The following is a 57,671-nucleotide window of genomic DNA, read 5'->3' on the forward strand; positions in this document are numbered from 1 at the left end:
CATCAGCCCAGCCCAAGACGGAGTGTGACGCCACACATGGCTACCGACTACGACGCCCCGCGCAAGACCGAGGAGGACCTGAGCGAGGACTCGCTCCAGGAGCTCCAGGCGCGCCGCGCTGACAAGAACTCGGGCGTGGTGGACGAGGACGAGACGGAAGCCGCCGAAGGGTTCGAGCTCCCGGGCGCGGACCTGTCGGGCGAGGAGCTCTCGGTCCGCGTCCTGCCCCGCCAGGCGGACGAGTTCACGTGCTCGCGCTGCTTCCTGGTGCACCACCGCAGCCAGCTCGCGTACGAGCGCGACGGCCAGCAGGTGTGCTCGGAGTGCGCCGCCTGACCCGACCCCACCCGTGACCGCGTCCCGGTCACGCCCGACGGCCGTCCCGCGACACGGGGCGGCCGTCATGTCGTCCCCGGGGTCACCGCGCGTGCAGTGCGGCGACGAGCTCGTCGGGGCGACGCGTCGAGACGATCCAGTACGGCGTCGGGTCCTGCGGGTCCGCGAGCTCGACGCGCACGGCCGACCGGATCCACCCGCGCAGGCACACGTGCGCGCGCGCGTCCAGGCCGGGGCCCAGTGCGTGGCGCAGGTCCGGGCCGGTGAGCGCCCGGGGCTCGCGCAGCAGCGCGAGGGGGACGTGCGCGGCACCCGCGTGGAGCTCGTCGCCCGTCACGCGGACGTGAGGCGTGGTGCGGACAAGCAGCGCGACACCCGCCGCCAGTGCGAGCGCCGCGACGACGAGCGCGAGCGTCAGGTCCACCGGGTACAGCGAGACGCCCAGCGCGCCTGCGAACGCCGCGACACCCACCCAGCCCCACGGGCCGGGCCGGAGCGCCTCGTCGAACCGCGCGGCGTACTGCCCGGCGGCGGCGGGCGTGGGGGCGGGGGAGCGTGCAGGCTCGGGCGTCACCATGGCCCCAGGATCGCACCGTCCGCAGCCCGCGGGGGGCCGGCGTGCGCGCCTGGCCCGGTAGGGTCGGGGCCCGTGACGAGCGACGCGCCCCTCGAGGTCCTGCTGCAGCTGCTCGACCCCGAGCTGCCCGCACCCGCGTACGCCCACCCGGGTGACGCGGGGGCCGACCTGCTGACGCGCGTGGACGTGACGATCCCGCCGCAAGGGCGCGTCACGGTGCCCACCGGGGTCGCGATCGCGCTGCCCGACGGCTACGCGGCGTTCGTGCACCCGCGGTCGGGCCTCGCGGCCCGCCACGGGCTGACGATCGTGAACGCACCCGGCACCGTCGACGCGGGCTACCGCGGCGAGATCGCGGTGACGCTGCTCAACACCGACACCGAGCACGCGGTCGAGCTGCACCGCGGCGACCGGGTGGCGCAGCTCGTGGTGCAGCGTGTCGAGCGCGTGCGGTTCGTGGAGGTCGAGCGGCTGCCCGGGTCGCACCGCGGCGAGGGCGGCTTCGGGTCGAGCGGCGGCTGGGCCGCGGCACGTGTGGACGCCGGCTAGGACTGCGGCGCGCGGCGGGCTACTGTCGAACGAGGAGTGCCGTGCGGCCGCGGGCCGCGCGACAGGGCGGGGCGCTGAGACGTCCCAGGAGGAGTTGAGCTGGTGGCCATGTTCCGCCGCCGTCCCAGGACGGATGACGAGCCCGAGATCGTCGACGACGCGGTCGTCGAGGCCGAGGAGACGAGCGGGTCGGACGACCTGCCGCGCGAGGCCGTGCGGACGCAGGGCCCCTGGGACTCGGCCGACGAGGCGGGTGACCAGCCCCGCGTCGACCTGGGCGCGCTGCGCATCCCCGGCGTGCCGGGCATGGAGCTGCGCATGGAGATCGACAAGACGACGAACGTCGTCTCGTCCGCCTCGGTCACGGTCGACGGCTCGACGTTGCAGCTGCAGGCGTACGCGGCCCCCCGGACCGAGGGCATCTGGGACGAGATCCGTGGCGAGATCCAGCAGTCGGTGGTCGCGCAGGGTGGCGCGGCCGACGACCTGCCGGGTCCGTTCGGCCGCGAACTGCTGGCGCGGCTGCCCGCACGCACGCCCGAGGGGCGGACGGGTCACCGACCCGCGCGCTTCCTCGGCGTCGACGGGCCCCGCTGGTTCCTGCGCGGTGTCGTGACCGGCCGGGCCGCGGTCGAGCCGGGCGCCGCCGGCGTGCTCGAGCAGGTCTTCCGGGACACGGTCGTGGTGCGGGGTGGCGAGGCGCGGCCACCGCGCGACCTGCTGGCGCTGCGCCTGCCCGGACCCGCCGCCCCGGCGGCCACGGACGAGGACGCTCCGGCGGAGCCGTCATTCGACCCGCTGACGCGTGGACCGGAGATCACGGAGACCCGATGAGCCTCAAGGAACGGCTGCGGCAGCTCGCCGCCTCGCAGGCCCAGATCGAGGCCGACGAGGAGCGGGCGGACGCGCGGCGCGCCGTCGGGTGCACCGCGGTCGACAAGCTCCCGCTGCGCTCGCGCGCGAAGGTGAGCGGCGTCATCCGGTCGGTCACGTTCCGGCCGCGCGACGGGGTGCCTGCGCTCGAGGCCGAGCTGTACGACGGCAGCGGGTCGCTCGCGCTCGTCTGGCTCGGCCGCCGGGAGATCGCGGGGATCGCGCCCGGCCGTCGCCTCATGGTCGACGGGCTGGTGTGCCAGGTCGAGGGGCGGCGCACCGTCTTCAACCCCCGGTACGAGCTGCGGGCCCGTCCGGGTGAGTGAGGTCCCGCCGTCGCACGGCCCCGGTGGGACGCCTGACGGCGCGGCCCGGCACGTCCCCGAGGACGTGCTCGAGGTCGTGGACGACGCCGTCCCGCCGGACGAGGGCGGAGCGCGCGGTATGCGCGTGCTCGCGTCCGAGAAGTTCTCCGCGTCCGATGCGGTCGGGGGCGCGCGCGGCGTGGTCGAGTCCGTCGCGCCCGGGCTGCTGTTCGTCGTGGTGTACCTGGTCGCCGGTCAGCGGCTGACGCCCGCGCTGGTCGCCGCGGGCGGGGCCGCGGTCGCCGCGGTGCTGGTGCGGCTCGCGCAGCGCACACCCGTGACGCACGCGCTGTCGGGCGTGATCGGCGTGGCGATCGGCGTGGTGTGGGCGTGGCGGACGGGCGACGCGGCCGACTACTTCGCGTACGGCCTGCTGGTCAACGTCGCCTACCTGATCGGCACGCTGGCCACCGTGCTCGTCGGCTGGCCGCTCGTCGGGCTCGTCATGGGGATGTTCTCCGCCGACGGCCCGCTGGGCGGCGGGCCGTGGCGGAACGTCGTCGCGTGGCGGCACGACCCCGCGCTGCGCCGCACCTACACGCTCGCCACGCTCCCGTGGGTCGCGATGTTCGCGGTGCGCCTCGCGGTGCAGGTGCCGCTGTACCTGAACGACGACGTGGCGTGGCTCGGCACCGCGAAGCTCGCGATGGGCGTGCCGCTCACGGCGCTCGTCCTGTGGATCAGCTGGGTGCTGGTGCGTCCGGCGCGGCAGCACCGGCCGGCGCCTGACGGTTCATGAGCAGCGCGTCGAGCGCACCCTCGTCGGCGTCCCGGCCGGTCACGAACAGCAGCTCGTCGCGTCCCTCGAGCGTGTCGTCCACGCTCGGCGCCAGCGGCCTGCCGTCACGCACGATGCACGCGAGCACCACGTCGGTGGGCCAGGCGACCTGACCGACGCGCACCCCGACCAGCGGCGCGTCGTCGGGCAGCGTGATCTCCAGGATGTCGGCGCCCGACTGATGGAACGTGAAGATCCGCACCAGGTCGCCGACGGCGACGGCCTCCTCGACCATGGCGGTCATGATGCGCGGCGTGGAGACCGCGACGTCGACGCCCCACGCCTCGTCGAACATCCACTCGTTCTTCGGGTTGTTCACGCGCGCGACCGTGCGCGGCACGCCGAACTCGGTCTTGGCGAGCAGCGAGATCACCAGGTTCGCCTTGTCGTCGCCGGTCGCGGCGACCATGACGTCGCACTCGGCGGTGCGCGCCTCGCGCAGCGTCGGCAGCTCGCACGCGTCGGCGAGCAGCCAGTCGGCCTCGGCGACCTGCGCGACCCGCATCGCGGTCGGCTGGCGGTCGATGAGCGTGACCTCGTGCTCGTGCGCCAGCAGCTCGCGGGCGATGGAGCGGCCCACGGAGCCCGCCCCGGCGATGACGACCCTCACTCGGTGACCTCCGGCTCGGCGGTGAGCACGCGCTCGACGTGGGCGATGTCGTCCACGCGGACCAGGACGTGCACGATGTCGTTCTCCTGCAGCACGGTCGCGGCGGTGGGCAGGACCGCGTCCCCGTACCGCGTCAGGTACGCCGCGCGGGCGCCCGAGGCCTCCTCGAGCGTGACGAGCGTGCGTCCCACCCACCCGCGGTGCACGTCGACCTGCGCGAGCGTGATCTGACCCGAGGAGTCGCGGAACTCGTCGGTCGCGCCCATGGGCAGCAGCCGCCGCAGGACCTGGTGCGCCGTCCAGCGCACCGTCGCGACGGTGGGGATGCCGAGCCGCTGGTAGATCTCGGCACGGTGCGGGTCGTAGATGCGCGCCACGACGTTCTCGATCCCGTAGGTCTCGCGCGCGACCCGCGCGGCCAGGATGTTCGAGTTGTCACCGTCGGCGACGGCCGCGAAGCCGAACGCGTCGTCGATGCCCGCCTTGATGAGGGTGTCGCGGTCGAACCCGAGGCCCGTGACCTTGTGACCGGCGAACTCACCCGGCAGCCTGCGGAAGGCCTCGGGGTTCTGGTCGATCACGGCCACCGAGTGGCCGTGTTCCTCGAGCGTCTGCGCGAGGCTCGCACCGACGCGGCCGCAGCCCATGATGACGAAGTGCACGGTCGGTCACGCTATACCCCCGAGCGTCGCGGGCACGCCTCCGCACGTCCCACGGGGCGGCTGTGCGCGGTGGTCGCGGCGCGGCCCTACGATGGTGCCTCGTGTCGGACATCGCGGATGCCGCCAAACGGTTGTTGCTCGGACGTCCTGTCCGCAGCGACAACCTCGGCCACACGCTCCTGCCGAAGCGCATCGCGCTTCCCGTCTTCGCGTCGGATGCGCTCTCCTCGGTGGCCTATGCGCCCGACGAGATCCTGCTGACGCTCTCGATCGCCGGGCTCTCGGCGTTGACGATCTCGCCCTGGGTGGGCGTGGCCGTGGCGATCGTCATGCTCACGGTGGTCGCGAGCTACCGGCAGAACGTGCGTGCGTACCCGTCGGGCGGCGGTGACTACGAGGTCGCGACCGTCAACCTGGGCGCCAAGGCGGGCGTGACGGTCGCGAGCGCGCTGCTGGTCGACTACATCCTCACGGTCGCGGTCTCGATCTCCTCGGGCGCGCAGTACGCCGCCGCCGCGTTCCCCGCGCTGCGGGGCCACGAGACCCCGTTCGCGATCGCGCTCGTCGTGGTGCTCACGCTGATCAACCTGCGCGGCGTCAAGGAGTCCGGGACCGCGTTCGCGATCCCCGTCTACCTCTTCATGCTGGCGATCGGGCTGATCGCGGTGTTCGGCGCCGTGCGGTACCTGAGCGGGGACCTGCCGATGGCCGAGAGCGCGGGCCTGGACGTGGCACCCGAGGCCGGGTTCGAGCAGGGCCTCGTCGGGCTCGCGGGCTTCTTCCTGATCCTGCGGTCGTTCGCCTCGGGCTGCGCGGCGCTCACGGGTGTCGAGGCGATCAGCAACGGCGTGCCGGCGTTCCGGAAGCCCAAGTCGAAGAACGCGGCGACCACGCTGGCGCTGCTGGGCGGCCTCTCGATCGTCATGATCATGACGATCCTCATGCTCGCGCGCGCCACGGGCGTGAAGTTCGCCGACCGGCCCGCCGAGCAGCTCCTGCGTGACGGCGTGCCGGTGGGTGAGGGCTACGAGCAGCACCCCGTGATCGCCCAGATCGCCAAGTCCGTGTTCGACGGTGCGCCGGTGCTCGTCGCGGTCGTCGCGATCGTCACCGGGCTCATCCTGGTGTTCGCGGCCAACACCGCGTTCAACGGGTTCCCCGTGCTCGGCTCGATCCTGGCGCGGGACGGCTTCCTGCCGCGGCAGCTGCACACGCGCGGCGACCGCCTGGCGTACTCGAACGGCATCCTCACGCTCGCGGTCGTGGCCATCGGCCTGATCTGGGCGTTCGACGCCGAGGTCACGCGGCTGATCCAGCTGTACATCGTGGGCGTGTTCGTGTCCTTCACGCTCAGCCAGCTCGGCATGGTCCGGCACTGGACGCGCGAGCTGCGCACCGAGCCGAACCCGGGCGAGCGCAGCCGCATGAAGCGCTCGCGCGTCGTCAACGCGATCGGCCTCGGCATGACGGGCACGGTGCTCGTCGTCGTCCTGATCACCAAGTTCACGCACGGCGCCTACATCGCGATCATCGCGATGGTCGTGGTGTTCGTGCTCATGCAGGCCATCAACCGGCACTATCGGACCGTCCGCACCGAGCTGGCGCTGGGCGAGGACGCCGACGCGGCACGCGCGCTGCCGAGCCGCGTGCACGCGATCGTGCTCGTCTCGCACCTGCACCGGCCGACCATGCGCGCGATCGCCTACGCACGTGCGTCGCGTCCGCAGGAGCTCGAGGCCGTCACCGTCGGGGTCGACGAGGAGGACGTCGAGCGCCTGCGCGCGCAGTGGGACGCGATGGACCTGCCCGTGCCGCTGCGCGTCCTCGACTCGCCGTTCCGCGAGATCACGCGGCCGGTGCTGCAGTACGTGCGCTCGATCCGGCGGGACAGCCCGCGGGACCTCGTCGTGGTCTACATCCCCGAGTACGTGGTGGGCCACTGGTGGGAGCAGCTGCTGCACAACCAGAGCGCGCTGCGGCTCAAGGGACGTCTGCTGTTCACCCCGGGCGTCGTGGTCGCCTCCGTGCCGTGGCAGCTCGCCTCGTCCGCGGGGCAGACCGGCCTCGAAGACCCTGTGCGAAGGACGGTGCCCCGTGGCTGACCTGCTCGTCGAGCTCGAGATCGGACCCGTCGCGCACGGAGGGCACTGCGTGGCGCGGCACGAGGGTCGCGTGGTGTTCGTGCGGCACACGCTGCCGGGCGAACGCGTGCGCGCGCTCCTGACGGATGCCGAGCCCGACGCGAAGTTCTGGCGCGCCGACGCGGTCGAGGTGCTCGACGCCTCGCCCGACCGTGTGCCGAGCGCGTGGCCGCAGGCGGGTCCGGGGGGCGTCGGCGGTGGCGAGCTCGCGCACGTCGCGCTGCCCGCGCAGCGCGCGTGGAAGGCCGCGGTGCTGCGCGAACAGCTGCAGCGCCTGGGTCGCGTCGACCGTGACGTCACGGTGCGTGCGCTGCCGGGCGACGACGAGCGCGGCGGCCTGGCCTGGCGCACGCGGATCGACCTGGTCGCGGACGCCGCGGGGCGGGCCGGCATGCGGCGCCACCGCTCGCACGACGTGGTCGCGCTCGACGCGATGCCGCTCGCGGTCGACGCGATCGCCGAGCTCGGGCTGTTCGAGCGCCGCTGGCACGCGGGCGCGCACATCGAGGCCGTCGCGCCCGTGGGCGGCGACCGCCCCATCGTGCTCGTCGACGGCGAGCCGTACGACCTGGGCCGTCGTCGTCCCGACACGCGTCCCAACGCCCGCACCTCGGTGCGCGAGGTCGTCACCGTCGGGGACCGCGAGCACGTCTACCGCGTGGCCGCGGCGGGGTTCTGGCAGGTCCACCGCGAGGCGGCCGGGACGCTCGTCGAGGCCGTGCTGCGGGGCGTCGGCGACGTCACGGGCGCGGCCGTGCTCGACCTGTACGCGGGTGCGGGGCTGTTCACCGCACCGCTCGCCGACGCGGTGGCGGACGGCACGGTGGTGAGCGTCGAGGGTGACGCGCGTGCGGTGCGTGACGCGCGGCGCAACCTGCACGACCGGTCCAACGTCGAGCTGCACGTGGGCGACGTGACGCGCGTGCTGCGCGGCGACCAGGACGCGGGCTCCGGCGTGGTGCACGCGGACGTCGTCGTGCTCGACCCGCCGCGCGCGGGCGCCGGGCGCAAGGTCGTCGACGCGGTGACCGCGCTGCGGCCCGAGCGCATCGTGTACGTGGCGTGCGACCCCGCGGCCCTCGCGCGCGACGTCGCACTGCTGGGCGAGGCCGGCTACGGCCTGGCCGAGCTCGACGGGTACGACCTGTTCCCGATGACGCACCACGTCGAGGCGGTCGCCGTCCTGACGCGCTGACGGCCCGCAGCCGGGGGTGGGCACGGGCCGGCCGCGCCCACCCCGCGCTGCTAGCCGATCGCCACGGTCTTCGCCGAGCGCCGCGCGGCGGTGACGTACCCCTCCTTGCGCCCGGTCACCTTGACCTCGATGCGCATGCCGCGGTCCGCGGCCTTGAGCACGTAGGTCGCCGCCCGGGCGCCCGTGATCGCACGGCCGTTGCGGTACCACTGGTAGGACAGCGCGACGGGCGACGGGCGCCACGTGCCCGTGACCGCCGTGAGTCGGGCGCCCACGCGGCGGACGCCGGACACCGTCGGGGTCGGTGCGGTCAGGACGCCGCGCACGGCAGCGGTGGCCGACGACGTGCGGCTCGTCGGCTCGTACGACGGTCGGCTCGCGGTGACCCGCACGCGCACCTGCGCGCCGCGGTCCACGGCCGTGAGCCGGTAGGAGCGCGCGGTGGCGCCCGGGATCGCGACGTCGCCGCGCAGCCACTGGTAGCTCAGCGAGGTGGGGGAGGGCGCCCAGGTGCCGACCGACGCGGTGAGCGTCGATCCGACCACGGCGGACCCGGCGACGGTCGGGCTGGGGGCGGCGGTGAACGGCAGCCCGGGCACACGCACCGCGACGCGGTCGCGCAGGACGCCGCCGGTCGGCTCGTACAGCTCGGCCCGCACCTCGACCACGGACTCCCGGTGCTCCGGTGCGAGCGCGAACGTCGGACCCGATCCCGCGCGGATGCCGTCCACGAACCAGGCGTACGTCGTGGTGGTGGTGCTCGGCGTGGCGGTGCCGTGCGAGGCGACCAGCGTCCGCCCGGGCGCGGGCGTGCCCGTGATGCGCAGCGGGCTGGTCACGCGCGGCGCGGGCTGCCCGACGGGGATCATGGTCCGCGACGACATGGGCGCGTGGCCGGGCCGCGTGGCCGTGACCTCGAGCCACACGTACTCGTGCCGGTGCGCGCTCGTCGTCGCGAACGTGGGGCCCGTGCCGCCCAGGCCCTCGAGGAGCGTGTCCGTGCTGGTCGTGGTGTACCAGCGGTAGCTCAGCCGCACGTCGGACGGCGCCCAGGTGCCGGCGTGCGCGCGGAGCGTGGCCCCGACGTCCGAGCCGCCGCTGATCCACGGCTGGGCGGGCGCGATCGACCGGCCGAGCGTCGGCATCGTGACGGTCGCGGCCACCCGCTGACCGAGCGCGGTGAAGACCATGTCGTCCGCGTCCTGCAGTCGCACACCGGGCTTGCCGGCCGCGTTCCAGCACCCGGTCTGGTGCCGCACCTCGGGCGTCCACGGCACGTCGAGGACCTCGGACGTCGTCTGGTACCACTCGTCGGCGAAGCAGAGCCGCCAGACCGATCCCGGCTGTGCGACGGACCACATGCGACCCTCGGCGTCGGTCACCTGCGGGCCGTACCGCCGGCCCTGCCAGCCCTGCTCGTCGTCGTCCCAGCGGTAGGCGGTCCACTCGACGAAGGGCAGCGGCGCTCCCGTCTCGTCGACGGCCCGGCCCGCGATGCCCGCGTTCGGGCGGAGGTGGAAGTCCACCCCCGCGAGCTCCGCGGAGCCTGAGGCGAAGGACACGTAGGACTCGACGCCCTGCGTCCCGTCCCAGTACTGGCGGCGCCACAGGTCACGGTCCTCGACGTGGTCGTCGGCCGCGACCTGCCACTGCCCGGGGACCAGCCCCGTGAGCCGGTAGGTGCCGTCGGCCGCGGTGCGGGTCGAGCGGTAGGAGGGGTACACGGTGATCTGGAGCCCCGAGATCGCGACGCCCGACTCGTCGGTCACGCGGCCGCTCAGCGCGATCGTCTCCGCGGCGCCGGCGGGAGCGACCGCCGGCAGGAGCGTCGCGACGAGCAGGCCGACGACTGCGAGGGCGAGCCGGCGCAGGCGCCTCGGCGGCAGGGCTCCCGCCAGGGGTTGGGACGGTGCGGTTGCGGTGCTCGAGGCACTCACGGGGCTCACGGGTCCTCCGGTGGTCACGGCGCCGCCCGACCGCGGCGCGGCGCCAGGCTAGGGGCCCGGTCGGGCGGTTCGGCCGGTATGTCCACGTCGTGGTGATGCCGCTGTCGTGCGCCGCCCGGTACGCGCGCCTAGCGTGGGACCGACGGACCCGTCCGGGGGCTCCCGCGCCGGGGAGCCGGCGGGTCGCGCCGCGGGAGGAGACCGAGATGGCCGAGCACGACGTGGAGCACAAGCTGGCCGAGGCTCGTCGGCACGCGACCGAGGAGCTGCACAAGCAGGGGACGCCTGAGTACGACGCGCGCGCGCACCAGCGCGCGGTCGAGGCCGAGCGCAAGGCGGCCGAGGAGGCCAAGGGCGCCTGAGCCGCCCTCCGCCGGGGGCGGGCGCCGGACCGCCCCCGGCGCGCTCACCGGGCAGAGGTGCGGAGGCGACGCCCGGGCATGTATCTTGATGTCGAGATAAATCCTGACGCCACGAGCCGTAGGCTTCACGCGTCGCCGCACCGCGGTCTGGGGCCCCCACACGAACCCCGGCCGACTCGCCTGAAGGAGCGCCTGTGAGCACTGTCGACAGCTTCGGATCGAAGGGGACCCTGGACGTCGGGTCCGCCGCCTACGAGGTGTACCGCCTGTCGGCCGTCCCGGGCCTGGAGCGCCTCCCGTTCAGCCTCAAGGTGCTCGCCGAGAACCTGCTGCGCACCGAGGACGGTGCCAACATCACCGCGGCGCACATCCGGGCGCTCGCGGCGTGGGACCCCGACGCACAGCCGGACACGGAGATCCAGTTCACGCCCGGGCGCGTGATCATGCAGGACTTCACGGGCGTCCCGTGCGTGGTCGACCTCGCGACCATGCGCGAGGCGGTCGCCGACCTGGGCGGTGACCCGGAGCGCATCAACCCGCTCGCGCCTGCCGAGATGGTGATCGACCACTCGGTGCAGATCGACGTCGCAGGCCGCGCGGACGCGTTCGAGCGCAACGTCGAGCTCGAGTACCAGCGCAACCGCGAGCGGTACCAGTTCCTGCGCTGGGGACAGACCGCGTTCGACGACTTCAAGGTCGTCCCGCCCGGCACCGGCATCGTGCACCAGGTCAACATCGAGTACCTGGCGCGCGGTGTCATGGTGCGCGACGGCAAGGCCTACCCCGACACGTGCGTGGGCACCGACTCGCACACGACGATGGTCAACGGCCTGGGCGTGCTCGGGTGGGGCGTCGGAGGCATCGAGGCCGAGGCGGCGATGCTCGGCCAGCCGGTGTCGATGCTCATCCCGCGCGTCGTCGGCTTCAAGCTCACGGGGAACATCCCCGCCGGCGTGACCGCGACGGACGTGGTGCTCACCATCACGCAGAAGCTGCGCCAGCACGGCGTCGTCGGCAAGTTCGTCGAGTTCTACGGCGAGGGCGTCGCGGCGGTGCCGCTGGCCAACCGCGCCACGATCGGCAACATGAGCCCCGAGTTCGGCTCGACCGTCGCGATCTTCCCGATCGACGGCGTGACCATCGACTACCTGCGTCTGACGGGCCGCTCGGCCGAGCAGCTCGCGCTGGTCGAGGCCTACGCCAAGGAGCAGGGCCTGTGGCTCGACCCGACGGCGCCCGGCTACACCGAGCCGGTGTTCTCGGAGTACCTCGAGCTCGACCTGTCGACCGTGGTGCCCTCGATCGCCGGTCCCAAGCGACCGCAGGACCGCATCGAGCTGTCGCGGGCCAAGGAGCAGTTCCAGCGCGACCTGCCGACGTATGCGCCCGAGGTGGCGCTCGCCACCGACGAGGCCGAGCGGGAGTCGTTCCCGGCGTCCGACTCGCCCGCGATCTCGTCGTCCGCGACGCGCACGCACTCCGTGACCGACAGCGAAGGGCGGCAGTTCGAGCTGTTCCACGGCGCGGTCGCGATCGCGTCGATCACGTCCTGCACCAACACGTCCAACCCGTCGGTCATGCTCGCGGCGGCGCTGCTCGCCAAGAACGCGGTCGAGCGCGGCCTGCAGGTCAAGCCGTGGGTCAAGACGTCGATGGCGCCCGGCTCGCAGGTGGTCACCGACTACTACGAGCGTGCGGGTCTGTGGCCCTACCTCGAGAAGCTCGGCTTCCACCTGGTCGGCTACGGCTGCGCCACGTGCATCGGCAACTCGGGCCCGCTCGACGAGCAGGTCTCGGCCGCGGTGCAGGAGCACGACCTCGCGGTCGCGGCGGTCCTGTCCGGCAACCGCAACTTCGAGGGCCGGATCAACCCGGACATCAAGATGAACTACCTCGCGTCGCCGCCGCTGGTCATCGCGTACGCGCTCGCCGGGACCATGGACTTCGACTTCGAGTCCGACCCGCTGGGCCGGACCGAGGACGGGCACCCGGTGTTCCTGCGCGACATCTGGCCGACGCCCGAGCTGGTGCAGGCGACGATCGACGCGTCGATCGACCGCACCATGTTCGAGGCCGACTACGCCGACGTGTTCTCGGGCGACGAGCGGTGGCGCGGGCTGGACACCCCCGAGGGGAACGTCTTCTCGTGGGACCCGGAGTCCACCTACGTCCGCAAGCCTCCGTACTTCGAGGGCATGGGTGCCACGCCCGAGCCGGTCACCGACATCACGGGCGCACGCGTGCTCGCGAAGCTCGGCGACTCGGTGACCACCGACCACATCAGCCCCGCGGGCTCGATCAAGGCGGACAGCCCCGCGGGCGTCTACCTGGCCGCGCACGGCGTGGACCGGCGCGACTTCAACTCCTACGGGTCGCGCCGCGGCAACCACGAGGTCATGATCCGTGGCACGTTCGCGAACATCCGGCTGCGCAACCAGCTGGTGCCGGGTGTCGAGGGCGGGTTCACCAAGAACCTGCTCACGGGCGAGGACACGACGATCTACGACGCGTCGGCGGCGTACCAGGCCGCGGGCGTCCCGCTCGTGGTGCTCGGCGGCAAGGAGTACGGATCGGGCTCGTCGCGCGACTGGGCGGCCAAGGGCACGCGCCTGCTGGGCGTGCGTGCCGTGATCACGGAGTCGTTCGAGCGTATCCACCGGTCCAACCTCATCGGGATGGGCGTGCTGCCCCTGCAGTTCCCCGAGGGCGAGTCCGCGGACTCGCTCGGCCTGGACGGCACCGAGACGTTCGACATCGCGGGCGTGACCGCGCTCAACGAGGGCGTCACGCCGCGCACGGTCGCGGTGACCGCCACGAAGGCGGACGGCACCGTCGTCGCGTTCGACGCGGTCGTGCGGATCGACACGCCCGGCGAGGCCGACTACTACCGCAACGGCGGCATCCTGCAGTACGTCCTGCGTCAGGTCGCGGGCGTGGCCTGACCAGTCCCGCACGGCCGTCGAGGCCCGTCTCCGCACACGCGCGGGGGCGGGCCTCACCCGTGTGCGCGGGCAGCCACGCAGCGCGCCGGTGGGCTAGGTTCTCCGGGTGCCGACGCCCTCACGCCCGAGCCCGCGCACCGCGCACGTGATCGGCGGTGGACCCGCCGGACTCATGGCGGCGGAGGTCCTCGCGCGCGCCGGTGTGACGGTCACGGTGCACGACCGGATGCCGTCCGTGCCGCGCAAGCTCCTGCTGGCCGGCCACGGCGGGCTCAACCTCACGCACACCGAGGAGCCGGACCGCTTCCTGTCACGGTACGGCGACGCCGCCGAGCGGATCGCGCCCGCGCTCGAGGCCTTCGGCCCGCAGGACCTGCGCGACTGGTGCGCCGCGCTCGGCGAACCGACCGTGGTCGGGACGAGCGGGCGTGTGTTCCCGCAGTCGTTCCGCGCGACGCCGCTGGTGCGCGCGTGGCTGGCCCGGTTGGGCGACCTGGGCGTGCGGCTCGAGCGCCGGCAGCGCTGGACCGGGTGGTCCGACGACGGAGCGGGCCTGCGCCTCGAGAGCGCGGACGGCACGACGAGCGAAGTGCGCGGCGACGTCACGGTGCTCGCGCTCGGGGGAGCGTCGTGGCCGCGGCTCGGCGCGGACGGCGGCTGGGTGGTCCCGTTCGAGGCGCGGGGTGTCCGCGTCGCGGCGCTGCGCGCGGCCAACGTGGGTGTGCGCGTCACGTGGAGCGAGGAGTTCGCCCGGCGCTTCGCGGGCACGCCGCTCAAGAACGTCGCGGTCGGCGTGCGCGGCAGGCCCGGGGTGAGCGCACGCGGCGACGCGATGGTGACGCGCAGCGGCGTCGAGGGCGGGCCCGTGTACGCGGTCGGCGCGGCGGTGCGCTCGGCGCTGGACGCCGACGGCCGCGCCGTGCTCGAGGTGGACCTGCGGCCCGACCAGACGGTGGACCGGCTCGCTGCGCGTCTGCGGGGCGGACGCGCACGCGACTCGGTCTCGTCGTGGCTGCGGCGTGGGCTCGGGCTCGACGCCGTCGGGGCGGCGGTCCTGCGGGAGGCCCTGGGCGGGCCCGTGCCGCGCGATCCCGAGGCCGCGGCGGCCCTGGCCAAGGCCGTGCCGCTGGAGGTCACCGCGACCATGCCGATCGACCGGGCGATCTCGAGCGCGGGCGGTGTGGTGTGGGATGAGGTCGACGACGCGCTGATGCTGCGCCGTGTGCCCGGCACGTTCCTCGCGGGCGAGATGCTCGACTGGGAGGCGCCCACGGGCGGCTACCTGCTCCAGGCGTGCTTCGGCACGGGAGTCCTCGCGGCCCGGGGCGCCCTCGCCTGGCTCGACCGGTGACGTGGGGCGGGCGGGGTGCGTCGCCGCGTCGTGCGCGTGCGACCATCACCGGGTGATCACGCACCGCTCGGCCCGCACGGCGCTCGTCCTGACCCTGCTCGCGACGCTGGTGGGGCTGGTCGGACCGTCGGCCGCGTCCGCGACGGACGCCCCTGGCGCCCCGGGCGGCGCGGACGCCGGCGGACCCGCCGCGGTCCGGACGGGCGGCGCGCGGCTGGACCCGCCCGTGGTCCGTGCGCCGGACGCGTGGCGGCCGCGCGTCCGCACCACGTGGGACTGGCAGATCAAGACCGTCCCGCGCGCGCCGTACCGCGCCGTCACGATGCTCGACGTGGACGGGTTCGAGGCGACCCGCACGGACGTCGCCGCGATGCACGCCGCGGGTCGCAAGGTCGTCTGCTACGTCTCGGGCGGGACGTGGGAGAAGTGGCGTCCGGATGCCGCGCGGTTCCCGAGGTCGCTCCTGGGGGCGCGCCTGGACGACTGGCCGGGGGAGCGCTGGCTCGACGTGCGGGACGTGCAGCGCGCCGACAGCCGGCTCGCCCGGATCATGAACGCGCGGCTCGCGATGTGCCGGGCCAAGGGGTTCGACACGGTCGAGTGGGACAACATGGACGCCTACCGCAACGACCCGGGCTTCCCGCTGACCGCGCGCGACCAGCTGGTGTTCAACCAGTTCATGTTCAACAACGCCCGCGCGTACGGGATGAGCGTGCTGCTCAAGAACGACCTCGACCAGGTGCGGCGCCTGCTGCCGTACGTCGACGGCGTGCTCGACGAGCAGTGCTTCCAGTACCGCGAGTGCCACCTGCTCAAGCCCGTGGTGGCCGCGGGCAAGCCCGTCTTCGTCGCCGAGTACCGCAGCACCGCGGGGATGTGCGACCGGGCTCGCACGCTGCGGATGAACGCCGTGCGGTTCTCGCTCGCGCTCGACGGGAGCGTCTTCCGGCCGTGCGGCTGAGACGCTGTCAGGCAGGTTCGGGCCAGGCGGCCCGGACCGCGGCGTAGCCGCGGGCGACGACGCGTTCCAGCACCTCGGCGTCGAGCCGCGTGAGGTCCGTGACGTGCACGCACGACACGGTGCGCCGGTGCGGGCCGAGCGCGTCCAGGTCCGCCGCCAGGTCCTCGACGCCCATGGGGAGGTGGAGCGTCGTCGCCGCGGCGCGAGGGGAGAACCCGGCTGCGGGCGCCTGACCGGTGCGCCCGGAGGCGTACCGGTAGCGGTAGGTGCCGAACCCGACGATCGACGGGCCCCACATCACGGCAGGCTGCCCGGTCACGCGTGCGTACAGCGCGAGCAGCGTGTGCGCGTCACGGCGCCGCACGGGGTGGCCGACCGCGTCGACGAACGCGACGGGGTCGGCGTCGGTGGGTCGCGTCACGGCGTCGGCCATGGCACCAGTGTGCCCCGGGGACGACGAAGGCCCCCTCGCCCGGGGGGAACGGGCGAGGGGGCCTGGGTGGAGCGGAGATCAGGCCGTGATCGGCGTGGTCCGCTCGGTCGTCGTCGCCACGGCGGGCGTCAGCTTGCGCAGGGCCAGCCCCACGAGGGCGAGCACCACGCCGAGGCCCATCACCAGCAGCGCGACGCCGAAGGCGACGACCGAGGTGAAGAGCGAGGCGCGCAGGAAGGAGCCGTTCATCGCGACCTCGCGCAGCGGGTCCTCACGGTCGAGCTCGGCGTAGGTCTTGCCGCCGGTCGCGTCGAGCGCGTGGTGCTTGATGATGTCCGCCTGCGAGAAGGCCTCCCACGGCGTGTCGACGGTGCCGCCCGCGAAGGTGGCGTCCTCGGAGACGGTGATCTTCTCGGCCTTGAGGTTCGTCGAGACGGCGATCCAGGTGGCGGCGCCGGCGACGAAGAAGACGGCGCCGAAGATGACGGTGATGAGTGCGAACAGGCGGACGAGACCGGACTTGTTGGCGGTCGGGGTGGTCGACATCGTGTGTCCTTCGTGATCCCTCGGTGACGGGGGAGCTTCCTCCCCGGCGAACCTTCGTCGGCTCGCACAACCGATCGTGGCGGACGCCTGGGCGCCTTGCGTGGGACCAAGGGCACACGTGTGCCAGGTCACATGCACACCTGCATACATCGGCGCCCCGGGGCGCGCCGCCGGACGTGCCGGAGGAGGTCAGGCGGCGGCGAGCTGCGCGGCGGTGTGCCGACCCACCGCGGCCAGCAGCGGGTACTCGTCGGGATGCGCCAGGAGCGTCGGCACCATCGCCGCGGCCCATCCCCGGGCGCGGCGCCACGTCGCGTCGTCGTGCGCGCGCAGCTCCTGCGTGCGGGCGACGAACCTGGCGCGACCGACGGCGTCGAACGACATCCACGCGGTCGCCAGGTCGCTCGCGGGGTCGCCCGAGCACAGGTCGCCGAAGTCGAGCAGGCCGGACAGCCGGCCGTCGTGCGCGAGCAGGTTCGCGGGGTGCGGGTCGCCGTGCACCCAGACCGGTGCGGCCGTGCGCGCGGGTGCGGCGAGCGCGTCGGCCCACGCGGCGCGCAGCACGTCGGCGTGCGGGAGGTCGGCGGTGAGGCGTGCGGCCACCACGTCGTCCCGCGTCGCGGGCGGGACGCCCCGGAACGGGTTGACGGGCGCGTCGGGCGGCGCGGGGACGTGAAGCGCGGCGAGCGTCTCCGCCAGAGTGTCCGCGCACGCGCGGCGCTCCTCGACCGGCACCGACGCGAGCATCGTGCCGGGCAGCCACGGCACGACGGACCACGGCCACGGGTAGGGCGCGGCGCCCGACGGCGTGCCGCGGCGCACCGGGACAGGCACGGGCACGGGCAGGAGCGACGCCAGGTGCCCGAGCCACACCTGCTCGCGCTCGATCAGCGGCGCCGAGAGCTCGCGGACCGGGAAGCGCAACGCCAGCTCCTCGCCGAGCCGCCACGTGACGTTGTCCCAGCCGTGGACGCGGTGGTGCAGCGGCAGGTCCGCGAGGTCCGGATGCTGCTCGCGCAGCAGAGCGCGAGCCAGCTCGGCGTCCACGCCGACCTCGATCTTGGGATGGCGGGGGCCCGCGACCGGGCCCGTCACGGGACCAGCGTCCGCGCCTGGTCCCACGGCACCGACCAGCCCAGGCGGTCGAACATGACCGAGAGCACGAAGGCCGTGAAGCCCCACACCAGCACGTCGTCGTCCAGCAGGAACGCGGGCGTGCGCAGGGTGCCGCGCACGCCGGGGTGCTCGACGACGCCGCGGCGGGCGGGGTCGAGCAGGTCGGCCACGGGCGTGCGGAACACGTCCACGGCCTCGGTGTGGTCGACCGCGGCCACGCGTGAGGGACGCGTCCACCACGCGACGACCGGTGTGACGAGGTTGTCGCTCACGGGCAGCGGCACGTCCGCCAGCGTGCCCAGGACGTCGACGCCCGTGGGGTCCAGGCCCGTCTCCTCGACCGCCTCGCGGACCGCGGCCTCACGCGGGCCGGCGTCCTGCGGGTCGATGCCGCCGCCGGGGAACGCGACCTGACCCGGGTGGTGACCGAGCGTCGCGGCGCGCCGGTGCAGCAGCACGTCGAGGTCGGCCGGCACGCGCTGCGCGTCGTGGTGCGCGGGCGCCGAGTCGAGGACGCCGAACAGCACGAGCACCGCGGCGCGACGCGCGCGGGCCGGGTCATGCAGCATCCGCCCGGGGCCCGTGGGCCAGGCCACACCCTCGCGCACGAGCCGCTCGAGGTCGGCGCGGGCTCCCGTGCCGTCCCCGGCCGTCATCCCCGCCGCCGGACCTGGTCGGCGAACGCGGCGACCGCAGCGCGGGCCGCGGGGACGAGCGTGGGCAGGTGCCGCTCACCGTCCGCGCGCAGTGCGTCGAGCTCGTCGTCGGACAGGTCTGCGGCCATCTCGGGGGTCGCGAGCCACAGCGCGAGCATCGCGGGCTCGAGCTCGAGGTGGAACTGCAGCCCGAGCGCGCTGCCCTGGCGGAAGGCCTGCACCGGCGTCGCCGGCGTCGAGGCGAGCAGCGTCGCGCCCGGCGGGAGCGAGACCGCGTCGGAGTGCCAGTGCAGGACCGTCGGTCGCGGACCGAGCGCACCCAGCACCGGGTCGTCGGCGTGCACGTCGACGGGGCCGAACCCGATCTCGGTCCCGTGGCGGCGCAGGAGCGTCCCGCCGAGCGCCATCGCGAGCAGCTGCGCACCCAGGCACACGCCGAGCACCGGCACGTCGGCCGCGACCGCGTCGGCGAGCAGCGCGCGTTCGGCGGGCAGCCCCGGGTGGTGCAGGTCGTCGTCGGCGTCCATCGCGCCGCCCATCACGACCACGCCCGAGACGTCGTCGAGCGCGGGCAGCGCGGGCTGCGTGGCGTCGACGACGGTGCGCACACGCAGCGGCGCGTCGAGGGCGGGCCCGATCAGGCCCGGGCCCTCGTACGCCGCGTGCGTGAGCACCAGGACGGGACGCATGTGCGTCACCAGCCGTCCGGGAGGGGCCGGCCCTCCTCGTAGCCCGCGGCCGACTGGATGCCCACCACGGCGCGCTCGTGCAGCTCGTCGAGCGTCACCGCGCCCACGTACGTGGCCGCCGAGCGGACGCCGGACGTGATGTGGTCGATCAGGTCCTCGACGCCCGGGCGGCGCGGGTCCAGGTACATCCGGGAGGAGGAGATGCCCTCCTCGTACAGCGCCTTGCGCGCACGCTCGAACGGCGAGCCGCCGCGCGTGCGGGCCGCCACGGCCCGCGCGGACGCCATGCCGAACGACTCCTTGTAGAGCCGCCCGTCGCCGTCGGCGTGCAGGTCCCCGGGGGACTCGTGCGTGCCGGCGAACCAGGAGCCGATCATGACCTGGGACGCACCAGCGGCCAGCGCGAGCGCGACGTCGCGCGGGTGACGCACGCCGCCGTCGGCCCAGACGTGACGGCCGAGCCGTCGCGCCTCGGCGGCGCACTCGAGCACCGCCGAGAACTGCGGCCGGCCGACCGCGGTCATCATGCGCGTGGTGCACATGGCACCCGGGCCGACACCAACCTTGACGATGTCCGCACCGGCCTCGATCAGGTCGCGCGTGCCCTGCGCGGTGACGACGTTGCCCGCGACCACGGGGACGTGCGGGTCCACCGCGCGCACGGCGGCGAGCGCCTCGACCATCTTGCGCTGGTGCCCGTGCGCGGTGTCGACGACCAGCGTGTCCACGCCCGCCTCGAGCAGCGCCGCGGCCTTGGCCTTGACGTCGCCGTTGATGCCGACCGCCGCGGCGATCCGCAGCCGGCCGTCCGCGTCGAGCGCGGGCCGGTAGATCGACGAGCGCAGCGCCCCCACCTGCGTGAGCACGCCGACGAGCGCACCGTCGCGGACCACGGGGGAGAACCGGCGGCGGCTCGCGTGCAGGTGCTCGAACGCGGCCTCGAGCCCGCTCGTGCCGCCCGACTCGACGACGTCGAGGTCGACCGTGGTGGGGTGCGCGGACATGACGTCCTCGACCTGCGTGAACCGGTCGACACCCTGGCAGTCGGCCTCGGTGACGACCCCGACGGGGCGTCCGTCCGCGACGACGACCGCCGCGCCGTGCGACCGCTTGCCGATCAGCGTGAGCGCGGTGTGCACGGTGTCGTGCGGGGAGACGACGACCGCGCTCTCGACGACGGGGTGGCTCGCCTTGACGGAGTCCACCACGTCGGCCACGACGTCCACCGGGATGTCCTGGGGGATGACGGCCATGCCGCCGCGCCGGGCGACGGTCTCCGCCATGCGGCGGCCCGCCACGGCGGTCATGTTGGCGACGACGAGCGGGATGGTCGTCCCGGTGCCGTCGACGCTCGCGAGGTCGACGTCGAAGCGGGAGGTGACCTCGGACCGTGACGGGACGAGGAAGACGTCGCCGTAGGTGAGATCGGATGTGGCCGACTGGCCGGGCAGGAAGCGCATGAGGGGATCCCCTTTCCGCCGCATCTTACAGGGGTGCCCCCGGGTGCCCGGGTGGGCACGGACCCCGGCCGCTAGGGTCGGCACCATGCTGGTGGCGCTCACGGGGATCGGCCTGTCGGCCGCCGCCGGGCTCAACGCGTACATCCCGTTCCTGCTCGTCGCGCTGCTCGCCCGGCTCACGGACACGGTCGTGCTGCCCGACGGGCTGGGCTGGATGAGCTCGTGGTGGGCGATCGGGATCGGGGCCGTGCTGCTGCTCGCGGACGTCGTGCTGGACAAGATCCCCGCGGTCGACTCGGTGAACGACGTCGTGCAGGGCGTGCTGCGCCCGCTCACGGGCGGCGTCGTGTTCGCGGCGGGCGCGGCCGTGGCCGAGCTCGAGTCGTCCGCCTGGGTGCGCGAGCACGCGTGGGTGACGTTCGTCGCCGGTGCGCTCGTCGCCGGGCTGGTGCACGCGGGCAAGGCCACCGCACGCCCCGTGGTCAACGCCACGACGATGGGGCTGGGCGGGCCGGTGGTCTCGACGGTCGAGGACGGCGCGTCCGTGGGCCTGAGTCTCGCGGCCGTGTTCGTGCCGGTCCTCGTGCTCGTCCTGCTCGCCGGCCTCGTCGTGGCGTTCGTCGTGCTGCGGCGCCGGCGCCGTGCGCGACGCAGGTCGGCGGGCGCCGCTGCGGGCGACGCCACGAGCGGGCCGGTGCCACCCGACGCGTCACCCTGACGGCGCTGCGCGTCCGGGCGTTCTAGAGTGGGAGGCCGATCTACCGGCCTGGCGCACCGTGCGGCAGCGTCGCCGCCGGACGCACGCGTCCGACCAGACCCGGGGAGGGATGCCCGCGTGAGCCGTTCGGTGCTGTCGACGATCCGCACGCCCGCCGACGTGCGCGCGCTGCGCCCCGGCCAGGTGGGCAGGCTGGCCGCGGAGATCCGCGCGTTCCTGGTGGACCAGGTCTCGCGCACGGGTGGTCACCTGGGCCCGAACCTGGGCGTGGTCGAGCTGACGATCGCGATGCACCGCGTGTTCGAGTCCCCGCGCGACACGCTCGTGTTCGACACGGGCCACCAGTCCTACGTGCACAAGCTGCTCACGGGCCGTGGCGACTTCAGCGCGCTCCGGCGCCGCGAGGGGCTGTCCGGCTACCCGAGCCGCGCCGAGTCCGCGCACGACGTCGTCGAGAACTCGCACGCGTCCACCGCGCTCAGCTGGGCGGACGGGATCGCCAAGGCCAACGAGCTGCGCGGGCTCGCCGACCGGCACGTGGTCGCCGTCATCGGGGACGGCGCGCTCACGGGCGGCATGGCATGGGAGGCGCTCAACAACATCGCGGCCTCCGAGGACCGCCGGCTCGTGGTGGTCGTCAACGACAACGGGCGCTCGTACGCCCCGACCATCGGCGGCCTGGCGCACCACCTCGACTCGCTGCGCACCACGCAGAGCTACGAGAACGTCCTGTCCTGGGGCAAGCGCACACTGCGCCGGTCGGGTCCGCCCGGACGCGTGGCGTACGACGCGCTGCACGGGCTGAAGAAGGGCATCAAGGACGTCGTCGCGCCGCAGGGCATGTTCGAGGACCTGGGGCTCAAGTACATCGGCCCCGTGGACGGTCACGACGAGCCCGCGGTCGAGCGTGCGCTGAGCCGCGCGCAGGCGTTCGGCGGGCCCGTGATCGTGCACGTCATCACGGAGAAGGGGCGTGGCTACACGCCAGCCGAGCAGGACGTCGCGGACCGGTTCCACGCGGTGGGCCGCATCCACCCCGAGACCGGGCTCCCCGTGGCGCCGTCGCGGTTCGGCTGGACCGGCGTGTTCGCCGACGAGATCGTGCGGATCGGCCGGCGTCGGCCGGACGTCGTGGCGATCACGGCGGCCATGCTCCAGCCCGTGGGCCTGGCGCCGTTCGCGGAGGAGTTCCCCGACCGCGTGTTCGACGTGGGCATCGCCGAGCAGCACGCCGCGACGTCGGCCGCGGGCATGGCGTTCGGCGGGCTGCACCCGGTGGTCGCGGTCTACGCGACGTTCCTCAACCGCGCGTTCGACCAGGTGCTCATGGACGTCGCGCTGCACCGCGCGGGCGTCACGTTCGTGCTCGACCGGGCAGGGCTCACGGGCGACGACGGCGCGAGCCACAACGGCATGTGGGACATGGCGATGCTCGCGATCGTCCCGGGCCTGCGGCTCGCGGCGCCGCGCGACGAGCCGACGCTGCGCGCCGCGCTGCGCGAGGCGGTCGACGTGGACGACGCGCCCACCGTGGTCCGCTACCCCAAGAGCGCGCTCGTCGACCCGATCCCGGCGCTCGAGGACGTGGACGGCGTGGACGTCCTGGCCCGTGCGGGTGCGGACGGCGCGCGGTCGGTGCTCGTGGTCGGCGTCGGCGCCATGGTGCCGTGCGCGCTCGAGGTGGGTGCGCTGCTGGCGGCGCACGGGCTGCGCGTCACGGTCGTCGACCCGCGCTGGGTGCTCCCCGTGCCGGCGGCGCTCACCAAGCTCGTCGGCGAGCACGACCACGCCGTGACGATCGAGGACGGCCTGGTGCAGGGCGGCATCGGGGCGCACGTCGCGCAGCGCGCGCTCGAGCAGGGCGTCACGACCCACGTCCAGGCGTTCGGCATCCCGCAGGAGTTCCTGCCGCACGCGTCGCGCGACCAGCTGGTCGGCTCGTTGCGGCTCACGCCCGAGGACGTCGCACGCGACGTGCTGACGGCGCTCGAGGGGCGATGAGCAGCGGCGCCCACGCGCCCGGCGCGCACGTGGGCGCGCGCGGCGTGACGTGGGGCACACGACCGCCGGGACCCAGGTCCCGAGACATCCCATCAATTGGTCCGTAAGTTCGACTCATCGGACCGATTCCACAAGGAGCGCAGATGTCCACCACGGCCGTACCCGGCACCGACCACCTCGAGGCGACGACGCCCGCAGCATGGGAGGGGTTCGTCACCGGGCCCTGGGTCGACAACATCGACGTGCGTGACTTCATCCAGCGGAACTACACGCCGTACACCGGCGACTCGTCGTTCCTGGTGGGCCCCACGGCGCGGACCACCGCGATCTGGGACAAGCTCTCGTCGATGTTCCCCGCGGAGCGCGAGAAGGGCGTCTACGACATCGACGCCCGCACGCCGTCGACCATCACGTCGCACGCGCCGGGCTACATCACCGAGGGCGAGGAGGTCATCGTCGGCCTCCAGACCGACGCGCCGCTCAAGCGCGCGATCATGCCCAACGGTGGCTACCGCATGGTGCAGACCTCGCTCGAGACCTACGGCTACGAGGCCGACCCGGTCGTCACCGAGATCTTCACCAAGTACCGCAAGACCCACAACGACGGCGTGTTCGACGCCTACCCGCCCGACGTCCGCGCCGCGCGCTCGTCGCACATCATCACGGGCCTGCCCGACGCCTACGGCCGCGGCCGGATCATCGGCGACTACCGCCGCGTGGCGCTGTACGGCGTCGACGCGCTGATCGCCGCGAAGAAGCTCGAGCGTGCCGAGCTCGACATGGAGCGTTCGGTCGAGGACGTCATCCGGGCCCGCGAGGAGCTCGCGGAGCAGATCCGTGCGCTGAACGAGCTCAAGACGATGGCGAAGTCGTACGGCTACGACATCTCGCAGCCCGCGACCAACGGTCGTGAGGCCGTGCAGTGGCTGTACTTCGCCTACCTCGCGGCGGTCAAGGAGCAGAACGGCGCCGCGATGTCGCTGGGCCGCACCTCGACGTTCCTCGACGTGTTCCTGCAGCGCGACCTGGCCGCCGGCGTCCTCACCGAGGAGCAGGTCCAGGAGATCATCGACGACTTCGTCATCAAGCTGCGGATCGTCCGGTTCCTGCGGACCCCCGAGTACGACAACCTGTTCTCGGGCGACCCGACGTGGGTCACCGAGTCGATCGCCGGCATCGGCGAGGACGGCCGTCCGCTGGTCACCAAGACCTCGTTCCGCTACCTGCAGACGCTGTACAACCTGGGCCCGGCCCCCGAGCCGAACATGACGGTCTTCTGGAGCGACAAGCTCCCCGAGGGCTTCAAGGCCTACTGCGCGCAGGTGTCGATCGACACGTCCGCGGTGCAGTACGAGTCGGACGACCTGATCCGGGCCGACTGGGGCGACGACGCCGCGATCGCGTGCTGCGTGTCCCCGATGCGCGTGGGCAAGCAGATGCAGTTCTTCGGCGCCCGCGTGAACCTGGCCAAGGCGCTGCTGTACGCGATCAACGGTGGCCGCGACGAGGTGTCCGGCAAGCAGGTCGCGCCGGTCTCCGCGCCGGTCGAGGGCGAGTTCCTCGACTACGACGACGTCATGGCCAAGTTCGACAAGATGATGGACTGGCTCGCCCAGACCTACGTCGACGCGCTCAACTGCGTGCACTACATGCACGACAAGTACGCGTACGAGCGCATCGAGATGGCGCTGCACGACCGCGAGATCCTGCGCACCATGGCCTGCGGCATCGCCGGCCTGTCGGTCGTGGCGGACTCGCTGTCGGCCATGAAGTACGGCAAGGTCCGCGTGCTGCGCACCGCCGACGGCCTGATCACGGAGTACCAGACCGAGGGCGACTTCCCTGCTTACGGCAACGACGACGACCGGGTCGACGACATCGCGGTGTCGCTGGTCGAGACGTTCATGCAGAAGATCCGCCAGTACCCGACGTACCGCAACGCGCTGCACACGCAGTCGGTGCTGACCATCACGTCGAACGTCGTGTACGGCAAGGCCACGGGCTCGACGCCCGACGGTCGCCGGGCCGGCGAGCCGTTCGCCCCGGGTGCCAACCCGATGAACGGGCGCGACACGCACGGCATGCTCGCGTCCGCGCTGTCGGTCGCCAAGCTGCCGTACTCGCAGGCGCAGGACGGCATCTCGCTCACGTCGTCGGTCGTGCCCTCGGGCCTGGGCCGCACGCGTGAGGAGCAGGTGACCAACCTGGTGGGTCTGCTCGACGCGTACACGCTGTCGAGCGGCTACCACATGAACGTCAACGTGCTGAACCGTGAGACGCTCGTCGACGCCATGGAGCACCCGGAGAACTACCCGCAGCTGACCATCCGGGTCAGCGGCTACGCGGTGAACTTCGTCCGGCTGACCCGCGAGCAGCAGCTCGACGTGCTGTCCCGCACGTTCCACGGCGCGGTCTGACCTTCGCACCACCCCGCGGGGAGGGCCGTCCTGGGACGCCCTCCCCGCGGGCACCGCATCCCGCACCAGACGAAGGAGACGACGATGAGCTCGGTCACCGAGGAGCTCGGCGCGGGTGCGCCGGTCGTCCCCCTCGGGATGCCGCTCGTCGGCGGCGCCCACGGTCGCGTGCAGGGTGCGGGCACCGAGGGCCTCGCGGAGGCCGAGACCGACGACCGCTCGGCCAAGCTGGCCGCGGTGCGTGCGGGCGACATCGGCTCGGTGCACTCGTGGGAGCTCGTCACGGCGGTCGACGGTCCCGGCACCCGGATGACGGTGTTCCTCTCCGGCTGCCCGCTGCGCTGCCTGTACTGCCACAACCCCGACACCATGGAGATGCGACGCGGCACGGACGTGCGCGCCGACGAGATCCTGGCCAAGGTCAAGCGCTACCGCGGTGTCATGAAGGCCACCAAGGGCGGCCTGACGATCTCCGGCGGGGAGCCCCTCATGCAGCCCGCGTACGTGCGGCGGCTGCTGCGCGGCGCCAAGGCGATGGACGTGCACACCGCGATCGACACCTCGGGGTACCTGGGCGCGCAGTGCACCGACGAGATGCTCGACGACATCGACCTGGTCCTGCTCGACGTGAAGTCGGGCGACCCCGAGACGTACAAGCGCGCGACCGGCCGCGAGCTCGAGCCCACGCTGCAGTTCGGCCGCCGGCTCGCGGCACGCGGTGACACCGAGATCTGGGTGCGCTTCGTGCTGGTGCCGGGTCTGACGGACGACGAGGCCAACGTCGAGCTGGTCGCGCAGTACGTCGCGTCGCTGGGCGAGAGCGTGACGCGCGTCGAGGTCCTCCCGTTCCACCAGATGGGCCGGGACAAGTGGGAGGAGCTCGGCATGCGCTACGAGCTCGAGGACACGCAGCCCCCCAGCCCCGAGCTGGTCGAGCGCGTGCGCGGCCAGTTCCGCAGCCGGGGCCTGCAGGTCTTCTGAGCCTCAGAGCGCGGAGATCGCTCCCTGCGCACGCTCGGGCCGTGCGAGCGCCCGGACCAGCGCATCCTGCCCGTGGCGGCGGACCGCCAGGTCCGTCAGGAGCGTGAGCACCGGACGGAGCGTCGCCGCGGCGAACTCGGGGACCGGCACGCCGACGCCGGCGGCGAGGTCGTCGCTGTGCACCACGACCTCCATCAGCCGGCTCACCAGGAAGTCGTCGGTCCGCAGCACGAGGCCCGTCCACGGCAGCAGCAGGGCCGGGGGAGCGGCCGCCAGCGCCGCGGGAAGGGCCGCGAGGGCGGCGCGGGCCGCAGCGACGGCCTCGTCGTGGCCCGCGGACGCCTGCTGCTCGCCGCGCTCACGCACGCCCACGTTCGCGGGGCCGTCCAGGTCCTGCTGGAGCCACTCGGCGCGCGCGTAGTGCTCGTCCGCGGTGATCGGTGCGGTCAGGCGCGGGTCGGCCGGGTCGTGCGCCGCGATCAGCTCGATGACGCGCTGCGGCTGGTTGACCAGGTGCCACGTGAGCGCGCCCACGCTCGTGCCCGCGCACGCCGACTCCTGGTCCCACGCCGCGGCCACCTCGGGCCGCGCGACGAGCGCGACCAGCAGCTCGGTGGCCGGGACCAGCGCGTCCCGGTCCAGGACACCCTCGAACGTCAACCCCGTCTGTGCCATGCGCACACCCTGCCACGCGTGCGCCGGGTGACGGTGCACCCGGCGCACGCGTGCACGTTCAGGAGCGCAGCACGCTCGCGACGCCGGGCTCGAGCAGGCGCCGGCCCAGGATGCGCTCCGAGTAGCCCGTGCGGTCGAGGTACGGCGTGAGGCCGCCCAGGTGGAAGCCCCAGCCGGCGCCCAGGATCATGCACAGGTCGATCTGCTGCGGCGTCGCCACCACGCCCTCGTCGAGCATGTGGCCCACCTCGACCGTGAGCGCCGTGAGCACGGCGTCGAGCACGCCCGCCTCGTCGAGCGGCTCGCCCGCGGGCGCGGACGTGCGCGTCGCGTCGAACGTCGCCTGGATGGCCGGGTCCACGGGCTTGGGCAGTCCCTTGGCGGGTGCCGGCAGCACCACGCGCGTGCCGTCCGCGACGAGCTTCTCGAGCCCGGGCGAGCGCGGGAACCGCTCGCCCAGGTCCTCGCGCAGCGACGTCAGGACGTGCAGGCCCACCGCGGGCCCCACGAGGTCGAACAGCTCGAACGGGGGCATGGGCAGGCCCAGCGGCCGCAGCGCACGGTCCGCGACCTCGACCGGGGTGCCCTTCTCGACCGCGTCGACGATCACGCCGAGCAGCAGCACCAGCAGGCGGTTGACGACGAATCCCGGCCGGTCGGCGACGAGCACCGCGGTCTTGCGCAGCTGGGCCGCGACCGCGAAGCCCGTGGCCAGCGCCTCGGGTGACGTGTGCTCGGCGTGGATCACCTCGACGAGCGGCATCGCCGCGACCGGGTTGAAGAAGTGCAGCCCGACGACACGCTCGGGGTGCTGCAGGTCCGCGGCCATCTGCGTGACGGACAGGGCCGAGGTGTTGGTGGCCAGCACCGCCTCGGGGGAGACCACCTGCTCGACCTCGGCGAACACGCGCTTCTTGAGCGCGAGCACCTCGGTCACGGCCTCGATGACCAGGTCGCAGCCCGCCAGGTCCGCGAGGTCCGTGGTCCCGTGCACCGAGCCCAGCACGCGCGACGCCGCCGCGTCGGACATGCGGCCCGTCGAGCGCAGGCGCTCGACGCCCGCGGCGACGGCCTGCAGCCCCGCGGCCACGCGCTCGTCGTCCAGGTCGCGCATGACCACGGGGACCCCGAGCCGCTGCGCGAGCAGGAGCGCGATCTGCGCCGCCATGAGCCCCGCGCCGACGATGCCGACGCGCGTGACCGGCCGGGCGAGCGCGCGGTCGGGCGCGCCCACGGGGCGCTTGCCGCCCGAGACGAGCCCGAACGCGTACACCGACGCGCGCATCTCGTCGGACATGATCAGGTCCGCCAGCGCCTCGTCCTCGGCCGCGAACGCCTCCTCGCGGGACGCCGTCCGGGCCGCGGCGACCAGGTCGAGCGCGCGGTAGGGCGCGGGGCGCGAGCCGTGGATCGTCGCGTCGAGCCGCTCGCGTGCCGCGCGCGTCACGGCGTGCCAGGTCTCCTCGTCGTCGAGCTCGCGGCGCGGGACCTCGACCTCGCCGGTGAGCACGCGGGCCGCCCACCGCACCGACTCCTCGAGGAAGTCCGCGGCGTCGAGGACCACGTCCACCAGCCCGATGCGTGCGGCCTCCTGCGCCGAGAACGGCTTGTTCGCGGCCGGGCGCGCCAGGATCACGTCGAGCGCGGTCTGCACGCCCACGAGCCGCGGCACCACGTACGCGCCGCCCCAGCCGGGGACCAGACCCAGCCCCGTCTCGGGGAGCGCGAGCGCGCGCACGTCCGCCGCCGCGGTCCGGTAGTCGCAGTTGAGCGCGAGCTCGAGCCCACCGCCGAGGGCGACGCCGTTGACGAACGCGAACGTCGGCGCACCCATGTCGTGCAGGAGCGCATAGGCCGCATGACCGCCGCGGCCCAGCGCGAGCGCGTCGTCGCGCGACGTGACCGTGGCCACCTGCGTGAGGTCGGCGCCCGCGGCCAGGAAGTACGGCTTGCCCGTGACGGCGACGGCCTGCACCTCGCCCGCCTGCACCCGCGCCCGGACCGCGGTCAGCGTCGCGGTGAGCTCCGCGATGCCGAGCGGCCCGAACGTCGTCGGCTTGGTGTGGTCCAGGCCGTTGTCGATCGTGACGAGCACGAGCGTGCCGGCCCCGCCCGGCAGCCGGACGTCGCGCGCGAGCGCGTGCGACACGCGCTCGGTCCGGTTCGGGCGCTCCACGGGCTGCTGGTCCGACGGGGTTCCGGTGGTGGCGCTCACGGTGCGACCTCCTCGTCGCTCGACGGCACGTAGTCCGCGTGGTGGGGGTTCTCCCAGATGACGGTGCCGCCCTGGCCGAGGCCCACGCACATCGTCGTGAGGCCGTAGCGGACCTCGGGGTGCTCGGCGAACTGGCGCGCGAGCTGCGTCATGAGCCGGACGCCCGAGGACGCCAGCGGGTGACCCACGGCGATCGCGCCGCCGTACGGGTTGACGCGCGGGTCGTCGTCGGGGATGCCGAACGCGTCCAGGAACGCGATCACCTGGACCGCGAACGCCTCGTTGATCTCGAACAGGCCGATGTCGTCGATCGTCAGGCTCGCACGCTCGAGCGCACGCCGTGTCGCCGGGACGGGGCCCACGCCCATGATCTCCGGCTCGACGCCCGCGTACGCGAACGCGACCAGGCGCATGCGCACCGGCAGGCCCAGGGCGGATGCGGTGTCCTCGGCGGCCAGGAGGCACGCCGCCGCGCCGTCGGTCAGGGGCGCCGACGTGCCGGCCGTGACCCGCCCGCCCGCGCGGAACGGCGTCGGCAGCGCGCCGATGCCCTCGACCGTGGTGCCGGGGCGCGGTGGCTCGTCGGCGGTCGCCAGGCCCCAGCCGCGCTCGGGGTCGCGCGTGGCCACGGGGACCAGATCGGGCTCGATGCGACCCGCCGCCAGCGCGGCGGCGTACTTGCGCTGGCTCGCGGCGCCGTACGCGTCGGCCCGCTCGCGCGTGAGGTGCGGGAACCGGTCGTGCAGATTCTCGGCCGTGACGCCCATGTTGAGCGCGTCGGGCGCGACGAGCCGCTCGGACAGGAACCGGGGGTTGGGATCGGCGTCCAGCCCCATCGGGTGGCGACCCATGTGCTCCACGCCGCCGGCGAGCGCGACGTCGGCCGCGCCGACGCCGATCTGCGCCGCGAGGTTGGTCACCGCCGTCATCGCGCCGGCGCACATGCGGTCGACCGCGTACCCGGGGACCGAGCGCGGAAGGCCCGCGAGCACGCCCACGGTGCGGCCGAGCGTGAGGCCCTGGTCGCCCTGCTGGGTGGTGGCCGCGATCGCGACCTCGTCGATCCGGTCGGGCGGCAGCTGCGGGTGGCGCCGCAGCAGCTCGCGGACCGCCTTGACCGCGAGGTCGTCGGCGCGTGTGCCGGTGTACAGGCCGTCGGCGCGGGCACGCCCGAACGGGGTGCGCACGCCGTCGACGAACACGGTGCGGCGCACGCGCGAGGGCGCCGGTCGGGACGGTGCGGCGGGTGACGGGACGGATGCGGTGGGCATCGGGCCTCCAGGCGGGACGACGGTGTCCATGTGGATGCTTCGGGTCACTACGGGGTCGCGACGTGGTCGCCACGGGTCACTGCTGGTCGCGCCGGGAGCGCGTGAGCCGTGCTCCCGGCATCCTGCCGTGCGGCAGGACCTTCGTCCTGACAGGGCGAAGTTACTCGAGAGTAACATCCGGCGCCGCGCCGTGGCGGTCACCCCTTCGGGCGGTCCTCACCGAGGTCAGGGCGTGGCCCCGCGGACCGGTCCGCGCCCGGTCAGGCCGTCGGGAGCGCGGCGAACGCGGCCGCGAGCGGCGGTGTGACGAGCTCGACCTGCCAGGGCCGGGCCCCGCCGGCGGCGAGGAACTGTGCGACGGCGTCGGCGTCGAGCGGGCGCGGGGGCGTCCAGCACAGGCGACGCAGGAGATCGGGCTGCAGCAGGTTCTCGACCGGCACGGTGTGCTCGGCGGACAGTGCCGTGACCACGTCGCGCGCGACCGCCAGGCGCGCGGCCGCGGCGGGGTCCTTGTCCGCCCAGGCGCGGGGCGGCGGGGGAGCGTCGCTCTTGGGGCCGCGCACGGACGGGAGCTCGGAGTCCGGCAGCGCGAGCGCGCGGTCGATCGCGGACTGCCACAGCGGTGCGCGCCGGCGCGTGCCCTTGCCGGAGAACGCGGGCAGTGCGGTCAGCTGCGGCACGGCACGGGGCAGCGCCTGCGCGGCCGCCACGATCGCCGCGTCGGGAAGCACGCGGCCCGGTGAGATGTCGCGCTGGCGCGCGTTGGTGTCACGCGTCGCCCACAGCTCACGCACCACCGCGAGCCGGCGCGCGTCACGGATCGCGTGCAGCCCGGACACCCGGCGCCACGGCTCGACGCGCGGCGGCGCCGGTGGCGCGGTGCGCACCGCCTCGAACTCCTGCGCGGCCCACTGCGCCTTGCCGGCGACGGCGAGCCGCTCGGCGAGCACCTGCCGCACCTCGACCAGCACCTCGACGTCGAGCGCGGCGTACCGCAGCCACTCGGCGGGCAGCGGGCGCGTCGACCAGTCCACGGCCGAGTGCTCCTTGGCCAGCCCCAGCCCGAGCGTGTCGGCGACGACCGCGGCGAGCCCGACCCGCTCCATGCCGAGCAGACGGGCCGCGAGCTCGGTGTCGAACACGCGTGACGGGCGCAGGTTCTGCTCGACCAGGCCCGGGAGGTCCTGCGAGGCCGCGTGCAGCACCCACTCGACGCCGACGAGCGCCTCGGACAGCTCCGAGAGGTCCGGGAGCGCGATCGGGTCGATCAGCGCGGTGCCCGCGCCCTCGCGGCGGAGCTGGACCAGGTAGCTGCGCTGCCCGTAGCGGTAGCCGGACGCACGCTCGGCGTCGACCGCGACGGGTCCCGTGCCCGCGCCGAACGCCGCGACCACGCGCGCGTACGCCTCGGGCGTGTCGACGACCGGTGGCACGCCCTCGGCCGGTTCGGTCAGCGCGACGACCGCCGGTGGGGCCGGCTCGTCGGCCTCGGTGGTGCCCGGTGCGGTGGTGTCGACGGGCTCGGCGGTGGTCTCGGGGTGGCCGGCGGACACGCCCTGGCGGGCGCCCTGGTCCGGTGCGGCGGGTCGCATGGTGTCCACGGTAGGCGACGCGGGGGCCGCGTCCGCGCAGGCCGTGCGCGCGGGGCCGGGTGTGGCGCTCAGTCGAGCAGCCCGCCCCGGAAGGACATCGCGACGAGGTGCGCGCGGTCGCCCGTGCCGAACTTGCGCGAGATGCGGGCCAGGTGGCTCTTCACCGTGAGCGCGGACAGGCCCAGCTCCTCGCCGATCAGGCGGTTGCTGCGGCCCTGCGCGACCAGGCGCAGCACGCTGAGCTCGCGGCCCGTGAGCTCGGGCAGCGGCGGCGCGGGCGGGGGTGCCGCGGGCGCGCGCGTGAGCGACGGGACGGTCGAGCCCGCGACGGCACCGCGGACGCCGCCCGCGAGCAGGACGGCGAGCTCGGGACGCGCGGCGCGGCGGGTCAGCACCACGACGCGCTGCGCACCGCGCCGGCGCAGGCTCTGCACGAGCGGTGAGGCGTCGCCGTCGGCGATCTCCGTGACCACGACGCACATGTGCTGCGCCGCCGTCTGACGCTGCGGCTGACCGGGCGCGACCGCGGCCGAGGCGGGTCGCCTGACGGCAGGCGCACGACGGAGCGGCTCGATGGTCACGTCCTCGTCATCGGCAGCACCGTCCGGGGACTTGAGCGCTCGGCCGCAGCCCGTGAGCGCCGCATGCGGGCGCTCGTCGGGCGCAGCCGGACCTCAGACCCGCGGGCCGAGCGGGACGACGCCGTCGGGCAGCGGCGGCAGGCCCGCCGCGGTGCACAGCAGGGTCTCCCAGGCGCGCAGGTGGTCGCGCAGGTCAGGATCGGCGGCGGTCCAGGACGCCCGGATCTCGAGCTCGGTCTGCTCGGCCCGCACGTCGAGCGCACCGAAGCTCTGCGAGAGCACGCGCGTCACGGTGCCACCCGCCGCGTGGGCCTCGAGGCCGACACCCGCGAGCGCGTCGAGGAACCAGGTCCACGCGACCTCGGCCAGCATCGGGTCGGCGCCGACCTCCGCCTCGAGCGTGGCGCGCACCAGCGTGACGAGCCGGAACCGGCCGTCCCACGCCTCCTGGCCCGCCGGGTCGTACAGCACGACGAACCGCCCCGACGCGAGCTCGGTCGCCGCCACCGAACGGCGCGCGGTGCGCACCTCGGCCGTGATGGCCGCGGAGTAGGGCGCGATGCGTGCGGGTCCCGGTACCTCGTCGAGCAGGACCTCGGGACGCACCGTCACGGCGCGCAGCGAGCGGAGCGCCTGCACGAAGTCGGCAGGCACGTCGTCGGGGCCGGCGGGGGTCACGGTTGCAGAGCGTACGGAAGCCCGGCGCGCACCCGGCCCCGGCGCGCCGAGGCGGTTGCGGCGGGTCGCGGGCGACCCGGACGGGCCTGTGGAGGACGCGCACGCGCGCCCGTGGCGCGCCGGTACGGTCCCGCACGGCGGGCGGCGGACGACCGTCGCCACCGCACGGAGGGGGGACGGCATGGCGCGCTCGGGGTACGACGGACGGCAAGGGGCCTGGGTGCCGGGCGGAGCGCGCGCACCGGGGGCCGAACGGTCCGCGACGGCGAGCCCCGCAGGGGGAGGCTCGCCGTGGCAGGACGCCGCGCCGTCCGGGGTGCCGGCCGACCCCGCCACCGCACGGGCGTCCGGCGCACCGGTCGACGAGCTCGACGAGGAGCTCGACGAGCAGGCCGTGGCCGACGTCGTAGGCCGTTCGCCCGGTGCGGCGCGCGTGCGCGAGCAGGTCCTGGCCGCCCGTCGTCAGGCGCGCGAGGCCCGTGACCTGCACCGGGACGTCGAGGCGGTGCGGGGCACCGCGCGGTCGTCGGGCGGCGAGGTCACGGCCGAGGCCGACCCGGCCGGGCGCCTGACCCGGCTCACGTTCGCACCGCACGCGACGGCGCTGCGGCCGGACCGGCTGGCGGGCCTGGTGGAGCAGACCGTGCGCGCAGCAGCGCGCGACGCGGGTGACCGCGCGCTGCGCCTGGTGGACGAGCGCTCGGGTTCCGACGGCTTCTTCGCCCGGACCATGCGAGCCGAGCTCGAGCGCGGCCGGGCCTGACCGTCGGGGACGACCGGACGTGACGGCAAGAGCGGTGACGGGCGGTCGACGTCGTCTTGCCCGCTGATCGACGGACGGGCACGCGCGGGGTGCGCACTACGCTGAACCGGCACCCATATCCGGCCGTCGCGCCTGTGCGCGCCGTGCCGACGATCCGAAGGAGCACCACGCAGCATGGTGGACGCAGCAGCACCCGGCGGTCAGGCCGGGAACGCGCAGATCGGGACCGCGCAGATCGGCGTCACGGGTCTGGCGGTCATGGGCCGCAACCTCGCGCGGAACTTCGCGCGCAACGGCTTCACGGTCGCGGTGCACAACCGGTCCTGGGCCAAGACCGCCTCGCTGGTCGAGGAGCACGGCGACGAGGGCACGTTCGTGCCGTCGGAGTCGATCGCGGACTTCGTGGCGTCGCTCGAGCGACCGCGCAAGGTCGTCGTGATGGTCAAGGCGGGTGCACCCACCGACGCGGTGATCGACGAGCTGGTGCCGTACCTCGAGGAGGGCGACATCGTCGTCGACGCCGGGAACGCGCACTTCCCGGACACGATCCGCCGCGAGGACGCGCTGCGCGCACGCGGCCTGCACTTCGTCGGCTCGGGTGTCTCGGGCGGTGAGGAGGGCGCGCTGCTCGGGCCGTCGATCATGCCCGGCGGCACGCGCGAGTCGTACGAGAGCCTGGGCCCGATCCTCGAGAAGATCGCCGCGAAGGTCGACGGCGTGCCCTGCTGCACGTACGTGGGTCCCGACGGTGCGGGTCACTTCGTCAAGATGGTGCACAACGGCATCGAGTACGCGGACATGCAGCTCATCGCCGAGGCCTACGACCTGCTGAAGCAGGGGCTGGGCGCCTCGGCGGCCGAGATCGGCCAGATCTTCGCGGAGTGGAACACGGGCGACCTCGAGTCGTTCCTCATCGAGATCACCGCCGACGTGCTGCAGCACGTCGACGCGGACACGGGTGCCGCGTTCGTCGACATCGTGCTGGACCAGGCGGAGCAGAAGGGCACGGGTCGCTGGACCGTGCAGAACGGCCTGGACCTGGGCGTGCCGATCACGGGCATCGCCGAGGCCACGTTCGCGCGTGCGCTCTCGGGCGGCGTGCCGCAGCGGCAGGCCGCACGCGGCACGCTCGTCGCGGCGACCACGCCGTGGGACGTCACGGACCGTGACGCGTTCGTCGAGGACGTGCGGCTCGCGCTGTACGCGTCCAAGGTCGTCGCGTACTCGCAGGGCTTCGACCAGATCGCGGCGGCGTCCGAGCAGTTCGGCTGGGACATCGACCGGGGTGCGATGGCCCGGATCTGGCGGGGCGGCTGCATCATCCGCGCGCGCTTCCTCAACCGCATCACCGAGGCGTACGAGCGCGACGCGTCGCTGCCGCTGCTGCTGGCCGACGAGTACTTCACGCAGGCCGTGGGCAACGGCGTGCAGGCGTGGCGGCGGATCGTCGCGGGTGCCGCGCTGCACGGCGTGCCGACGCCCGCGTTCTCGTCCTCGCTCGCGTACTACGACGGCGTGCGCGCCGAGCGGCTGCCGGCCTCGCTGATCCAGGCGCAGCGCGACTTCTTCGGGGCGCACACCTACCGCCGGACGGACCGCGACGGCACGTTCCACACGCAGTGGTCGGGCGACCGCACCGAGCAGGACGCGTGACGCAGGCCGCGCGCGCCGGGGAGGACCGCACCGCGGAGCAGCCGCTCCAGCCGGTCATCCTCGGTGCGGACATCGGGGTGTACGCGCTGGCCCGCTCGTTCCACGAGCAGTACGGCGTGACGTCGATCGTGGTCGCGGGTGCCGCGCTCGGACCGGTGCAGCACTCGCGCATCGTCGAGCACGAGATCGTCGCGGACGGGCACGACCCGCGCCAGCTCGTCGACCGGCTGCTCGAGGTGGCGCGCCGCCTGCCGGACCGCCGGCTGCTGCTCATGGCGAACTCCGACTGGCTCGTGCGCGTCGTGGTCGAGCACCGGGACGAGCTCGAGGCGTCCTACGTCGTGCCGTTCCTGTCCGCCGAGCTGCTCGCGCGGATCAGCGACAAGGCGACGTTCGCGCAGATCTGCGCGGACCTCGACATCTCGGTCCCGCGCACGATCGTGCAGTCGTTCGGCGCCGACGAGCCCGACGTGGCCGTCGACCTGGAGTACCCCCTGATCGCCAAGGCCGCGAGCAGCGCGGACTACCAGGACGTCGAGTTCGAGGGCAAGAAGAAGGTCTTCGAGATCGCGTCGCCCGACGAGCTCGCGGCGCTGTGGGCGTCGCTGCGCGCTGCGGGGTACGCGGGGCGGTTCGTCGTGCAGGAGCTCGTGCCCGGTGACGACACGCAGATGCGGTCCGTGACGGCGTACGTGGACCAGCGCGGCGAGATGACGCTGGCGTGCTGCGCGCACGTGCTGCTCGAGGAGCACACGCCGTCGGGCCTGGGCAACCCGGCCGCGATGATCACGTACCGCGACGACGCCATGCTCGAGCAGGCGCGCCGCTTCCTGGTCAGCACGGGCTACGTGGGCTTCGCCAACTTCGACGTCAAGGTGGACCCGCGCACCGGCGCGTTCCGTTTCTTCGAGGTCAACCCGCGCATCGGCCGGAACAACTACTACGTGTCCGCCGCGGGTGCCAACCCCACGCGGTTCGTCGTGGAGGACCGGGTCGAGGGCCGCGCGGTGCCGCCCGTGGTCGTCGACCGCGAGGTGCTGTACTCGATCCTGCCGCACCGCCTGCTGCTCCGGTACGTCCGGGACCCGCAGCTCGCGGCGCGCGTGCGCGGGCTCATCGCGACCCGTGCGACCGCGCACCCGCTGCGCTACCGCCGTGACCTGTCGCCGCGCAGGAGGTTCTACGTGCTCGCGGCGGCCGTGAACCAGATCCGCAAGTTCCGGCGCTGGTACCCGGAGCCGACCGACACGGGGTTCTGACCCGCGGCGTCCGCACCCGGACGACGACGAAGGCCCGGCGACCCCGTGCACGACGAGGCGCCGGGCCTTCGCGGTCAGGCTCAGCCGAGCTCGGACGTCCCCGAGTACAGGTGCAGCACGGGCACGTCGAGCACGTCGCGCGCACGCGAGGCCCAGTCCTGGTGGAACGTGTCCTCCCACGCGTGCGGGTACGTGACGATCGCGACCTCGCGCACGTCACCCGCCGCGACCGCGTCGCGCAGCGCCGGCAGGGGGTCGTCCGCGACGACCTCGCCCGTCGCGTCCCGGCCCACCGCCGCGAACTCGGCGAGCGTGGCCGCGAGCTGCTCGGCCGCGGTCGCCCGGGCCTGCGTGTCCGTCGGCTCCTTGCCGCGCAGGCGGTCGAGCGCCTCCTTGAGCTCACCGAGTCCCAGGTTGTCGACGATCGTCGGCAGGAGCGGCCGGTCGGTGTCGGCCGGGACGAGCACGCGGTACGTGAGCTCCTCGCCCTCGTGCAGCTCGAGCAGGTGCCGGACGTCGACGGGGGCGAGCGTGTCCTCGATGAGGACCAGGATCGTGGTGGTCACGCAGCGAGCCTAGCCGGGGTGACCTGGCCTCACGCGTCCAGGACGGCTGCGGCGCGCAGGTCCCACCGGCCCAGCAGCACGCCGTCGGCGTGCAGCAGGTGCACCAGGCGTGCGGTCCGTGGCGGGGTGAGCCACGGCGTGCCCGCGACGATGCGCGGAGCCGGTCCGCCGACGAGCGTCGGGCTCCAGGTCAGGCACAGCTCGTCGACCAGCGACGCCGTGACCAGGTCGCCCAGCAGCGCGGGCCCGCCCTCGGCGAGCACGCTCGGCAGGCCGCGGGCCTCGAGCGCGTCGAGCGTCGCGGCCAGGTCCACGGTCTCGTCGCCCGCGACGACCAGCCGGTCGGCCGGCAGACGGTCCTGGAGCGCGCGCAGCCGGGGGCACGAGCCCGCGGTCACCACGACGGCCGGGCGGTCGCCCTCCAGCAGCTCCTCGGGCACGTCGCCGGACCGTGTGACCACGGCGAGCTCGAGCGGAGCGGGCCTGCCGTGCGCGCGTCGCGTCTCCACGAGCGCGTCGGGCAGGTCGAGCTCCCGGTAGCGCTCCTGCCGCGCGGTCCCGGCGCCCACCAGCACCACGTCGGCGAGGGCGCGCAGCGACCGGAACACGCGCAGGTCCGCGGCGCCGTTGATCGACCCGGTGACGTGGTCCGGTCCCGTGGCGGCGCCGTCGAGCGTCGCGATCATGTTGGCGCGCACCACGCGCGCCGACCCCGCGCCCCGCAGCGGGGCCGCCCGCGGGCTGTACTCGTCGAGCAGCGCCACGAGCTGCGCCTCGTCGTCCCGCGGTGCGAGCCGCGCGGGGCGGCCCGGGACCTCGGGGTGGGGGAGCAGCACGTCGAGCACGGGGGCACGGGTCATGCGTCGCAACCTAGGGTGCGCCGCGTGCGCGCGCACGACGCACCGCGGCGACGGCTCAGGACGGCTCGGCCAGCGCCGCGACCTCGCCCACGACGACGACCGCGGGGTTGCCCACGCCGCGCTCACGGGCGAGGCCGGCGATCGTCGCGAGCGTGCCCGTGGTGGTGCGCTGCTCCGGCAGCGTCCCGTTCTCGACGACCGCGACGGGCGTGTCGGGCGCACGTCCGTGCGCGACGAGCTCGGCGGCGTACGCGTCGAGGCGCCCGACGCCCATGAGCAGCACGAGCGTGCCCTCGAGCCTCCCGAGCGTCGGCCAGTCGGGTGTGGTGTCGTGCGCGGACAGGATGGTGACCTGGCGTGCCACACCCCGGTGCGTCACGGGGATGCCGGCCGCGGCGGGCACCGCGATCGCGCTGGTCACGCCGGGCACGACGCTGACCGCGACGCCCGCGGCGACGCACGCCGCGACCTCCTCGCCGCCGCGGCCCAGCACGTACGGGTCGCCGCCCTTGAGCCGCACGACGCGCCGCCCCGCCAGCGCGTGCTCGACGAGCACGGCGTTGATCTCGTCCTGGGTCAGCGTGTGCGCGTGCGGGCCCTTGCCGGCCTCGATCACCACGACGTCCTCGTCCAGGTCATCGAGCAGCGCACGCGGGGCCAGGCGGTCCACCACGACGACGTCCGCCTCGGCGAGCGCGCGTCGGCCGCGCGTCGTGATGAGGCCCGGGTCGCCTGGCCCGCCCCCGACGAGCGTGACCTGACCGGCTGCGGGCGCGCGGTGGTGCCGCAGCGGCAGCGCGCCGGTCTCGAGCAGCGTCGCGATCGCGGCCCGGAGGGTCGCCGAGCGTCGCGGGTCGCCCCCGGCGGTCACGGCCACCGCGACGTCGCCCGCGCGGGCCACCGCCGGTGTCCAGGCGGACGAGGCCGCCGCGTCGTCGGCGCGCACGCACCACACGTGCGCCGCCTCCGCGTCCGCGGCGACGCGGTCGTCGACCGCGCGCACGCCCGTCGCGGTGTGCGCGAGCCACGCGCCGTCGAGGTCCCCGGCCGCGTAGCCGCGCGCGGCCCAGCGGACCGCGCCGCTCTCGACGAGCGCCGCGAGGTCGTCGCCCACGTCGGGCGCGACCACGTGCACGTCCGCACCGTCCGCGACGAGACGAGCGGCGCGGCGGGCCGCGACGGGTCCGCCGCCGACGACCAGCACGCGCCGACCCCGGACGTCGAGGAACAGCGCGTGCATCAGATCCCCGCGCCGGCGAGCCAGTCCGCGTCGTCGTCCGCGGCGGGCGCGGGCGCCAGCCGGTCGAGCAGCGTCGGTCCGACCATGCCCGCCGCGAGCGTGGTGCCGTCGGCCGGGTCGACCAGCAGGAAGGCACCCGTCCCGCGGTGGGCGGCGTAGTCGTCGAGCAGCGCGGGCTCGGCCAGCCGGACGCGCACGCGCCCGATCGCGTTCAGACCGAGCCCCGAGGGCGCGGCGTCCGACGACGTGTCGGTCGCGTCCACCGCGTGCTGCGTGTCGACGCCGCTCAGCAGCTCGACGCTCTGCGAGTCGACGTCGAGCCGGGCGTCGACCTCGCGCAGCAGCGCGCGCACGGTCCGCGTGCCGATGCGGACCAGCAGGCGGGCCCCGAGCACCGACCGGCGCTCGGACAGCCAGCACACCGTGCCCACCAGGTCCTGCCCGACGCTCGCGACCGAGCCCGTGGGCACCAGGACGTCGCCGCGCGAGATGTCGAGCTCGTCGGCCAGGCGCACGGTGACCGAGCGACCCGCGGAGGCCTGGTCCAACGGACCGTCGAACGTGTCGATCGCCGCGACGACGCTCGTCTTGCCCGACGGCAGGACCGTCACCGCGTCACCGACGCGCACGGTCCCCGACGCGATGCGGCCCGCGTACCCGCGGTAGTCCGGGAAGGCCGCGGTGCGGGGCCGGATCACCACCTGGACGGGCAGCCGCAGCTCGTCGGAGGCGTCGGCCGGGGCCACGGGGACGGTCTCCAGGTGCTCGAGCACCGTCGGGCCGTCGTACCAGGGCGTGCGCGCCGAGCGCTCCACGACGTTGTCCCCGCTGATCGCCGAGACCGGCACCGCGAGCACGTCGCGCAGGCCGAGGCCGTCCGCGTACGACGAGAACTCGTGCGCGATCGCCCGGAACGTCGCCTCGTCGAAGTCGACGAGGTCCATCTTGTTCACCGCGAGCAGCACGTGCGGCACGCCCAGCAGCGCCGCGACGGTCGCGTGGCGGCGCGTCTGCTCGAGCACGCCCTTGCGCGCGTCGACCAGCACGATCGCGAGCTGTGCGGTCGAGGCGCCCGTGACCATGTTGCGCGTGTACTGCACGTGGCCGGGTGTGTCCGCGAGCACGAACGCGCGCCGCGCGGTCGAGAAGTAGCGGTAGGCGACGTCGATCGTGATGCCCTGCTCGCGCTCGGCGCGCAGGCCGTCGGTGAGCAGCGCGAGGTCCACCTCACCGGCCTCGGCGCCGCCGCGTGCCGCGGTCGCGCGCTCGACGGCCGAGAGCTGGTCCGCCAGGACCGACTTCGTGTCGTACAGCAGGCGCCCGATCAGCGTGCTCTTGCCGTCGTCCACCGAACCGGCGGTGGCCAGGCGCAGCAGCTCGCGGCCGGCGTGCGCGCGTGCGCCCTCGCTCGTCGGGACGGCGGTGCTGGTGCTCGTGCTCATCAGAAGTAGCCCTCGCGCTTACGGTCCTCCATGGCGGCCTCGGAGGCCCGGTCGTCGGCGCGCGTCGCCCCGCGCTCGGTCAGCCGGCTCGCGGCGACCTCCGCGATGACGTCGGCGACCGTGGTCGCGGTCGAGTCGACCGCACCCGTGCAGCTCATGTCCCCGACCGTGCGGTAGCGCACCGTGCGAGTCTCGAGCCGTTCGTCGGCCCGCGGCCCGCCCCACTGCCCGGGGGCGAGCCACATGCCGTCGCGTGCGAAGACCTCGCGCTCGTGCGCGTAGTAGATCGAGGGGAGGGGGATGCCCTCGCGCTCGATGTACCGCCACACGTCGAGCTCGGTCCAGTTCGACAGCGGGAACACGCGCACGTGCTCACCCGGCTTGTGGCGCCCGTTGTACAGGTCCCACAGCTCGGGGCGCTGGCGGCGCGGGTCCCACTGCCCGAACTCGTCCCGCAGCGAGAAGACGCGCTCCTTGGCGCGCGCCTTCTCCTCGTCCCGGCGCCCGCCGCCGAACACCGCGTCGAACCGGTGGGACGTGATCGCGTCCAGCAGCGGCACGGTCTGCAGCGCGTTGCGCGAGCCGTCGGGCCGCTCGTGCACACGCCCGTCGTCGATCGCGTCCTGCACGTGCGCGACGACCAGCCGCAGCCCGTGCTCGGCGACCGTGGCGTCGCGGTACTCGAGCACCTCGGGGAAGTTGTGCCCGGTGTCGACGTGCAGCAGCGCGAACGGCACCGACGCGGGCCAGAACGCCTTGCGCGCGAGGTGCAGCATGAGGATCGAGTCCTTGCCGCCGCTGAACAGCAGCACGGGGCGCTCGAACTCGCCCGCGACCTCGCGCATGACGTGGATCGCCTCGGACTCGAGCGCGTCCAGCTGGGTGAACGCGGGCGCGCCGGATCGCGCGCCCGGGGTGGTGAGCGTCATGTGTGCAGACCGCATTCCGTCTTGGAGGTGCCGGACCAGCGGCCCGCCCGCGGGTCCTCGCCCGGGGCGACCGCACGCGTGCAGGGGGCGCAGCCGATCGAGGCGTACCCCTCCTGGCGCAGGGGGTTGAGGACGACGCCGTGCTCGGCGACGTACGCGTCGAGCTGCTCCTGCGTCCAGGCCGCGAGCGGGTTGATCTTGACCTTGCCCCGCTTGGCGTCCCACCCGACCACGCCGATGTCGGTGCGCGTGGGTGCGTCCTCGCGGCGCATGCCGGTGACCCACGCGCGGTACGGCGCCAGGCCGCGCTCGAGCGGCTCGACCTTGCGCAGCGCGCAGCACAGGTTCGGGTCGCGCTCGTGCAGGCGCGGGCCGTGCTCGGCGTCCTGCTCGGCGACCGTGCGCAGCGGCAGGAGCGTGCGCAGGCGGATGTCCGTGAACTCGGCGTAGTAGTCGCGCGTGCCGATCGTCTCCGCGAAGTGGTAGCCCGTGTCGAGGAAGATCACCTCGATGCCGGGAACGGCCTGCGCGGCCATGTGCACGAGCACCTCGTCGCCCATGGACGAGGCCAGCACCAGGTCGGTGCCGAACGTGCGGCCCGCCCAGGCCAGGACGTCGTGCGGGTGCGCACCCTCGAGCTCGGCGCCCGCACGCTCGGCGAACGCGCGCAGCTCGTCGGGGGACAGGTCCGCGACGGCGACGGTCGACGCGCTCATGGGGTGACCTCCCGGGACAGTCCGACGAACCTCAGCGCGAAGCCGCGCGCGCACGAGCGGCACTCCCACTGCCCGTGGTGCTCACCCGCGGGCCACAGATCCTCGCTCGCGCAGAACGGGCAGTAGTACGGCACCGCGCGCTGCGCGCCCTGCTCGCCGCTCATCGCAGGTCCTCCTCGGCCGCGCGCTGCACCCACTGCGCGAACAGCTCGCCCTCGGTGCGCTGCTCGTCGAACCGGCGCGTCACGCGCTCGACGTAGTCGGGCAGCTCGGAGGACGGCACGCGCAGGCCGCGCAGCGTCTTGCCGAGCCCGCTGGTGAGGCCGAGCCCGCCGCCCAGGTGCACCTGGTAGCCCTCCTCACCCTGCGCGAGAGCGCCCTTGAGGCCGATGTCGGCGGTCTGGATGCGCGCGCACGAGTTGGGGCAGCCGTTGACGTTGATCGTGATCGGCTGCTCGAACGTCGGCAGGCGTCGCTCGAGCTCGTCGACCAGGCCCGTGGCGCGCGCCTTCGTCTCGACGATGGCGAGCTTGCAGAACTCGATGCCCGTGCACGCGATGGTGCCGCGCCGGAACGTCGACGCGGTGCGGACCCGCAGGCCCAGGCCTTCGATGCCCGCGACGAGCGCGTCGACGCGGTCGGCGGCGACGTCGAGCACCACGAGCTTCTGCTCGGTGGTGAGCTGCACGCGGTCGGAGCCCGCGGCCTCGACCAGGTCGGCGAGCGTCGCCAGCAGCGGGCCGGAGACCCGGCCCACCGTCGGCGCGGCGCCCACGTAGAACCGGCCGTCCTTCTGCGGGTGCACGCCCACGTGGTCGCGGTGGCCCGTGGGCGGCGGGGGAGGCGCGGGGCCGTCGCTCAGCGCGTAGCCGAGGTACTCGCGCTCGAGCACCTCACGGAACAGGTCGGGCCCCCAGTCCGCCAGCAGGAACTTCAGGCGGGCACGCGTGCGCAGCCGGCGGTAGCCGTAGTCGCGGAAGATGCTCACGACGCCGACCCACACGTCGGGCACCTGCTCGAGCGTGACGAACGCGCCCAGGCGCTTGCCGAGCATGGGGTTGGTGGACAGCGCACCACCGACCCACAGGTCGAACCCCGGCCCGAGCTCGGGGTGCACCACGCCCACGAACGCGACGTCGTTGATCTCGTGCGCGACGTCCTGGTGCGGCGAGCCCGAGACCGCGGTCTTGAACTTGCGCGGGAGGTTCGAGAACGCCGGGTCGCCGATGTACCGCCGCCGGATCTCCTCGATCGCGGGCGTGCCGTCGATGATCTCGTCAGCCGCGACGCCCGCGACGGGTGAGCCGAGGATCACGCGCGGCACGTCGCCGCACGCCTCGAGCGTGGTCAGGCCGACGTCCTCGAGGCGGCGCCAGATCTCGGGCACGTCCTCGACCCGGATCCAGTGCAGCTGGATGTTCTGGCGGTCGGTGATGTCGGCCGTGTCCCGCCCGAACTCGCGCGAGATGTCGGCCACCACGCGCAGCTGGCGCAGCGTGAGCGTGCCGCCGTCGCACCGGACGCGGAGCATGAAGTAGGAGTCGTCGAGCTCGTGCGGCTCGAGCGTGGCCGTCTTGCCGCCGTCGATGCCGGGCTTGCGCTGCGTGTACAGGCCCCACCAGCGCATGCGGCCGCGCAGGTCGTCGGCGGGGATCGAGTCGAAGCCCTGCAGCGCGTAGACGGTCTCGATGCGCTCGCGCACGTGGAGCCCGTCGTCGGCCTGCTTGAGCTGCTCGTTGCCGTTGAGGGGCGTGCGCTCGGGGTCGAAGGCCCACTGGCCCTCGGGCTTGGCGGCGGGCGGGGCGATCCGGGTCTGCGCCATGTGGCGCTACCTCCAGGACGTTCACGGCGAACGGCTGCACCTGGCAGGGGGCGACACCCAGACGTGCTGGTGATCCCTCCGGGCACAGACCGCGCGCCCGGGGTGGGGGACGTGGGCGGGGTCAGCTGCTCCGCAGACAGCAGCACATGCACATGCGGGCACGCGCGGCCGAGGCGGCACAGGGCCGACACGCGCACAGGTACCCGGACGAGATCACGCGCCGAGCCTCACACGCGTTCGCCCGTGCGGGGAGTCCCGGTTCGGATGGTGAGACGGACGTGACGGCATGTGGACACCGCTCGGACCGAGCCGTGGACGTATCCTCGACCCTCGTGACCGGATCCCGCACCGCTCCCGACGCAGGCACCCCCGGGCTCACGGGCATCGTCCCCGTGGTGCCCGCCGAGCGCCTCGTGGCCGAGCTGGTGCCGCCCGCACACTTCGCGGACGCCACGTTCGACAGCTACGTGCCCGACGAGGCGCACGCGTCGCAGGCCGCGGCGGTCGACCGGCTGCGGGCGGTGGCCGACGAGGTCGCGACGAGCGGAGCGGCGCGCGGGTGGTGGCGCCGGCGCCGGACGGCGGCCCCCGCGGTGTACCTGGACGGCGGGTTCGGCGTGGGCAAGACGCACCTGCTCGCGGCGCTCGCGCACCGCGTGCGGGCGCACGGCGGTACGGCGGCGTTCGGCACGTTCGTCGAGTACACGCACCTGGTGGGTGCGCTCGGCTTCGGGGCGACCGTGCAGGCGCTGTCCGCGTTCCGGCTGGTGTGCATCGACGAGTTCGAGCTCGACGACCCGGGGGACACCGTCCTGATGTCCCGGCTGCTGCGTGAGCTGGCGGACCACGGCGTCGCGCTCGCGGCGACCTCCAACACGCTCCCGGAGTCGCTCGGCGAGGGCCGGTTCGCGGCCGAGGACTTCCTGCGCGAGATCCAGGCGCTCGCGGCGCGGTTCGAGGTTCTGCGGATCGACGGCCAGGACTACCGGCAGCGTTCGGTGCGGCACGACGGCGGGCTGGCCGACGACGTGGTGCGCGCGAGCGTCGCCGGACGTGCGGGCGCGACGGTCGACGACTTCGACGCGCTGCTCACGCACCTCGAGCGTGTGCACCCCTCCAAGTACGGCGCGCTGCTGGACGGCGTGCGCGTGGTGGGGCTCACCGGGGTGCACGCGGTCACGCGTCAGGACGTCGCGCTGCGGCTCGTGGTGCTCGTGGACCGGCTGTACGACCGCGACGTGCCCGTGCTGCTGGGCGGCGCGGGCACCGACGGGCTGTTCTCGCCGGAGATGCTCGCGGGCGGGTACCGCAAGAAGTACTACCGCGCGCTGTCCCGCCTCGGTGCGCTCGCGTCCGACGGGGCCGCACTGGTGCCCTGAGCGCCCCGACTCACCTCACAGCACGTCGTCGGTCAGGTGGTTCGGCGTGCCGAAGCGGTGCGCCGTGATGCTCACGGCCTGCTCCAGCAGGAACGGCGCGAGCTCGACGCGGCCCGACTCGGTGGCCGCGTGGTCCCACACCGCGAGATCGGGCCGGCCGTGCGTCGCGGGCGTGAGCGTGTGCGCGCTCGCGCCGACCAGCCGCACGCGCCCCCCGGCCAGGCCCCCGGCGCGGACCAGCCATGCGTCCTCGTCCTCGACGACGAGCGCAGCCGCCGCGTCCGCGACCGCGGCCGTGACCGCAGCCGGCAACGCGGCCGCGGTGGACACGACCGCGCGCGCACCCGCTGCGGTCGCGGCGCACACGACCCGGACCAGTGCCGCGGGCTCGCCGGACGCGGAGACGCGGATGAGCACGGGCGCGCCGTAGGGCAGGTGCCGCAGCACGTTGCGCTCGGCCCGCAGGCCCGTCACGTCCCGCGGCGCGAACCGCGTGGCGAGCGCGAGCGCGTCGTTGCGGGCACCGCGCTCGACCGTCTCGGCCTGCTCGGTCGTCAGGTCCGCGCGCGCGGCCGCGACGAGCGCACGCACGCGCGGGTCGGTGACGTCCGCGCCCTCGCGCGCGGGCCGCGGGTGCCACGTGCCCAGCACGTCGAGGTAGCCGGGTCCGCCCGCCTTCGCGCCCGGACCCACCGCCGAGCGCTTCCACCCGCCGAACGGCTGACGGCGCACGATCGCTCCCGTCGTCCCGCGGTTGACGTACAGGTTGCCCGCCTGCACGGCGCCGAGCCATGCGGCGATCTCCTGCGGGTCGAGCGAGTGCAGACCTGCGGTCAGGCCGTAGTCGACGTCGTCGGTGATCGCCACGGCCTCCGCCAGGTCGGTGGCCGTCATGACCGAGAGCACGGGGCCGAAGTACTCGGTCAGGTGCGAGCGTGCGCCGCGCCGCACCCCCACGCGCACGCCGGGCGTCCACAGCCGCCCCTCGTCGTCGAGCCGGCGCGGCCGCAGCGCCCACGACTCGCCCGGGTCGAGCTCGGTGAGCCCCGCGAGCAGCTTGCCCGCCGCGGGCTCGATCACGGGCCCGACCTGTGCGCGCGGGTCGTGCGGGTACGCCACGACGAGGGACGACGCGGCGTCGAGCAGCTGGTCGCGGAACCGGCGCGAGGTCGCGACCGACCCGACGAGCACCACGAGCGAGGCGGCCGAGCACTTCTGACCCGCATGCCCGAACGCGGACGCCACGACGTCCTTGACGGCCAGGTCCAGATCGGCGCTCGGGGTCACGACGATCGCGTTCTTGCCGCTGGTCTCGGCCAGCAGCGGCAGGTCGGGCCGGAACGAGCGGAACAGCGCCGCGGTGTCGTACGCGCCCGTGAGGATCACGCGGTCGACGCCCGGGTGCGCGACGAGCGTGCGCCCGAGCGTGGACTCCTCCACCTGGACCAGGGCCAGCACGTCCCGCGGGACGCCCGCGTCCCACAGCGCCTGCGCGAGGACGGCACCGCAGCGCTGCGCCTGACCCGCGGGCTTGAGCACCACGGCCGAGCCCGTGGCGAGCGCGGCGAGCGTCGATCCCGCAGGGATCGCGACCGGGAAGTTCCACGGCGGCGTGACGAGCGTGAGCGTCGCGGGCTCGAACCGCGCACCGTCGACGCCGGGCAGCTCACGCGCCAGCTCGGCGTAGTAGTGCGCGAAGTCGACCGCCTCCGAGACCTCCGGGTCGCCCTGGTCGAGCGTCTTGCCCGTCTCGGCCGCCATGACCTCGAGCAGCTCGAAGCGCCGTTCCTCGAGCACCTCACCCGCGCGGTGCAGCACCGCGGCGCGCTCGTCCGCCGGCAGCGCCGCCCACGCCGGCGCCGCCGCACGGGTGCGGGCGACGGTCGCGTCGACCTCGTCGGACGTGCGCAGGTGGGCCGCGTCGATCAGGTCCTGCCCGAGGTCGCAGGACGGCACGCGCGCGAGCACCGCACGTGCACGCGCACGGTTCTCGGCGACCGCGGGGTCGGTGTCGGGCGTGTTCACGAAGCGACCCGGACCGGGTGCGTGCTCGAGGGCCGCGTACCGGTCGGGGACGCGGTGGCGCGTCGGCACCTCGTCGTCGAGCGCGGCGACCGACGCCAGGAAGCGGTCGCGCTCGCGGGCGAACAGACCCTCGTCGGTCGCGAGGTCGAACACGGCCGACATGAAGTTGTCGCTCGACGCGCCCTCCTCGAGCCGCCGGATCAGGTAGGCGATCGCGACGTCGAACTCGCGCGGTGCGACCACCGGCGTGTAGAGCAGCAGCCCACCCACCTCGCGGCGCACCGCCTCCGCCTGGCCCGGCGCCATGCCCAGCAGCATCTCGAGCTCGACGGCGTCCCGGACGCCGCGCCGGCCGGCCAGCAGCCACGCGTAGGCGACGTCGAACAGGTTGTGCCCGGCCACGCCCAGGCGCACGTTCGCGGTGCGGGCCGGGTGCAGCGCGTAGTCCAGCACGCGCTTGTAGTGCGCGTCGGACTCGACCTTGGCGTGCCACGTCGCGAGCGGCCAACCGTGCACCTCGGCCTCGACGTGCTCCATGGGCAGGTTGGCGCCCTTGACCAGACGGACCTTGACCGCCGCGCCGCCGCGCGCACGGCGAGCCGCGGCCCACTCCTGGAGCCGGCGCATCGCGTCGAGCGCGTCGGGCAGGTAGGCCTGCAGCACGATCCCCGCCTCGAGGTGCAGCAGGTCAGGCGCGTCGAGCAGGCGCATGAAGACGGTGAGCGTGAGGTCGAGGTCCTTGTACTCCTCCATGTCCAGGTTCACGAACGCCGGGGTCGGCGCCGCAGCCGCGAGGCGGAACAGGGGGCCCAGCTGCTCGACCACGTGCTCGACCGCCTCGTCGAACGCCCACGGGTTGTGCGGTGCGACCACGGACGAGACCTTGACGGAGACGTAGTCGACGTCGTCGCGCCGCAGCAGCCGTTCGGTGCCCGCGAGCCGACGCGCGGCCTCGCGCCGGCCCAGCACGGCCTCGCCGAGCAGGTTCACGTTGAGCCGCACGCCGTCGCGCCGGATGTGGGCGATGGCCGGCCCGAGCCGGCGGTCGCTCGCGTCGATCACCAGGTGGCCGACCATGTGCCGCAGCACGCGCCGCGCCACGGGCACGACGACGTGCGGGAGCACGGGCGCGAGCGCACCCCCGACGCGCAGCAGCGCGCGCAGCCCGGCCGGCAGGAACGCCGGTGCGCGGCCCGCGAGCTCGTGCAGCGTCCGCGCGGCGACGTGCACGTCCTGCGGCCGCACCACGCCGTCGACGAACCCGACGACGAACGGCAGCCCCGCGGGGTCCTTGAGCAGCGCGGCGAGCTGTGCGGCGGACCCCTCCACGGGGTGGGCCGCGGCCTCCTGCAACCAGCGCCGCACGAGCGCGACGGCTTCCTGCGCGAGCCCCGGGTCGGTGGCCGAGGCGGGCGGTGGCGTGGGCGAGTCCGGCATCGTGTGCTCCTTCGTGGGCCCGGGCACGCACGGGGTCGCCGGCGTGCAGGCAGGCCCAGTATCCGGTGCGGCCCGCGCGTCGGCACGAGCGACGGGCCGTGTCCCGGCCGGTCAGTCGGCCGGACCCACCAGCACCGTGACGGACAGTCCGGGGACGACGAGCGTGCCGGGCTCGGGACGCCGCACGGGGGCCCACGCGGCGGCGACCTGGAGCGGGACCGGGGGCAGCGTCACCGTCCGCTCGGCCGGGTCGAGGTTGACCACCACGCGTGCCGATCCGCGGTGCAGCACCAGCACGCCCTGCCACGGCCCCGCGGCCTCGTCGGGACCGTCCCACGTGAGGTCGGTCGAGGCGAGGTCGCCCGACGCGAGGTCCGGCACGGAGCGCCGCAGCACGACGAGCTGGCGGTACCAGTCGAGCAGGCGCGCGTGCTCGTCCTGCGCGCGCTCGTCCCGGTCCAGCACCGCGCTCGCGTGCGTCGCGGCGTCCTGCGGGTCGGGGACGGTCACGTCGCCGCCGTACACCTGCTCCCAGCCGTGGCCCGCGAACTCCGCGCGTCGGCCCGTGCGGACCGCGTCGGCCAGGGCCGGGTCGGCGTAGGACGTGAAGAACGGGAACCGGCGTCGGGTGCCCCACTCCTCGCCCATGAACAGCAGCGGGGTGAACGGTGCGAGCAGCAGCAGCGCGGCCTGCGCCGCGAGCGCGCCCGCGGGCAGGCGCTCGGACGGGCGGTCGCCGAGCGCGCGGTTGCCCACCTGGTCGTGGTTCTGCACGCACACCACGAACCGGTGGCCGTCGGTCCCGGGCGGCACGGGACGGCCCCAGTCGCGGCCGCGGAACGTCGAGCGGCCGCCGTCGTGCACGAACACGCGCGTCAGCGCGTGCCGCAGCGTCGCGGGCGCGCCGAAGTCCACGTAGTACCCGTGCCGTTCGCCCGTGACCAGCGCGTGGATCGCGTGGTGCACGTCGTCGGCCCACTGCGCGGTCATGCCCCAGCCGCCGTCGGTCGTCGGCGCAACGGAGACCGGGTCGTTGAGGTCCGTCTCGGCCACGAGCGACAGCGGTCGGCCGAGCTCGGTGGACAGCGCGGCGACCTCGTCGGAGAGCTGGGCCAGCAGGTGCACGGGGGAGTCGTCCGCGAGCTCGTGCACCGCGTCCAGCCGCAGCGCGTCGACGTGGAAGTCGCGCAACCACCGCAGAGCGGAGTCCACGAGCCACCGCCGCACGTGCGACGAGCCGGGCTGGTCGAGGTTGATCGCCGCACCCCACGGCGTCTGGTGCGCGTCGGTCCAGTACGGCCCGAACTCGCCGACGTACGCGCCCGACGGGCCCAGGTGGTTGTGCACCACGTCGAGGCACACCGCGAGCCCGCGCGCGTGCGCGGCGTCGACGAACCGCTGCAGCGCGGCCGGGCCGCCGTACGCGTCGTGCACCGCGTACGGGCCCACGCCGTCGTACCCCCAGCCGCGGTCGCCGTCGAACGGCGCGAGCGGCATGAGCTCGACCACGTCCACCCCGAGCGCGACGAGGTCGTCCAGGTGCGCGATCGCCGCGTCGAGCGTGCCCTCGCGCGTGAACGTGCCGACGTGCAGCTCGTAGAGGACGCGGCCGCGCACGTCCAGGCCGGCCCAGCCCGCGTCGGTCCACGCGAACGCCCGCGCGTCGAACGTGCGGCTCGGGCCGTGCACGCCGTGCGGCTGCCACGGGCTGCGCGGGTCCGGGCGCGCCGGGCCGCCGTCGAGGCTGAACGCGTAGTCCGTCCCGTCCGGCAGGCCGTCCGCGGCCCACCAGCCCTCGTCGGCGCGCGTCATGGGCCGGCGGCCCTCGTCGACGACGAGGTCCACGTGCGCCGCGCGCGGGGCCCAGACGCGCACGCTCACGCGTCCGCCTCGCGGACCAGGAGCGCGACCGGGAGCCGCTCGAGCAGCGGGGCCACCGGGACGATCCCGCCGTCGACCTCCGTCCCGGTCAGGACGTCCACCCACCGGCCCTCCGGCAGCCCCACGGTGTGGTCCGCCCAGCCGCCGAGCCGGTCCACCGACGCGGCGAGCCGCGTCGCGACGACCGCCACGCGCGGGTCGTCGGCGACCGTGCGCGCGTACGTGATCGTCTGACCCGACGAGTGCGGAAGCGGCACGTAGCCCGCCTCCGGTCCCACGAACGCCTCGGGCATGCTGCGCCGCAGCCGCAGCGCGCGCGAGGTGACCAGGAGCTTCTCGTCGGACAGGTCACGGGGACCGGCGCCGTCGTCGAGCCGCGCCAGGCGAGTCACGAGCGGCTCGAGCGGCACGTGGCGGCGGTTGTCGGGGTCCACGAGCGTCGGCTCGGCCATCTCGCTGCCCTGGTACACGTCGGGCACGCCGGGCAGCGTGAGCTGGACGAGCTTGGTGCCGAGCGTCGCGGCGCGCACGGCCGTGCGCGTGCGCACCTCCCACTCCGTGAACAGCCCCGTGACCACCGGGTCGGCCAGCGCATGCCGCGCGAGCTCGAGCACGGCCGCCTCGTAGGCCTCGTCGGGCGCGGTCCAGAACGTGTGGCTCTTCGCCTCGCGCATCGCCTTGGTCAGGTACGGCTCGAGCCGGTCCAGCGGGATCGGCCCGGCCTCGGTCCACGTGCCCGCGAGCGTCTGCCACACCCACTGCTCGGTGCGGCCGTCGACGCGTGAGCTCCGTGCCGACGCGGTCGCGGCGCGCACCCGCGCGACCAGCGCCGCCCACTCGCTCGGCAGCTCCGAGAGCACGCCCAGCCGGTTGCGGGTGTCCTCGCCGCGCTTGGTGTCGTGCGTCGAGAGCGTCGTCATGGCCAGCGGCGCCGCGACCTGCTGACGCGCCGCCCAGGCGGCCAGGTCGGTGGGGGTGAGCGCGAAGCGCGCGGGTTCGCCGCCCACCTCGCACAGCCCCACCAGGTGCGTCCAGCGGTAGTACGCGGTGTCCTCGACGCCCTTGGCCGTGACCGCGCCGCACGTCTGCTGGAACCGCACCACGAGCTCGTCGCGACGGACCCCGCGCGTGCGGCCGGCGCTGCCGACCTCGCGGCCCAGCAGCAGGTCGACCAGCACGTCCATGGTCGCGGCGCGCTCGGCGGACATGCGCGTGCGCGCGAGCGTCGCGGCGTGTTCGAGCGCCGCGACCGAGTCCGGATGCACCTGCTCGCCCGGGACCACGTAGGAGCGGTAGCGCTCGCTCGCGACGAGCAGCTCGACGAGGCACTCGTGCAGCGCGCGCCAGGTGTGGTCGCGCAGGCGCAGGTCGTCGGCGCAGATGCTGGCCGCGAGCGTCGTCAGCCGGTAGACCTCGGCGTACAGCGGGCCGTCGACCACCTCGCGCTTGGCCTGCTCGGCCACGTGCGCGTAGTCGTCGGACGCGTCGCCCGTGAGGCGGTGCATGAGCGCACCGAGCGGGGCGGCTCCGCCGGGGTCGACGAACGTCTGCTGGATGCGCCACAGCGCGTCGTAGCCCGTGGTGCCCGCGGTCGCCCAGTCGGGCGGCAGGTCCTCCTCGCCCTCGAGGATCTTCTCGACGACGACCCACGCGCCCCCGCTGGCCTCGTGCAGCCGGGCGAGGTAGCCCGCCGGGTCGGCCAGGCCGTCGGGGTGGTCGATCCGCAGGCCGTCGAGCGTGCCGTCGGCCAGCAGGTCAAGCACCAGCCGGTGCGTCGCGTCGAACACCTCCGGGTCCTCGACGCGCACCGCGACCAGCGTCCCGACGTCGAAGAACCGCCGGTAGTTGAGCTCCTCGTCGGCCACGCGCCAGTACGCGAGGCGGTAGTGCTGACGCTCGAGCAGCTCGACGAGCGGCAGCGCCTCCGTCCCCTCCCGCACCGGGAAGACGTGGTCGTGGTACCGCAGGACCGTGCAGGTGCCGTGACCGGGCACGTCCTGCTCGACCAGCTCGATCTCGCCGCGCGCGACGACGGCTCCTATGCGGTCGCCCAGCACGGGCATCAGCACGGCGCCGTCGCCGGCCGACCAGTCGACGTCGAACCACGCGGCGTACGGCGAGGCGGGCCCGTCCGCGAGCACCGACCACAGCGCGGTGTTGTGCCACACGGGCGTCGGCACGGCCATGTGGTTGGGCACGATGTCGAGCACCAGGCCCAGACCCGCGCCGTGCGCGGCGTCCGCGAGCCGGCGCAGCGCCGGCAGGCCGCCCAGCACGGGCGAGACCTCGTCGTGCGCCACCACGTCGTAGCCGTGCGTGGAGCCAGGTGCGGCCGTGAGCACGGGGGACAGGTAGACGTGCGTGACCCCGAGCGACGCGAGGTACGGCACGCGCCCGGCGACGTCGTCCAACGTCATATCGGCGCCGAGCTGGACACGGTACGTGGAGACCGGGACCGGCCTGCCGGGTGCGGGCAGGCGGCGTGCCGCGGTCTGCCGCGCCTCGGTCACGGGGCTCCGTCCGTCGGCGCGGCGGCGGTCTCACCCGCGGCGTCCGCCTGTGGCGTCTGCTCGTCGGCCGTGCGGCGCGACGAGCGCTTGCGCGGTGCGCGGGGCTCGGGCGGCTGGACCTTGGCCTGCTCGCGCGCGGCCACCGCGACCGCGCCCGTGCCGGACACCGACGGGATCTCCTGGAACGGCGCCCGGGTCAGCACCACCATCGAGTGCCCGGCGAGCGCGAGCTCCTCGCCCGGCCGTGCCGTGTCACCGGGATCCACCTGCGAGTCCGTGTCGAACACCGCCGTCCACAGCTCGCCGTACGCGGCGTCCGGGATGGTGAACGACGCGGGGTCGGGCTGACCGTTGAAGAGGATGAGGAACGAGTCGTCGACCACCTGCTCGCCCCGCATGTCGGGCTCCGCGATCGCGTCCCCGTTGAGGAACACCGCCACGGCGCGCGCCATCGAGTTGTTCCACTCGTCGTCGGACATGTGCTCGCCCGAGGGCGACAGCCACGCGATGTCGCGCAGCTCGGACTCGCCCCCGTGCTCGGGAGCGCCCGCGAAGAAGCGCCGCCGCCGGAACACGGGGTGCTCGTTGCGCAGCCGGATCACCCGCCGCGTGAACTCGAGCAGCGCGGTGCGCTCGTCGTCCAGGTCCCAGTCCACCCAGGACAGCTCGTTGTCCTGGCAGTACACGTTGTTGTTGCCCTGCTGCGTGCGGCCCAGCTCGTCGCCGTGCGCGAGCATGGGGATGCCCTGCGAGAGCAGCAGCGTGGCCAGGAAGTTGCGCTGCTGGCGCGCGCGCAGCGCGTTGATCGCGGCGTCGTCGGTCGGGCCCTCCGCACCGCAGTTCCACGAGCGGTTCCACGAGTCGCCGTCGCGGTTGTCCTCGCCGTTGGCCGCGTTGTGCTTCTCGTTGTAGGAGACCAGGTCCCGCAGCGTGAAGCCGTCGTGCGCGGTGACGAAGTTGACGCTCGCGATGGGCCGGCGCCCGGTGTGCTCGTACAGGTCCGACGAGCCCGACAGCCGGCTCGCGAACTCGCCGAGCGTCGAGGGCTCGCTGCGCCAGAAGTCGCGCACGGTGTCGCGGTACTGCCCGTTCCACTCCGACCACAGCGGGGGGAAGCCACCCACCTGGTACCCGCCGTCACCCACGTCCCACGGCTCGGCGATCAGCTTGACCTGCGAGACCACCGGGTCCTGGTGCACCAGGTCGAAGAACGCCGACAGGCGGTCCACCTCGTGGAACTGACGTGCGAGCGTGGCCGCGAGGTCGAACCGGAAGCCGTCCACGTGCATCTCGGTGACCCAGTAGCGCAGCGAGTCCATGATGAGCTGGAGCACGTGCGGCGAGCGCATGAGCAGCGAGTTGCCCGTGCCCGTCGTGTCGAAGTAGTGCTCCTTGGCGTCGTCCACCAGCCGGTAGTAGTTGGCGTTGTCGATGCCGCGGAAGCTCAGCGTGGGGCCCATGTGGTTGCCCTCGGCCGTGTGGTTGTAGACCACGTCGAGGATCACCTCGATGTCCGCGGCGTGCAGCTCCTTGACCATCGCCTTGAACTCCTGCACCTGCTGGCCGGGCTGGCCGAACGCCGAGTAGGCGTTGTGCGGGGCGAAGAACCCGATGGTGTTGTAGCCCCAGTAGTTGGACAGCCCCTTCTCCTGGAGCGAGGGGTCGTTGACGAACTGGTGCACCGGCATGAGCTCGATCGCCGTGACGCCGAGCTGCTTGAGGTGCTCGATCACCGCGGGGTGGGCGAGGCCCGCGTACGTGCCGCGCAGCTCCTCGGGCACCGCGGGGTGCCGCTGCGTCAGGCCGCGCACGTGCGCCTCGTAGATCACCGACTGGTGGTACTCGTGCTCCGGCGGCCGGTCGTGGCCCCAGTCGAAGTACGGGTTGATGACGACAGACGTCATGGTGTGCGGCGCCGAGTCGTCCTCGTTGCGCGCGGCCGGGTCGTCGAACCGGTAGGAGTACAGCGACGCGTCGCCGTCGACCTGTCCGTGGATCGCCTTGGCGTACGGGTCGAGCAGCAGCTTCGAGGGGTCGCAGCGATGGCCGTTCTCGGGGTCGTACGGGCCGTGCACGCGGTAGCCGTACTGCTGGCCGGGCTGCACCGCCGGGAGATAGCCGTGCCACACGAACGCATCGACCTCGACCAGGTCGACGCGCCGCTCGGTGCCGTCGGGCTCGATGAGGCACAGCTCCACACGCTCGGCGATCTCCGAGAACAGGGCGAAGTTCGTGCCGGCGCCGTCGTACGTCGCGCCGAGGGGGTAGGGGCGTCCGGGCCAGATGAGCATGCGTCCAACAGTGCCAGCGCACGCCCGGGTCGGCACGGCCACACGTTCGGGGTTTGGTCACACCACCCGCGTGCCGGCCCGGCCGGTCGCCACCGGACCGCTCAGGCGGCGGCCGGGGGAGCGCCCAGCGTGCGGGCCGTGGCCCGGCGCACGACCTCCAGGTCGTCCGCGCCCCGGGCACGCCAGGACAGCTGCTCGACCGCGCCGTTGCCGCGCAGCGCGAGCGCCGCGAGCTGCCGCTCCACGGCTTCCAGGTCGCCGTTGGCCTCGAGCGCGGCCCGCACGTGCTCGAGCAGCTCGCCCACCACCTGCGCGGCCGGTGCGGGCCGCCACGTCACGGGGCTCACGAGCTCGCCGCTCAGACCCGAGCGCGCGGCCCGCCACGACGCGGCGGCGAGCACCTCGGCGCGCGGACCCGTCGCGCGCGGCGCGGCCACCGCGGTGTCGGCGAGCGCCCGCACCAGCGCGGCCTGCAGCGCGGCATCGCCCGCGTCGAGGCACACGTCCGCGACGCGCACCTCGACCGTCGGGTACCTCTGGGACAAACGGGCGTCGAAGTAGAGCATCCCGTCGTCGAGGATCGTGCCGGTCGCCAGGAGGTCCTCGACGACCGAGCGGTACGTCGCGGCGTCGCCGAACGGTGCGGTCGCACCCGCGGTCGGCCAGCGGCCCCAGACCTGCGACCGGTAGCTCGCGTAGCCGCTCGCGACGCCCTGCCACGACGGGCTGTTGGCGGACAGCGCGAGCAGCACCGAGGTCCACGGCCGCATGTGGTCCAGCACGTGCACGCCCTCGTCGTCGTCGGCCACGGACACGTGCACGTGGCACCCGCACGTGAGCTGCTCGCGCGCGGTCAGGCCGAAGCGCTCGCGGATGGCCTGCGCGCGCCGGTCGGGGATGACGGTCGGGTCCACGGCCTGCGGCGCGGTGCCGAGCGCGGCGATCCGCACGCCCGCGCCCTGGGCGACGTCGTCGACGCGCTCGCGGCCCGCGCGGACCTGCTCGAGCAGCTCGCGCAGGTCGGTGCACGGGTGCGTCGACGTCTCGACCTGCTCGCGCTTGAACTCCTTCTCCACGTCGCCACCCGGCTGCGGCGTGGACGTCAGCGTCCGGGCCGCGAGCCCGAGCACGGCCGGCGACTGCGCGGCCGGCACGCCCTCGGGCGTGACCAGCAGGTACTCCTCTTCCACACCCATGGTTCGCACGCGCCCCAGTGTGGGG

48 protein-coding genes are annotated in these 57,671 nt (G+C 74.3%); 19 read left to right on the forward strand and 29 right to left on the reverse strand.

Features of this window, described 5'->3' with window-relative positions; all coding sequences use genetic code 11:
- The first annotated feature begins 36 nt into the window (after window positions 1-36).
- Window positions 37-336 carry a DUF4193 domain-containing protein gene (locus CELGI_RS07375; RefSeq protein WP_013883495.1) on the forward strand — a complete coding sequence of 100 codons (300 nt, stop codon included), beginning with the start codon at window positions 37-39 and terminating at the stop codon, window positions 334-336.
- A gap of 82 nt (window positions 337-418) precedes the next feature.
- Here the strand turns inward: CELGI_RS07375 and CELGI_RS07380 are convergent, their stop codons facing one another.
- Window positions 419-913: a DUF3093 domain-containing protein gene (locus CELGI_RS07380; protein ID WP_013883496.1), complete on the reverse strand. Its 495-nt coding sequence runs from the start codon at window positions 911-913 to the stop codon at window positions 419-421.
- Between the two features lie 72 nt (window positions 914-985).
- Between CELGI_RS07380 and dut the strand changes: the two genes are divergently transcribed.
- From dut to CELGI_RS07400, 4 genes are all read left to right on the forward strand, one after another.
- A complete protein-coding gene (gene dut / locus CELGI_RS07385) occupies window positions 986-1,462 on the forward strand; it encodes a dUTP diphosphatase (RefSeq protein WP_013883497.1) in 477 nt (158 codons plus the stop codon).
- 102 nt (window positions 1,463-1,564) lie between these two features.
- A complete protein-coding gene (locus CELGI_RS07390; protein ID WP_013883498.1) occupies window positions 1,565-2,296 on the forward strand; it encodes a DUF3710 domain-containing protein in 732 nt (243 codons plus the stop codon).
- A complete protein-coding gene (locus tag CELGI_RS07395; protein ID WP_013883499.1) occupies window positions 2,293-2,661 on the forward strand; it encodes an OB-fold nucleic acid binding domain-containing protein in 369 nt (122 codons plus the stop codon). The genes CELGI_RS07390 and CELGI_RS07395 overlap by 4 nt, the downstream gene beginning before the upstream one ends.
- The gene (locus CELGI_RS07400) at window positions 2,654-3,439 is read left to right on the forward strand and encodes a DUF3159 domain-containing protein (protein ID WP_013883500.1); all 786 of its coding nucleotides are present in this window, start codon (window positions 2,654-2,656) and stop codon (window positions 3,437-3,439) included. The genes CELGI_RS07395 and CELGI_RS07400 overlap by 8 nt, the downstream gene beginning before the upstream one ends.
- On the opposite strand, the gene CELGI_RS07405 is transcribed toward CELGI_RS07400, so the two are convergent.
- Window positions 3,381-4,088 (reverse strand): potassium channel family protein, encoded by a 708-nt coding sequence (locus CELGI_RS07405; RefSeq protein WP_013883501.1) that lies wholly within the window; start codon window positions 4,086-4,088, stop codon window positions 3,381-3,383. The two genes, CELGI_RS07400 and CELGI_RS07405, sit on opposite strands and share 59 nt — an antisense overlap.
- The gene (locus CELGI_RS07410; protein WP_013883502.1) at window positions 4,085-4,735 is read right to left on the reverse strand and encodes a potassium channel family protein; all 651 of its coding nucleotides are present in this window, start codon (window positions 4,733-4,735) and stop codon (window positions 4,085-4,087) included. Before CELGI_RS07410 ends, CELGI_RS07405 begins: the two co-directional genes overlap by 4 nt.
- A gap of 116 nt (window positions 4,736-4,851) precedes the next feature.
- On the opposite strand from CELGI_RS07410, the gene CELGI_RS07415 reads away from it, so the two are divergent.
- On the forward strand, window positions 4,852-6,852 hold the full coding sequence (locus CELGI_RS07415; protein WP_013883503.1) for an APC family permease: 2,001 nt from the start codon (window positions 4,852-4,854) through the stop codon (window positions 6,850-6,852).
- Entirely contained in the window at window positions 6,845-8,086 is a 1,242-nt protein-coding gene (locus CELGI_RS07420; protein WP_013883504.1) for a class I SAM-dependent RNA methyltransferase, read from the forward strand. Before CELGI_RS07415 ends, CELGI_RS07420 begins: the two co-directional genes overlap by 8 nt.
- 50 nt (window positions 8,087-8,136) lie before the next feature.
- On the opposite strand, the gene CELGI_RS16440 is transcribed toward CELGI_RS07420, so the two are convergent.
- Entirely contained in the window at window positions 8,137-10,032 is a 1,896-nt protein-coding gene (locus CELGI_RS16440) for a carboxypeptidase regulatory-like domain-containing protein (RefSeq protein ID WP_013883505.1), read from the reverse strand.
- A 206-nt stretch (window positions 10,033-10,238) separates the two neighbouring features.
- Between CELGI_RS16440 and CELGI_RS07430 the strand changes: the two genes are divergently transcribed.
- From CELGI_RS07430 to CELGI_RS07445, 4 genes are all read left to right on the forward strand, one after another.
- Window positions 10,239-10,394, forward strand: coding sequence for a hypothetical protein (locus tag CELGI_RS07430; protein ID WP_013883506.1), 156 nt, complete (start codon window positions 10,239-10,241; stop codon window positions 10,392-10,394).
- Between the two features lie 194 nt (window positions 10,395-10,588).
- Entirely contained in the window at window positions 10,589-13,336 is a 2,748-nt protein-coding gene (acnA, locus tag CELGI_RS07435; protein ID WP_013883507.1) for an aconitate hydratase AcnA, read from the forward strand.
- Between the two features lie 106 nt (window positions 13,337-13,442).
- Window positions 13,443-14,687, forward strand: coding sequence for a BaiN/RdsA family NAD(P)/FAD-dependent oxidoreductase (locus CELGI_RS07440; protein WP_013883508.1), 1,245 nt, complete (start codon window positions 13,443-13,445; stop codon window positions 14,685-14,687).
- Window positions 14,688-14,739: 52 nt separating this feature from the next.
- Window positions 14,740-15,648, forward strand: a complete 909-nt coding sequence (locus CELGI_RS07445) for an endo alpha-1,4 polygalactosaminidase (protein WP_013883509.1) — start codon at window positions 14,740-14,742, stop codon at window positions 15,646-15,648.
- A 7-nt stretch (window positions 15,649-15,655) separates the two neighbouring features.
- Here the strand turns inward: CELGI_RS07445 and CELGI_RS07450 are convergent, their stop codons facing one another.
- The 6 genes from CELGI_RS07450 to CELGI_RS07475 all read right to left on the reverse strand — a co-directional run bounded on the left by CELGI_RS07450 (window position 15,656) and on the right by CELGI_RS07475 (window position 20,548).
- Window positions 15,656-16,081: a DUF1801 domain-containing protein gene (locus CELGI_RS07450; RefSeq protein ID WP_013883510.1), complete on the reverse strand. Its 426-nt coding sequence runs from the start codon at window positions 16,079-16,081 to the stop codon at window positions 15,656-15,658.
- A 78-nt stretch (window positions 16,082-16,159) separates the two neighbouring features.
- Entirely contained in the window at window positions 16,160-16,627 is a 468-nt protein-coding gene (locus CELGI_RS07455; RefSeq protein ID WP_013883511.1) for a hypothetical protein, read from the reverse strand.
- A gap of 189 nt (window positions 16,628-16,816) precedes the next feature.
- Window positions 16,817-17,722 carry an aminoglycoside phosphotransferase family protein gene (locus CELGI_RS07460; RefSeq protein WP_013883512.1) on the reverse strand — a complete coding sequence of 302 codons (906 nt, stop codon included), beginning with the start codon at window positions 17,720-17,722 and terminating at the stop codon, window positions 16,817-16,819.
- Window positions 17,719-18,399, reverse strand: a complete 681-nt coding sequence (locus CELGI_RS07465) for an NUDIX hydrolase (RefSeq protein ID WP_013883513.1) — start codon at window positions 18,397-18,399, stop codon at window positions 17,719-17,721. Before CELGI_RS07465 ends, CELGI_RS07460 begins: the two co-directional genes overlap by 4 nt.
- Window positions 18,396-19,088: a type 1 glutamine amidotransferase gene (locus CELGI_RS07470; protein WP_013883514.1), complete on the reverse strand. Its 693-nt coding sequence runs from the start codon at window positions 19,086-19,088 to the stop codon at window positions 18,396-18,398. The genes CELGI_RS07465 and CELGI_RS07470 overlap by 4 nt, the downstream gene beginning before the upstream one ends.
- Before the next feature lie 5 nt (window positions 19,089-19,093).
- Window positions 19,094-20,548: a GuaB1 family IMP dehydrogenase-related protein gene (locus CELGI_RS07475; RefSeq protein ID WP_013883515.1), complete on the reverse strand. Its 1,455-nt coding sequence runs from the start codon at window positions 20,546-20,548 to the stop codon at window positions 19,094-19,096.
- A gap of 85 nt (window positions 20,549-20,633) precedes the next feature.
- Between CELGI_RS07475 and CELGI_RS07480 the strand changes: the two genes are divergently transcribed.
- From CELGI_RS07480 to pflA, 4 genes are all read left to right on the forward strand, one after another.
- Complete coding sequence (locus tag CELGI_RS07480) at window positions 20,634-21,266, forward strand: DUF4126 domain-containing protein (protein ID WP_013883516.1); 633 nt, start codon at window positions 20,634-20,636, stop codon at window positions 21,264-21,266.
- Between the two features lie 117 nt (window positions 21,267-21,383).
- Window positions 21,384-23,267 (forward strand): 1-deoxy-D-xylulose-5-phosphate synthase, encoded by a 1,884-nt coding sequence (gene dxs / locus CELGI_RS07485; RefSeq protein ID WP_013883517.1) that lies wholly within the window; start codon window positions 21,384-21,386, stop codon window positions 23,265-23,267.
- A gap of 143 nt (window positions 23,268-23,410) precedes the next feature.
- Window positions 23,411-25,684 (forward strand): formate C-acetyltransferase, encoded by a 2,274-nt coding sequence (pflB, locus tag CELGI_RS07490; RefSeq protein WP_013883518.1) that lies wholly within the window; start codon window positions 23,411-23,413, stop codon window positions 25,682-25,684.
- Window positions 25,685-25,768: 84 nt separating this feature from the next.
- Window positions 25,769-26,665 carry a pyruvate formate-lyase-activating protein gene (pflA, locus tag CELGI_RS07495; protein WP_013883519.1) on the forward strand — a complete coding sequence of 299 codons (897 nt, stop codon included), beginning with the start codon at window positions 25,769-25,771 and terminating at the stop codon, window positions 26,663-26,665.
- Window positions 26,666-26,668: 3 nt separating this feature from the next.
- On the opposite strand, the gene CELGI_RS07500 is transcribed toward pflA, so the two are convergent.
- The 6 genes from CELGI_RS07500 to CELGI_RS07525 form a co-directional block, all read right to left on the reverse strand.
- A complete protein-coding gene (locus CELGI_RS07500; protein WP_013883520.1) occupies window positions 26,669-27,340 on the reverse strand; it encodes a maleylpyruvate isomerase N-terminal domain-containing protein in 672 nt (223 codons plus the stop codon).
- Between the two features lie 58 nt (window positions 27,341-27,398).
- Window positions 27,399-29,555 carry a 3-hydroxyacyl-CoA dehydrogenase NAD-binding domain-containing protein gene (locus CELGI_RS07505; RefSeq protein ID WP_013883521.1) on the reverse strand — a complete coding sequence of 719 codons (2,157 nt, stop codon included), beginning with the start codon at window positions 29,553-29,555 and terminating at the stop codon, window positions 27,399-27,401.
- The gene (locus CELGI_RS07510) at window positions 29,552-30,826 is read right to left on the reverse strand and encodes a thiolase family protein (protein ID WP_013883522.1); all 1,275 of its coding nucleotides are present in this window, start codon (window positions 30,824-30,826) and stop codon (window positions 29,552-29,554) included. The genes CELGI_RS07505 and CELGI_RS07510 overlap by 4 nt, the downstream gene beginning before the upstream one ends.
- A 260-nt stretch (window positions 30,827-31,086) precedes the next feature.
- A complete protein-coding gene (locus CELGI_RS07515; protein ID WP_013883523.1) occupies window positions 31,087-32,418 on the reverse strand; it encodes an HRDC domain-containing protein in 1,332 nt (443 codons plus the stop codon).
- A gap of 68 nt (window positions 32,419-32,486) precedes the next feature.
- A complete protein-coding gene (locus tag CELGI_RS17765) occupies window positions 32,487-32,999 on the reverse strand; it encodes a helix-turn-helix transcriptional regulator (protein WP_287916666.1) in 513 nt (170 codons plus the stop codon).
- A 93-nt stretch (window positions 33,000-33,092) separates the two neighbouring features.
- A complete protein-coding gene (locus CELGI_RS07525; protein ID WP_013883525.1) occupies window positions 33,093-33,677 on the reverse strand; it encodes a DUF3000 domain-containing protein in 585 nt (194 codons plus the stop codon).
- A gap of 181 nt (window positions 33,678-33,858) precedes the next feature.
- On the opposite strand from CELGI_RS07525, the gene CELGI_RS16895 reads away from it, so the two are divergent.
- From CELGI_RS16895 to CELGI_RS07540, 3 genes are all read left to right on the forward strand, one after another.
- Complete coding sequence (locus CELGI_RS16895; RefSeq protein WP_013883526.1) at window positions 33,859-34,440, forward strand: YbaB/EbfC family nucleoid-associated protein; 582 nt, start codon at window positions 33,859-33,861, stop codon at window positions 34,438-34,440.
- A 174-nt stretch (window positions 34,441-34,614) separates the two neighbouring features.
- Window positions 34,615-36,093 carry an NADP-dependent phosphogluconate dehydrogenase gene (gndA, locus tag CELGI_RS07535; protein ID WP_013883527.1) on the forward strand — a complete coding sequence of 493 codons (1,479 nt, stop codon included), beginning with the start codon at window positions 34,615-34,617 and terminating at the stop codon, window positions 36,091-36,093.
- Window positions 36,090-37,352 carry a carboxylate--amine ligase gene (locus CELGI_RS07540; protein WP_013883528.1) on the forward strand — a complete coding sequence of 421 codons (1,263 nt, stop codon included), beginning with the start codon at window positions 36,090-36,092 and terminating at the stop codon, window positions 37,350-37,352. The genes gndA and CELGI_RS07540 overlap by 4 nt, the downstream gene beginning before the upstream one ends.
- A gap of 80 nt (window positions 37,353-37,432) precedes the next feature.
- Here CELGI_RS07540 and CELGI_RS07545 read toward each other — a convergent pair whose 3' ends face one another.
- From CELGI_RS07545 to CELGI_RS07575, 8 genes are read right to left on the reverse strand one after another with little or no spacing between them, the layout of a single operon-like run.
- Complete coding sequence (locus tag CELGI_RS07545) at window positions 37,433-37,918, reverse strand: hypothetical protein (RefSeq protein WP_013883529.1); 486 nt, start codon at window positions 37,916-37,918, stop codon at window positions 37,433-37,435.
- 29 nt (window positions 37,919-37,947) lie between these two features.
- A complete protein-coding gene (locus CELGI_RS07550; protein ID WP_013883530.1) occupies window positions 37,948-38,778 on the reverse strand; it encodes a dihydrofolate reductase family protein in 831 nt (276 codons plus the stop codon).
- A 55-nt stretch (window positions 38,779-38,833) separates the two neighbouring features.
- A complete protein-coding gene (cobA, locus tag CELGI_RS07555) occupies window positions 38,834-40,018 on the reverse strand; it encodes a uroporphyrinogen-III C-methyltransferase (protein ID WP_013883531.1) in 1,185 nt (394 codons plus the stop codon).
- On the reverse strand, window positions 40,018-41,460 hold the full coding sequence (locus CELGI_RS07560) for a sulfate adenylyltransferase subunit 1 (protein WP_013883532.1): 1,443 nt from the start codon (window positions 41,458-41,460) through the stop codon (window positions 40,018-40,020). The genes cobA and CELGI_RS07560 overlap by 1 nt, the downstream gene beginning before the upstream one ends.
- Window positions 41,460-42,389 carry a sulfate adenylyltransferase subunit CysD gene (cysD, locus tag CELGI_RS07565; RefSeq protein ID WP_013883533.1) on the reverse strand — a complete coding sequence of 310 codons (930 nt, stop codon included), beginning with the start codon at window positions 42,387-42,389 and terminating at the stop codon, window positions 41,460-41,462. Before cysD ends, CELGI_RS07560 begins: the two co-directional genes overlap by 1 nt.
- On the reverse strand, window positions 42,386-43,105 hold the full coding sequence (locus tag CELGI_RS07570) for a phosphoadenylyl-sulfate reductase (protein WP_013883534.1): 720 nt from the start codon (window positions 43,103-43,105) through the stop codon (window positions 42,386-42,388). The genes cysD and CELGI_RS07570 overlap by 4 nt, the downstream gene beginning before the upstream one ends.
- On the reverse strand, window positions 43,102-43,269 hold the full coding sequence (locus CELGI_RS17340) for a hypothetical protein (protein WP_013883535.1): 168 nt from the start codon (window positions 43,267-43,269) through the stop codon (window positions 43,102-43,104). The genes CELGI_RS07570 and CELGI_RS17340 overlap by 4 nt, the downstream gene beginning before the upstream one ends.
- Entirely contained in the window at window positions 43,266-44,927 is a 1,662-nt protein-coding gene (locus CELGI_RS07575; protein WP_013883536.1) for a nitrite/sulfite reductase, read from the reverse strand. The genes CELGI_RS17340 and CELGI_RS07575 overlap by 4 nt, the downstream gene beginning before the upstream one ends.
- A gap of 332 nt (window positions 44,928-45,259) precedes the next feature.
- On the opposite strand from CELGI_RS07575, the gene zapE reads away from it, so the two are divergent.
- Complete coding sequence (gene zapE / locus CELGI_RS07580) at window positions 45,260-46,306, forward strand: cell division protein ZapE (RefSeq protein WP_041574149.1); 1,047 nt, start codon at window positions 45,260-45,262, stop codon at window positions 46,304-46,306.
- A gap of 15 nt (window positions 46,307-46,321) precedes the next feature.
- On the opposite strand, the gene CELGI_RS07585 is transcribed toward zapE, so the two are convergent.
- The 5 genes from CELGI_RS07585 to CELGI_RS07605 form a co-directional block, all read right to left on the reverse strand.
- Window positions 46,322-49,768, reverse strand: coding sequence for a bifunctional proline dehydrogenase/L-glutamate gamma-semialdehyde dehydrogenase (locus CELGI_RS07585; protein WP_013883538.1), 3,447 nt, complete (start codon window positions 49,766-49,768; stop codon window positions 46,322-46,324).
- Window positions 49,769-49,879: 111 nt separating this feature from the next.
- A complete protein-coding gene (gene treZ / locus CELGI_RS07590) occupies window positions 49,880-51,649 on the reverse strand; it encodes a malto-oligosyltrehalose trehalohydrolase (RefSeq protein ID WP_013883539.1) in 1,770 nt (589 codons plus the stop codon).
- Entirely contained in the window at window positions 51,646-54,159 is a 2,514-nt protein-coding gene (gene treY, locus CELGI_RS07595; protein ID WP_013883540.1) for a malto-oligosyltrehalose synthase, read from the reverse strand. The genes treZ and treY overlap by 4 nt, the downstream gene beginning before the upstream one ends.
- The gene (glgX, locus tag CELGI_RS07600) at window positions 54,156-56,450 is read right to left on the reverse strand and encodes a glycogen debranching protein GlgX (RefSeq protein ID WP_013883541.1); all 2,295 of its coding nucleotides are present in this window, start codon (window positions 56,448-56,450) and stop codon (window positions 54,156-54,158) included. Before glgX ends, treY begins: the two co-directional genes overlap by 4 nt.
- Window positions 56,451-56,551: 101 nt before the next feature.
- Window positions 56,552-57,646: a carboxylate-amine ligase gene (locus CELGI_RS07605; protein WP_013883542.1), complete on the reverse strand. Its 1,095-nt coding sequence runs from the start codon at window positions 57,644-57,646 to the stop codon at window positions 56,552-56,554.
- Between the last annotated feature and the right edge of the window lie 25 nt (window positions 57,647-57,671).

Source organism: Cellulomonas gilvus ATCC 13127, from assembly GCF_000218545.1.
Taxonomy (GTDB): domain Bacteria; phylum Actinomycetota; class Actinomycetes; order Actinomycetales; family Cellulomonadaceae; genus Cellulomonas; species Cellulomonas gilvus.

Bases quoted from the DNA above. Each gene is read 5' to 3' on its own strand.
- CELGI_RS07375 (WP_013883495.1), top strand. From the start codon at position 37: ATGGCTACCGACTACGACGCCCCGCGCAAGACCGAGGAGGACCTGAGC.
- CELGI_RS07380 (WP_013883496.1), bottom strand. From the start codon at position 913: ATGGTGACGCCCGAGCCTGCACGCTCCCCCGCCCCCACGCCCGCCGCC.
- CELGI_RS07395 (WP_013883499.1), top strand. From the start codon at position 2,293: ATGAGCCTCAAGGAACGGCTGCGGCAGCTCGCCGCCTCGCAGGCCCAG.
- CELGI_RS07410 (WP_013883502.1), bottom strand. From the start codon at position 4,735: ATGGGCTGCGGCCGCGTCGGTGCGAGCCTCGCGCAGACGCTCGAGGAA.
- CELGI_RS07430 (WP_013883506.1), top strand. From the start codon at position 10,239: ATGGCCGAGCACGACGTGGAGCACAAGCTGGCCGAGGCTCGTCGGCAC.
- CELGI_RS07450 (WP_013883510.1), bottom strand. From the start codon at position 16,081: ATGGCCGACGCCGTGACGCGACCCACCGACGCCGACCCCGTCGCGTTC.
- CELGI_RS07455 (WP_013883511.1), bottom strand. From the start codon at position 16,627: ATGTCGACCACCCCGACCGCCAACAAGTCCGGTCTCGTCCGCCTGTTC.
- CELGI_RS07465 (WP_013883513.1), bottom strand. From the start codon at position 18,399: ATGACGGCCGGGGACGGCACGGGAGCCCGCGCCGACCTCGAGCGGCTC.
- CELGI_RS07470 (WP_013883514.1), bottom strand. From the start codon at position 19,088: ATGCGTCCCGTCCTGGTGCTCACGCACGCGGCGTACGAGGGCCCGGGC.
- CELGI_RS07475 (WP_013883515.1), bottom strand. From the start codon at position 20,548: ATGCGCTTCCTGCCCGGCCAGTCGGCCACATCCGATCTCACCTACGGC.
- CELGI_RS07480 (WP_013883516.1), top strand. From the start codon at position 20,634: ATGCTGGTGGCGCTCACGGGGATCGGCCTGTCGGCCGCCGCCGGGCTC.
- pflB (WP_013883518.1), top strand. From the start codon at position 23,411: ATGTCCACCACGGCCGTACCCGGCACCGACCACCTCGAGGCGACGACG.
- pflA (WP_013883519.1), top strand. From the start codon at position 25,769: ATGAGCTCGGTCACCGAGGAGCTCGGCGCGGGTGCGCCGGTCGTCCCC.
- CELGI_RS07500 (WP_013883520.1), bottom strand. From the start codon at position 27,340: ATGGCACAGACGGGGTTGACGTTCGAGGGTGTCCTGGACCGGGACGCG.
- CELGI_RS07510 (WP_013883522.1), bottom strand. From the start codon at position 30,826: ATGCCCACCGCATCCGTCCCGTCACCCGCCGCACCGTCCCGACCGGCG.
- CELGI_RS07515 (WP_013883523.1), bottom strand. From the start codon at position 32,418: ATGCGACCCGCCGCACCGGACCAGGGCGCCCGCCAGGGCGTGTCCGCC.
- CELGI_RS16895 (WP_013883526.1), top strand. From the start codon at position 33,859: ATGGCGCGCTCGGGGTACGACGGACGGCAAGGGGCCTGGGTGCCGGGC.
- gndA (WP_013883527.1), top strand. From the start codon at position 34,615: ATGGTGGACGCAGCAGCACCCGGCGGTCAGGCCGGGAACGCGCAGATC.
- CELGI_RS07550 (WP_013883530.1), bottom strand. From the start codon at position 38,778: ATGACCCGTGCCCCCGTGCTCGACGTGCTGCTCCCCCACCCCGAGGTC.
- cobA (WP_013883531.1), bottom strand. From the start codon at position 40,018: ATGCACGCGCTGTTCCTCGACGTCCGGGGTCGGCGCGTGCTGGTCGTC.
- CELGI_RS07560 (WP_013883532.1), bottom strand. From the start codon at position 41,460: ATGAGCACGAGCACCAGCACCGCCGTCCCGACGAGCGAGGGCGCACGC.
- cysD (WP_013883533.1), bottom strand. From the start codon at position 42,389: ATGACGCTCACCACCCCGGGCGCGCGATCCGGCGCGCCCGCGTTCACC.
- CELGI_RS07570 (WP_013883534.1), bottom strand. From the start codon at position 43,105: ATGAGCGCGTCGACCGTCGCCGTCGCGGACCTGTCCCCCGACGAGCTG.
- CELGI_RS17340 (WP_013883535.1), bottom strand. From the start codon at position 43,269: ATGAGCGGCGAGCAGGGCGCGCAGCGCGCGGTGCCGTACTACTGCCCG.
- CELGI_RS07575 (WP_013883536.1), bottom strand. From the start codon at position 44,927: ATGGCGCAGACCCGGATCGCCCCGCCCGCCGCCAAGCCCGAGGGCCAG.
- CELGI_RS07585 (WP_013883538.1), bottom strand. From the start codon at position 49,768: ATGCCGGACTCGCCCACGCCACCGCCCGCCTCGGCCACCGACCCGGGG.
- glgX (WP_013883541.1), bottom strand. From the start codon at position 56,450: ATGCTCATCTGGCCCGGACGCCCCTACCCCCTCGGCGCGACGTACGAC.
- CELGI_RS07605 (WP_013883542.1), bottom strand. From the start codon at position 57,646: ATGGGTGTGGAAGAGGAGTACCTGCTGGTCACGCCCGAGGGCGTGCCG.